General features: G+C 65.4%; 51 protein-coding genes and 1 riboswitch. Of the genes, 30 read left to right on the top strand and 21 right to left on the bottom strand.

Annotation, left to right across the window (positions count from 1 at the left end; all coding sequences use genetic code 11):
- Nucleotides 1–7: 7 nt before the first annotated feature.
- Genes ACE3P0_RS16435 through ACE3P0_RS16420 form a run of 4 tightly spaced genes read left to right on the top strand, consistent with a single transcriptional unit; the run spans nucleotide 8 to nucleotide 3,553 of the window.
- A complete protein-coding gene (locus tag ACE3P0_RS16435) occupies nucleotides 8–940 on the top strand; it encodes a branched-chain amino acid ABC transporter permease (protein ID WP_172201682.1) in 933 nt (310 codons plus the stop codon).
- A gap of 15 nt (nucleotides 941–955) precedes the next feature.
- Nucleotides 956–2,056: an ABC transporter ATP-binding protein gene (locus tag ACE3P0_RS16430; RefSeq protein ID WP_172201680.1), complete on the top strand. Its 1,101-nt coding sequence runs from the start codon at nucleotides 956–958 to the stop codon at nucleotides 2,054–2,056.
- The gene (locus ACE3P0_RS16425; protein ID WP_206254774.1) at nucleotides 2,053–2,826 is read left to right on the top strand and encodes an ABC transporter ATP-binding protein; all 774 of its coding nucleotides are present in this window, start codon (nucleotides 2,053–2,055) and stop codon (nucleotides 2,824–2,826) included. Before ACE3P0_RS16430 ends, ACE3P0_RS16425 begins: the two co-directional genes overlap by 4 nt.
- On the top strand, nucleotides 2,816–3,553 hold the full coding sequence (locus ACE3P0_RS16420; RefSeq protein WP_374403809.1) for an ABC transporter ATP-binding protein: 738 nt from the start codon (nucleotides 2,816–2,818) through the stop codon (nucleotides 3,551–3,553). The genes ACE3P0_RS16425 and ACE3P0_RS16420 overlap by 11 nt, the downstream gene beginning before the upstream one ends.
- 66 nt (nucleotides 3,554–3,619) lie before the next feature.
- Here ACE3P0_RS16420 and ACE3P0_RS16415 read toward each other — a convergent pair whose 3' ends face one another.
- The 8 genes from ACE3P0_RS16415 to def form a co-directional block, all read right to left on the bottom strand.
- Complete coding sequence (locus tag ACE3P0_RS16415; RefSeq protein WP_374403808.1) at nucleotides 3,620–4,864, bottom strand: sigma-54-dependent transcriptional regulator; 1,245 nt, start codon at nucleotides 4,862–4,864, stop codon at nucleotides 3,620–3,622.
- 14 nt (nucleotides 4,865–4,878) lie between these two features.
- The gene (locus ACE3P0_RS16410) at nucleotides 4,879–7,002 is read right to left on the bottom strand and encodes an ATP-binding protein (protein ID WP_374403807.1); all 2,124 of its coding nucleotides are present in this window, start codon (nucleotides 7,000–7,002) and stop codon (nucleotides 4,879–4,881) included.
- A complete protein-coding gene (locus tag ACE3P0_RS16405; RefSeq protein WP_374403806.1) occupies nucleotides 6,999–7,571 on the bottom strand; it encodes a DUF4390 domain-containing protein in 573 nt (190 codons plus the stop codon). The genes ACE3P0_RS16410 and ACE3P0_RS16405 overlap by 4 nt, the downstream gene beginning before the upstream one ends.
- A gap of 7 nt (nucleotides 7,572–7,578) precedes the next feature.
- The gene (gene rsmB, locus ACE3P0_RS16400; RefSeq protein WP_374403810.1) at nucleotides 7,579–8,847 is read right to left on the bottom strand and encodes a 16S rRNA (cytosine(967)-C(5))-methyltransferase RsmB; all 1,269 of its coding nucleotides are present in this window, start codon (nucleotides 8,845–8,847) and stop codon (nucleotides 7,579–7,581) included.
- Nucleotides 8,848–9,056: 209 nt separating this feature from the next.
- Nucleotides 9,057–9,491 carry a DUF3293 domain-containing protein gene (locus tag ACE3P0_RS16395; protein ID WP_374403805.1) on the bottom strand — a complete coding sequence of 145 codons (435 nt, stop codon included), beginning with the start codon at nucleotides 9,489–9,491 and terminating at the stop codon, nucleotides 9,057–9,059.
- The gene (gene htpX, locus ACE3P0_RS16390; RefSeq protein WP_374403804.1) at nucleotides 9,488–10,336 is read right to left on the bottom strand and encodes a zinc metalloprotease HtpX; all 849 of its coding nucleotides are present in this window, start codon (nucleotides 10,334–10,336) and stop codon (nucleotides 9,488–9,490) included. Before htpX ends, ACE3P0_RS16395 begins: the two co-directional genes overlap by 4 nt.
- Before the next feature lie 57 nt (nucleotides 10,337–10,393).
- Nucleotides 10,394–11,329, bottom strand: a complete 936-nt coding sequence (gene fmt, locus ACE3P0_RS16385) for a methionyl-tRNA formyltransferase (RefSeq protein WP_374403803.1) — start codon at nucleotides 11,327–11,329, stop codon at nucleotides 10,394–10,396.
- A 60-nt stretch (nucleotides 11,330–11,389) separates the two neighbouring features.
- Nucleotides 11,390–11,893 carry a peptide deformylase gene (gene def / locus ACE3P0_RS16380; protein WP_374403802.1) on the bottom strand — a complete coding sequence of 168 codons (504 nt, stop codon included), beginning with the start codon at nucleotides 11,891–11,893 and terminating at the stop codon, nucleotides 11,390–11,392.
- A gap of 193 nt (nucleotides 11,894–12,086) precedes the next feature.
- Here def and ACE3P0_RS16375 point away from each other — a divergent pair, with 193 nt between their 5' ends.
- From ACE3P0_RS16375 to ACE3P0_RS16345, 7 genes are all read left to right on the top strand, one after another.
- Nucleotides 12,087–13,052: a LysM peptidoglycan-binding domain-containing protein gene (locus ACE3P0_RS16375; RefSeq protein WP_374403801.1), complete on the top strand. Its 966-nt coding sequence runs from the start codon at nucleotides 12,087–12,089 to the stop codon at nucleotides 13,050–13,052.
- A complete protein-coding gene (gene dprA, locus ACE3P0_RS16370) occupies nucleotides 13,049–14,155 on the top strand; it encodes a DNA-processing protein DprA (protein WP_374403800.1) in 1,107 nt (368 codons plus the stop codon). The genes ACE3P0_RS16375 and dprA overlap by 4 nt, the downstream gene beginning before the upstream one ends.
- 14 nt (nucleotides 14,156–14,169) lie before the next feature.
- Nucleotides 14,170–14,658: a DUF494 domain-containing protein gene (locus ACE3P0_RS16365; RefSeq protein ID WP_374403799.1), complete on the top strand. Its 489-nt coding sequence runs from the start codon at nucleotides 14,170–14,172 to the stop codon at nucleotides 14,656–14,658.
- Nucleotides 14,659–14,760: 102 nt separating this feature from the next.
- Nucleotides 14,761–17,307, top strand: coding sequence for a DNA topoisomerase III (locus ACE3P0_RS16360; protein WP_374403798.1), 2,547 nt, complete (start codon nucleotides 14,761–14,763; stop codon nucleotides 17,305–17,307).
- A gap of 11 nt (nucleotides 17,308–17,318) precedes the next feature.
- Nucleotides 17,319–18,344: an extracellular solute-binding protein gene (locus tag ACE3P0_RS16355; protein ID WP_374403797.1), complete on the top strand. Its 1,026-nt coding sequence runs from the start codon at nucleotides 17,319–17,321 to the stop codon at nucleotides 18,342–18,344.
- Between the two features lie 71 nt (nucleotides 18,345–18,415).
- On the top strand, nucleotides 18,416–18,904 hold the full coding sequence (locus tag ACE3P0_RS16350; protein WP_374403796.1) for a GFA family protein: 489 nt from the start codon (nucleotides 18,416–18,418) through the stop codon (nucleotides 18,902–18,904).
- A complete protein-coding gene (locus tag ACE3P0_RS16345; protein WP_374403795.1) occupies nucleotides 18,897–19,475 on the top strand; it encodes a DUF924 family protein in 579 nt (192 codons plus the stop codon). Before ACE3P0_RS16350 ends, ACE3P0_RS16345 begins: the two co-directional genes overlap by 8 nt.
- 54 nt (nucleotides 19,476–19,529) lie before the next feature.
- Here ACE3P0_RS16345 and metF read toward each other — a convergent pair whose 3' ends face one another.
- The 4 genes from metF to ahcY are packed head-to-tail and all read right to left on the bottom strand — an operon-like array spanning nucleotide 19,530 to nucleotide 23,233.
- Nucleotides 19,530–20,366, bottom strand: a complete 837-nt coding sequence (metF, locus tag ACE3P0_RS16340; protein ID WP_374403794.1) for a methylenetetrahydrofolate reductase [NAD(P)H] — start codon at nucleotides 20,364–20,366, stop codon at nucleotides 19,530–19,532.
- Entirely contained in the window at nucleotides 20,363–21,223 is an 861-nt protein-coding gene (locus ACE3P0_RS16335) for a TlyA family RNA methyltransferase (protein ID WP_374403793.1), read from the bottom strand. Before ACE3P0_RS16335 ends, metF begins: the two co-directional genes overlap by 4 nt.
- Before the next feature lie 14 nt (nucleotides 21,224–21,237).
- Nucleotides 21,238–21,813 carry a hypothetical protein gene (locus ACE3P0_RS16330; protein WP_374403792.1) on the bottom strand — a complete coding sequence of 192 codons (576 nt, stop codon included), beginning with the start codon at nucleotides 21,811–21,813 and terminating at the stop codon, nucleotides 21,238–21,240.
- 10 nt (nucleotides 21,814–21,823) lie between these two features.
- Entirely contained in the window at nucleotides 21,824–23,233 is a 1,410-nt protein-coding gene (ahcY, locus tag ACE3P0_RS16325; RefSeq protein ID WP_374403791.1) for an adenosylhomocysteinase, read from the bottom strand.
- A gap of 93 nt (nucleotides 23,234–23,326) precedes the next feature.
- A riboswitch (S-adenosyl-L-homocysteine riboswitch) is annotated at nucleotides 23,327–23,427 on the bottom strand.
- A gap of 134 nt (nucleotides 23,428–23,561) precedes the next feature.
- Here ahcY and ACE3P0_RS16320 point away from each other — a divergent pair.
- Complete coding sequence (locus ACE3P0_RS16320; protein ID WP_374403790.1) at nucleotides 23,562–24,029, top strand: SRPBCC family protein; 468 nt, start codon at nucleotides 23,562–23,564, stop codon at nucleotides 24,027–24,029.
- 105 nt (nucleotides 24,030–24,134) lie between these two features.
- Nucleotides 24,135–26,597, top strand: a complete 2,463-nt coding sequence (locus ACE3P0_RS16315) for an IPT/TIG domain-containing protein (protein ID WP_374403789.1) — start codon at nucleotides 24,135–24,137, stop codon at nucleotides 26,595–26,597.
- A 24-nt stretch (nucleotides 26,598–26,621) separates the two neighbouring features.
- Here the strand turns inward: ACE3P0_RS16315 and ACE3P0_RS16310 are convergent, their stop codons facing one another.
- The 3 genes from ACE3P0_RS16310 to ACE3P0_RS16300 form a co-directional block, all read right to left on the bottom strand.
- Nucleotides 26,622–27,332 carry a pseudouridine synthase gene (locus ACE3P0_RS16310; protein ID WP_206254791.1) on the bottom strand — a complete coding sequence of 237 codons (711 nt, stop codon included), beginning with the start codon at nucleotides 27,330–27,332 and terminating at the stop codon, nucleotides 26,622–26,624.
- 123 nt (nucleotides 27,333–27,455) lie between these two features.
- On the bottom strand, nucleotides 27,456–28,073 hold the full coding sequence (locus ACE3P0_RS16305) for a trimeric intracellular cation channel family protein (protein WP_371814663.1): 618 nt from the start codon (nucleotides 28,071–28,073) through the stop codon (nucleotides 27,456–27,458).
- 103 nt (nucleotides 28,074–28,176) lie between these two features.
- A complete protein-coding gene (locus ACE3P0_RS16300; protein WP_374403788.1) occupies nucleotides 28,177–29,061 on the bottom strand; it encodes a dienelactone hydrolase family protein in 885 nt (294 codons plus the stop codon).
- Between the two features lie 136 nt (nucleotides 29,062–29,197).
- Between ACE3P0_RS16300 and ACE3P0_RS16295 the strand changes: the two genes are divergently transcribed.
- Nucleotides 29,198–30,139: a hypothetical protein gene (locus ACE3P0_RS16295; protein ID WP_374403787.1), complete on the top strand. Its 942-nt coding sequence runs from the start codon at nucleotides 29,198–29,200 to the stop codon at nucleotides 30,137–30,139.
- 45 nt (nucleotides 30,140–30,184) lie between these two features.
- Here ACE3P0_RS16295 and ACE3P0_RS16290 read toward each other — a convergent pair whose 3' ends face one another.
- A complete protein-coding gene (locus tag ACE3P0_RS16290; RefSeq protein WP_374403786.1) occupies nucleotides 30,185–30,625 on the bottom strand; it encodes a hypothetical protein in 441 nt (146 codons plus the stop codon).
- Between the two features lie 90 nt (nucleotides 30,626–30,715).
- Here ACE3P0_RS16290 and ACE3P0_RS16285 point away from each other — a divergent pair, with 90 nt between their 5' ends.
- Together ACE3P0_RS16285 and ACE3P0_RS16280 are read left to right on the top strand one after the other, a co-directional pair.
- On the top strand, nucleotides 30,716–31,690 hold the full coding sequence (locus ACE3P0_RS16285) for a questin oxidase family protein (protein WP_374403785.1): 975 nt from the start codon (nucleotides 30,716–30,718) through the stop codon (nucleotides 31,688–31,690).
- A 100-nt stretch (nucleotides 31,691–31,790) separates the two neighbouring features.
- A complete protein-coding gene (locus ACE3P0_RS16280) occupies nucleotides 31,791–33,878 on the top strand; it encodes a prolyl oligopeptidase family protein (RefSeq protein ID WP_374403784.1) in 2,088 nt (695 codons plus the stop codon).
- Nucleotides 33,879–33,966: 88 nt separating this feature from the next.
- On the opposite strand, the gene ACE3P0_RS16275 is transcribed toward ACE3P0_RS16280, so the two are convergent.
- From ACE3P0_RS16275 to ACE3P0_RS16260, 4 genes are all read right to left on the bottom strand, one after another.
- Entirely contained in the window at nucleotides 33,967–34,902 is a 936-nt protein-coding gene (locus ACE3P0_RS16275; RefSeq protein ID WP_374403783.1) for a DUF2950 domain-containing protein, read from the bottom strand.
- Between the two features lie 32 nt (nucleotides 34,903–34,934).
- Nucleotides 34,935–36,191, bottom strand: coding sequence for a DUF3300 domain-containing protein (locus tag ACE3P0_RS16270; RefSeq protein WP_374403782.1), 1,257 nt, complete (start codon nucleotides 36,189–36,191; stop codon nucleotides 34,935–34,937).
- Between the two features lie 147 nt (nucleotides 36,192–36,338).
- The gene (phaC, locus tag ACE3P0_RS16265) at nucleotides 36,339–38,162 is read right to left on the bottom strand and encodes a class I poly(R)-hydroxyalkanoic acid synthase (RefSeq protein WP_374403781.1); all 1,824 of its coding nucleotides are present in this window, start codon (nucleotides 38,160–38,162) and stop codon (nucleotides 36,339–36,341) included.
- 18 nt (nucleotides 38,163–38,180) lie between these two features.
- Nucleotides 38,181–39,230 (bottom strand): MBL fold metallo-hydrolase, encoded by a 1,050-nt coding sequence (locus ACE3P0_RS16260; protein ID WP_374403780.1) that lies wholly within the window; start codon nucleotides 39,228–39,230, stop codon nucleotides 38,181–38,183.
- Nucleotides 39,231–39,445: 215 nt separating this feature from the next.
- Here ACE3P0_RS16260 and ACE3P0_RS16255 point away from each other — a divergent pair, with 215 nt between their 5' ends.
- Together ACE3P0_RS16255 and ACE3P0_RS16250 are read left to right on the top strand one after the other, a co-directional pair.
- Complete coding sequence (locus ACE3P0_RS16255) at nucleotides 39,446–40,615, top strand: isovaleryl-CoA dehydrogenase (protein WP_374403779.1); 1,170 nt, start codon at nucleotides 39,446–39,448, stop codon at nucleotides 40,613–40,615.
- A 201-nt stretch (nucleotides 40,616–40,816) separates the two neighbouring features.
- Nucleotides 40,817–42,013: an acetyl-CoA C-acetyltransferase gene (locus ACE3P0_RS16250; RefSeq protein ID WP_374403778.1), complete on the top strand. Its 1,197-nt coding sequence runs from the start codon at nucleotides 40,817–40,819 to the stop codon at nucleotides 42,011–42,013.
- A 58-nt stretch (nucleotides 42,014–42,071) separates the two neighbouring features.
- On the opposite strand, the gene ACE3P0_RS16245 is transcribed toward ACE3P0_RS16250, so the two are convergent.
- Nucleotides 42,072–44,816, bottom strand: a complete 2,745-nt coding sequence (locus ACE3P0_RS16245) for an ImpA family metalloprotease (RefSeq protein ID WP_374403777.1) — start codon at nucleotides 44,814–44,816, stop codon at nucleotides 42,072–42,074.
- 298 nt (nucleotides 44,817–45,114) lie between these two features.
- Here ACE3P0_RS16245 and ACE3P0_RS16240 point away from each other — a divergent pair, with 298 nt between their 5' ends.
- The 12 genes from ACE3P0_RS16240 (at nucleotide 45,115) to ACE3P0_RS16185 (ending at nucleotide 55,741) form a co-directional block, all read left to right on the top strand.
- On the top strand, nucleotides 45,115–46,026 hold the full coding sequence (locus tag ACE3P0_RS16240) for a DMT family transporter (RefSeq protein ID WP_374403776.1): 912 nt from the start codon (nucleotides 45,115–45,117) through the stop codon (nucleotides 46,024–46,026).
- Nucleotides 46,023–46,706 (top strand): SDR family NAD(P)-dependent oxidoreductase, encoded by a 684-nt coding sequence (locus ACE3P0_RS16235; RefSeq protein ID WP_374403775.1) that lies wholly within the window; start codon nucleotides 46,023–46,025, stop codon nucleotides 46,704–46,706. The genes ACE3P0_RS16240 and ACE3P0_RS16235 overlap by 4 nt, the downstream gene beginning before the upstream one ends.
- A 170-nt stretch (nucleotides 46,707–46,876) precedes the next feature.
- Nucleotides 46,877–48,445 (top strand): thioredoxin family protein, encoded by a 1,569-nt coding sequence (locus ACE3P0_RS16230; RefSeq protein ID WP_374403774.1) that lies wholly within the window; start codon nucleotides 46,877–46,879, stop codon nucleotides 48,443–48,445.
- A 150-nt stretch (nucleotides 48,446–48,595) separates the two neighbouring features.
- Complete coding sequence (locus ACE3P0_RS16225; protein WP_374403773.1) at nucleotides 48,596–48,718, top strand: hypothetical protein; 123 nt, start codon at nucleotides 48,596–48,598, stop codon at nucleotides 48,716–48,718.
- A 185-nt stretch (nucleotides 48,719–48,903) separates the two neighbouring features.
- On the top strand, nucleotides 48,904–49,182 hold the full coding sequence (locus ACE3P0_RS16220; protein WP_374403772.1) for a hypothetical protein: 279 nt from the start codon (nucleotides 48,904–48,906) through the stop codon (nucleotides 49,180–49,182).
- Between the two features lie 334 nt (nucleotides 49,183–49,516).
- Nucleotides 49,517–50,653, top strand: coding sequence for an acyl-CoA dehydrogenase family protein (locus tag ACE3P0_RS16215; RefSeq protein WP_374403771.1), 1,137 nt, complete (start codon nucleotides 49,517–49,519; stop codon nucleotides 50,651–50,653).
- A gap of 118 nt (nucleotides 50,654–50,771) precedes the next feature.
- The gene (locus ACE3P0_RS16210) at nucleotides 50,772–51,374 is read left to right on the top strand and encodes a 2-hydroxychromene-2-carboxylate isomerase (protein WP_374403770.1); all 603 of its coding nucleotides are present in this window, start codon (nucleotides 50,772–50,774) and stop codon (nucleotides 51,372–51,374) included.
- A gap of 11 nt (nucleotides 51,375–51,385) precedes the next feature.
- Nucleotides 51,386–51,988 carry a 2-hydroxychromene-2-carboxylate isomerase gene (locus ACE3P0_RS16205; protein ID WP_374403768.1) on the top strand — a complete coding sequence of 201 codons (603 nt, stop codon included), beginning with the start codon at nucleotides 51,386–51,388 and terminating at the stop codon, nucleotides 51,986–51,988.
- Nucleotide 51,989: 1 nt separating this feature from the next.
- On the top strand, nucleotides 51,990–52,772 hold the full coding sequence (locus tag ACE3P0_RS16200; protein ID WP_374403767.1) for a class I SAM-dependent methyltransferase: 783 nt from the start codon (nucleotides 51,990–51,992) through the stop codon (nucleotides 52,770–52,772).
- Between the two features lie 59 nt (nucleotides 52,773–52,831).
- The gene (locus ACE3P0_RS16195) at nucleotides 52,832–54,439 is read left to right on the top strand and encodes a carboxyl transferase domain-containing protein (protein ID WP_374403766.1); all 1,608 of its coding nucleotides are present in this window, start codon (nucleotides 52,832–52,834) and stop codon (nucleotides 54,437–54,439) included.
- Nucleotides 54,440–54,450: 11 nt separating this feature from the next.
- Entirely contained in the window at nucleotides 54,451–55,239 is a 789-nt protein-coding gene (locus tag ACE3P0_RS16190) for an enoyl-CoA hydratase/isomerase family protein (RefSeq protein ID WP_374403765.1), read from the top strand.
- Between the two features lie 4 nt (nucleotides 55,240–55,243).
- Nucleotides 55,244–55,741: a cupin domain-containing protein gene (locus ACE3P0_RS16185; protein ID WP_374403764.1), complete on the top strand. Its 498-nt coding sequence runs from the start codon at nucleotides 55,244–55,246 to the stop codon at nucleotides 55,739–55,741.
- The last annotated feature ends 147 nt before the right edge of the window (nucleotides 55,742–55,888 follow it).

Here is a 55,888-nt window from a genome sequence, read left to right as displayed (position 1 = left end):
TCCCGTGATGCAAACCCTGCTTCAACAGATCATCAACGGCCTTGTGGTCGGCAGCGTCTATGCTGTCGTTGCACTGGGCTACACGATGGTGTACGGCATTCTTGGCCTGATCAACTTCGCCCACGGCGATGTCTTGATGGTCGGCGCCCTCGTCGCTTACACGGCCATCACTTTCTTTCAGGCTGCGATTCCCGGCCTTAGCCCGATCGTCTACTTCGCGCTGGGTTTGATGGTCGCGATGCCTGCCTGCATGGCGATCGGCTACACGATCGAACGCACCGCATACCGACGTCTGCGCAATGCGCCGCGTCTGGCGCCGCTGATCACTGCGATCGGCGTTTCGTTTCTGTTGCAGACCCTCGCGATGATCATCTGGGGCCGCAACTATCACAGCTTCCCGCAACTGATTCAGACCGCGCCGATCGAGGTCGTGACCGGCGTGTTCATGACGCCGGTGCAGATGACCACCGTGGGCCTTTCGGCCGCGATGATGGTCGGCCTCGTGCTGCTGGTGACGCGCACCAACATGGGCCGCGCGATGCGCGCGACCGCCGAGAACCATCGCGTCGCGAGCCTGATGGGGGTGGACACCAACGGCATCATCGCGCTGACCTTCATCATCGGCTCGGCACTGGCTGCAGTGGCCGGTGTGATGATCGCCTCGAACTACGGCGTCGCACACTATTCGATGGGCTTCATGCCGGGGCTCAAGGCCTTTACGGCAGCGGTGCTCGGTGGCATCGGCAACCTTGCCGGGGCCATGGTCGGCGGCATCGTGCTCGGTCTGGTCGAGGCGATCGGCGCGGGCTACATCGAGACATGGAGCGGTGGCTGGCTCAACTCCAGCTACCAGGACATCTTCGCCTTCATCATCCTCGGCATCGTGCTGATCTTCCGCCCCACTGGCCTGCTCGGCGAGCGTGTGGCCGACCGTGCGTAACGCGGGGACGCAGACATGAACGATATTTCGCAAGCCATTCCGTTTCTGGGTAAGCGCAACCCGAAGGCAGCGCTGGTCGCGCTGGTTGTGATCGCGCTCGTCTCACCGGTTGTTGCCGCGATGTTCGGCAATACCTGGGTGCGCATCCTGAACTTCGCGATGCTCTACATCCTGCTGTCGATCGGCCTCAACCTGGTGGTCGGCTTCGCGGGGCTACTCGATTTGGGGTACATCGCGTTCTACGCCGTCGGCGCCTACACCTGGGCTTTCCTCGCGTCGCCCCACTTCGGGCTGCATTTGCCCTTCTGGATCGTGTTGCCGCTCGGCGCCGGGTTTGCCGCGCTCGCCGGCATCGCCTTGGGCTTCCCGACCTTGAGGCTGCGCGGCGACTATCTCGCGATCGTGACCTTGGGCTTCGGTGAGATCGTCCGGATCTTCATGAACAACCTGACGCACCCGGTCAACATCACCAACGGCCCGCAAGGCATCGATCAGATCGACGGCATGTCCTTGTTCGGGCTCGAGCTGAACCGCGGCCTGCAGATCACCGAGGGATTCCAGATCAAGTCGCTGTTCCTCTACTACTACGTGTTCCTCGCCTTCGTCGTGCTCGCGGTGATCCTGGTCAAACGCATTCAGGTTTCGCGAATCGGGCGTGCGTGGGCTGCGATCCGCGATGACGAACTCGCCGCCAAGGCGATCGGCATCAACACGCGCAACCTCAAGCTGCTGGCCTTTGCGATGGGCGCGACCTTTGGTGGCGTGTCCGGTGGCCTGTTCGGCGCGTTTCAGGGCTTCGTCAGTCCCGAGAGCTTCACGTTGATGGAGTCGATCGCGATCCTGACGATGATCGTGTTCGGTGGCATGGGCAACCTTGCCGGCGTCATCGTTGGCGCGCTGGCGCTCTCCTTCCTGCCGGAAGTGCTGCGTTACATCGCCTTGCCGGTGCAGATGGCGATCTTCGGCAAGGTCTTCCTCGATCCTGAAGTGCTGCGCATGCTGCTGCTCTCGCTTGCGATGATCCTGATGATGCTGCTCAAGCCTGCGGGCCTCGTGCCCGCCCAGTCGCGCTACTCCAAGGCCGATCTGCTCGGCGACAAGGAGATTGCGCAATGATCACCCTGCTCGAAGCTCGCGCAGTGAGCAAACGCTTCGGTGGCCTGAAGGCGCTCACCGAGGTCTCGCTCACGATCAACAAAGGCGAGGTGTATGGCCTGATCGGCCCGAACGGCGCCGGCAAGACGACCTTCTTCAACGTGCTGACTGGCGCCTATACGCCCGAGGAAGGCGAGTTCGTCTTCAACGGCTCCGAACTGCCTCTCGGCAAGCCGGATCGCATCGTCAATCGCGGCATCGCGCGGACCTTCCAGAATATCCGCCTGTTCCGCGAGATGACCGCGCTCGAGAACGTGATGGCGGGCCATCACATCCGCACCAAGACCGGCCTGCTCGGTGTGTTGCTTCAGACGCGGCATACACGCGAGGAGGAAAAGCTGACGACCGAGCGCGCGTACGAACTGCTCAAGTACGTGGGCATCGAAAAGCATGCACGTACGCTCTCGCGCAATCTCTCGTATGGCGATCAGCGTCGGCTTGAAATTGCGCGCGGCCTTGCAACCGAACCGCGCTTGCTGGCGCTCGACGAACCGGCTGCCGGCATGAACGCGACCGAAACCGCGCAACTGCGCAACCTGATCGAAACCATCCGCGGCGACGGCACAACGGTGCTGTTGATCGAACACGATGTGAAGCTGGTGATGGGCCTGTGCGACCGCGTTGCGGTGCTCGATTTCGGCAAGAAGATCGCCGAGGACGTGCCCGCCGAAGTGCAACGCAATCCCGCAGTGATCGAGGCTTATCTGGGAGGCGCACACCATGCCGCATGACAACCCGGCAGCACCGCTGCTGCAACTGCGCGACGCGCGGATCGCCTACGGGCAGATTCAGGCCGTCAAGGGTATCGATCTTGAGCTGTTCTCCGGTGAACTCGTTTCGCTGATCGGCGCCAACGGTGCCGGCAAAACGACGACGCTCAACGCGATTGCTGGCACGCTGCAGCTGTCCGGCGGCGACCTCAGCTATGCCGGCAGCCCGATCGCCAACATGCCGGCGCACAAGCGCCTGCGCGCAGGTATCGCTCTGGTGCCGGAAGGCCGCGGCATCTTCACCCGCCTGACGGTTGAAGAGAACCTGCGCATGGGCGCCTACACCCGCAACGACAAGGCCGAGATCGAGGCCGACCTGCAGCGGGTGTATGAAATGCTGCCGCGCGTGAAGGAACGCTTGCCGCAGGTGGCCGGCACCCTTTCCGGCGGTGAGCAGCAGATGGTCGCGATCGGTCGTGCGCTTCTGTCGCGTCCGAAGCTCTTGCTGCTGGATGAACCGTCCATGGGCCTCGCGCCGCTGATTGTCGAGAAGATCTTCGAAGTGATCCAGATCGTCATCAAACAAGGTGTCACAGTCTTGTTGGTGGAACAGAACGCCAACCTTGCGCTGGGTTTCTCGAACCGCGCCTATGTGATGGAAAGCGGCAAGATCACCCTGTCCGGTACAGGGCACGATCTGCTGCATGATCCGAAAGTACGCTCGGCCTATCTTGGCGAAGCGGCTTGATCGCTCTGTGGCCTAGAAATGCAAGAAGCCGCCCTCGGGCGGCTTCTTTTTTGCCTGCACATGCGATCAGCCGTCGTTGCGGCGGCCGAGCGGGATGCCTAGTTGCTTGAGCTTGCGGTATAGATGCGTGCGCTCCAGTCCGGTCTTTTCGGCCAAGCGCGTGATGTTGCCGCTCTCCAACTGCAGGTGGTATTCGAAGTACATCCGCTCGAAGCTCTCGCGGGCTTCGCGCAAGGGCAGATCCAGCGGCAAGGCTGACGCCGCGGCGCTCGGCGTGCGGCCCAGCAGGCGTTGAACGTCCTCTGCGCCGATTTCATCTTCCAGCGTACCGAGTGCAAGCGAGCGCACTGCCGCACGCAGCTCGTTGAAGCCACCGGGCCACGCCTTGTTGCGCAACACGTTCAATGCAGCGGTTGCGAAACGGCGCGGCGGTACCTCACCGGATTCCGATAGCTGTACCAAGGCCTGATTGGCCATCTCCGGCACTTCGTCCTTCAGCTCGGTCAGGGAGGGCGGCGCCAGCGTCACTTCGAACAGCCGCTTGAGCGTCAGCGGATCCCAGCCGTCGACCGCCAAGTCCTCAGCGCTCCGGCTGCAGCCAAACACGGCGCGTTGGTCGTACTTCTCGAGGCGCTCCAGCGCGAAGCTGAGGTTCTTTTGCTGCGCGCGCGAGAGGTTTGCGAGATCTTCCACGAACAGCACACCGCCGCGTGCGTTCTCCAGCGCCGATAGATCAATCGGCTGCGTCAACGCTGCCAGATCGAACCACGGTGCACCGCCCGTCTGCAGGCAGCGCGCGCACAGTTCGACGATGCTGCCGCCGCTGACGCGCAAGGTCAGAACACGGGATTTTTCCGCGATCTGTTCGAGTCGGCGCCGCAACTCCTTGAGCGGACCCGAGCGAGGGAAGGACGCCAGCGAAAGCGCCGCACGCGGGCGCACCGCCGGTTGCCGCTGCAGGCCACGCCGCACCGCTGCGAGCAGCTTCTGCAGTGCAATCGGCTTCTCGAGGAAATCCATTGCGCCGAGGCGCACCGCTTCGACAGCCGTGTCGATGGTGCCGTGTCCGGACATCATGATCACGGGCATCGTCAGCAGATCGTTTGCCGACCACTCCTTGAGCAGCGTGACGCCATCGGTATCCGGCATCCAGATGTCGAGCAATACCACATCCGGGCGCGCGGCGAGCCGCGCATTGCGCGCAGCCGCAGCGTTCTCGGCGAGCACTACATCGTAGCCTTCGTCCGAGAGGATTTCGGAGAGCAGTTCGCGGATGCCGACTTCATCGTCGACCACCAGAATCTTTGCCATAGCATGCAACGGTATCAGACGGTTGGAGCAAGCGGAAGTCGGAGACGGATTTCCGCGCCGTGGGGTTCAAGGTTGAGGATCGAAATTTCGCCGTGGTGTTCGTCAGTGATCTTCTTGACGATCGCCAGACCAAGCCCCGAACCGCGCGCCTTGCTGGTGACGTAGGGTTCGAAGGCGCGGGCGAGCATCGCTGGCGGAAAGCCGGGGCCGTTGTCGCGCACCATGAATTCGACCCGGCGGCTGTCGCGGCGCGTAGCCAGCGTCACGGTCGGATTGGCTTCCTCACTCAATGCGTCTTCGGCGTTGGTGAGCAGGTTGTGGATCACCTGCCGCAACTGGGTGGCGTCACCCAGCACACGCGGTAGTTCGGGCGCGAGTTCGAGTTCGATCTGCACCCGCGAACTTTCATACAGACCCAGCACTTCACCAATCAGGGCGTTCAGATCGAGCGGCGCCAAGTTGGACGGTGGCATCCGCGCGTAGTCACGGAAGTCGTTGACCATATTCTTCATCGCCTCGACCTGATTGACGATGGTCTGCGTGGCGCGCGCGAGCATCGCCTGGGAGTCAGGATCAAGCTTCGATGAAAGCTTGTGCTGAAGGCGTTCGGCGGAGAGCTGGATCGGTGTGAGCGGATTCTTGATCTCGTGCGCAAGCCGGCGCGCCACTTCCGCCCAGGCGGCGTTACGCTGCGCGGAGATCAGTTCCGTCACATCGTCGAACACCACCACATAGCCCCCGGCGCTGCCGGGTGGCAGGCGCGAGCCGCGCAGCAGCAGGGTCTGGTTGCGGCCATCGTCGCGGGTGAGTTCGACTTCGCGCGTCCAATCGTTGTCGTGCTTTTCGAACTCCGCGATGACTACGTCGCGGAAGGCTTGATGCCGCGGCCAGGCGTCGAGCGTGAGGCTCTCGAAGCCGGCCAGATCGTCGCCGAGGATCAGCATCGCGCCACGATTCGCTGCACGCAGGCGGCCGTTGTCGGAAAAGGCCAATACCCCGGCAGAGAGGTTGCCGAGCACGCTTTCGAGGTAGACGCGCGCGGCTTCCACTTCGGCGCGGTTGCGCTCGGCTTGCGCGCGCGCGTCCTGCAACTGGCGCGTCATGCGGTTGAAGTTCTGCGTCAGCACGCCCAACTCGTCGCGCCCCGGCAGTGCCTGGCGCGGCGAGAAGTCGCCGGCCGCCACTGCCTGCGTACCTTCGGCGAGGATCGACAGCGGCGCCGACAGCGAGCGCGCGATCTCGAAGGCCGCCGCCAGCGCGGCGAAAAGCGCCAGCAGCAGTGTCAGCGTCAAGGTCAGGCTGTAGATCCGCATCAGGCCGACACGGCCCAGCATCAGCTCCTGATAGTCGCGATTGCCGTTCTGGATGTTTTCCATCGTGCGCACGATCTGTGGCGGCACACGCTTGGACATCTGCAGGAATTCAATGTTCGTGGCGAGGTTGCGGGCAGGGATCGGCACGATCACGCGCAGCCACAACTCGCCACTGCCTTCGCCTTCCACCGTGCGCAGGCCGCGTGCGCCGCGTGCAAGGCGCAGCGAGGCAGTCGAGTGCGTTTCAAGCGCCAGTGTCGTACCGCTGCCGACGCTCGATACGATGATCTTTCCGTTGCCGGCCAGCAGCGCCGCGACGTCGGCCCCGGCTTCGTCACGCAAACGGTCGAGGCGCGCCGCCGATACCGCGGTGCCCGATTCGCCCAGGGATTCGGCCAGCGTGTCGGCAGTGTCGCGCGCGCGCCCGGCGAGCTGATCGAGCAGGTAGTCCAGTGCGTTACGCCCGAGCTGGATACCGGAATCGAGCGCGGCATCGACCTTTACGTCGAACCAGGACTCGATCGAACGGGTGGCGAACTGCAGCGACACGCCGTAGATCACCAGGCCCGGCACCAGCGCCATCAATGCGAACAGGCCCAGCAGCTTGAGCTTCAGGCGCGAGCCGAACTGGTGTTCGCGGTATTGCACCCACAGCGTGCGCATCTGGAAGCCGACCAGCCCGAGCAGCACGGCGGCGACCGTGCCGTTGAGCGCCAGCAGCAGCGGATAGTTGCGGATCAGTGCGGAGGATTTGGAACTCGCCGCCGCCAGCAGGAACAGCATGATGCCGGCCAGCGCGGACACCGCGGCAATGACTGCCCTCATCGACGCTCAGCCGCAGCCGCGAGGAAGGTCCAGCGCGACCAGTCCGTTTCAAGCGTCCAGTCGCGCGAACCGATCGCGGTGACCTGGAAGGGCTTGGGCAGCTGGTCGGTGTCGAGCCGGAAGCGCAGCGCGGCATTGTAGGACTCGCCGCCGCGTAGCCGGCTGCGATCGACGATGGCCCAGTTGCGCAGTCGCGTCATCGTGCGCAGCGCTTCTTCCAGCGTGTCGAAGTTTTGTCCCAGCGATCCGGTCGCGAGCCGGTACTTCTGCGTCAGGGCGTGATAGGTCAGCCGGAACGCGATACGGCGTTCGACAATGGTCTCGTCGAGCCAGTACCACCGGCCGCGCGTGAGGATGCACTCGGCGACGAAGTGAAGCGCGATGCCGCGCAGCACGATTTCTTCCAGGCGCGGGTTGAGCTCGACCGCAATGTCGGCGTTGAGGACGTACTGATCCTCGGCTGGCAGCAACTCCGCGTAGCGGATCGTAGCGGTGCTCTGCGCCGCGGCGGGCAGCGCTAAAGCGCCGAGCAGCAGCGCGCAGCCGAGCAGCAGCCGGCGCAGTAGCACAAGGAAGTCAGGCCTGTTTTTCGAGCAAGGCAAAGAAGAAACCGTCATGGTCCGCATCGGGCAGCAGCGTTCGCTCGAGCGCCGCGTCGAGCGGGACGCGCTGACAGTCCGGATGCCGCGCCGCAAAACGGGCGACCTGAAGACTGTTTTCCTCCGGGAACAACGAGCACGTCACGTACAGCATTTTGCCGCCGGGGCTCAGCAGCGGCCAGAGCGCATCGAGAATCTCGCGCTGAACTGTTGCGAAATTGCCAATATCGTCGGCTCTGCGCAACCATTTGATGTCGGGATGGCGGCGTGCGACGCCGGAAGCCGAGCAGGGCACGTCTGCCAGGATGCGGTCAAAGCGCTCGCCGTCCCACCAGTCACGCGGCGTACGCGCATCGCCGCAGCGGACATCGGCGTTCAGGCCGAGGCGCTCCAGGTTGCTCGCGATCCGTTGCGCGCGGCGTGGATCAGCGTCCAGTGCGAGCAGCCGGCAGTCGTGCAGTTCAAGCATATGGGCGCTCTTCCCGCCCGGGGCGGCACAGGCGTCGAGCACGCGCATGCCGTCGCGGATATCGAGCATTGGTGCTGCGTGTTGTGCGCCCCAGTCCTGCACCGAAAGCCGGCCTTCGGCATAGCCGGGCAGGGATGCCACCGGCGCGGGCCGATCGAGGCGCCAGGCGTAGGGGCTGAGCCAGCGTCCGCTGTGGCCGGCCGCGATCAGCTCAGCCGAGACCGCCTCGGGCGTGGTGCGCCGCGGGTTGATCCGCAGCGTCATCGGCGGGTGGGTGTTTGCAGCGCCCAGCACGGCCTCCCAGCTTTGCGGCTGATTGCGCTTGATGCGATCGATCCACCAGGACGGGTGCCGCCAGTGGGTTTCCGGATTGCGCGCCAGCGCGGTGGCGAGCGTGTCACGCTGCCGCAGGGCATTGCGCAACACTGCGTTTACCAGACCTTTGAGCCCGCCGCGGGCCACTCGCGCGGCGACTTCGACGGCCTGGTCGACCACCGTATGGGCGGTCTCCGGGCGCACTTCCAAGCGATGCAGCGCGACGCGCAGCAGCGCGTCGATGGTGGGCTCGGTGAGGGGTTGGCGCAGCAGGCGCGCGAGCATGGCATCGCCGCGGCCGAAGTCGCGCAGCGTGCCGAAGATCAGATCCTGTGCGGCGCCGCGGGTGCCGGGCGGCAGATCAGGATGGGCGGCCCACAGGCCCGCTAGCCCATCGTTCAGGGCATAGCCGTCGCGCACATATGCAATGGCTTCGGCAGCGACCCACATCGCACGCGCCATTGAATCGGCAGGCAGCGGGGGCAGCGCCGGCGGGCGGGGCGCGCTGCGCTGCGCGGTTGTGCGGGGCGAGTCGGGCCGTGTGATGGCGCGGCCACCGGGGCGGGTACGGAAACTGGACATGGAGAGGGTGCCGTTACCGGCCCGATCAGAAGTTGGAAATGACATTTACCCGTTTGCCGCCAGCGGCGCAAGCCGCACCGGCAAGGGGCTCAGCGTAACAGCGCGAGTCTCGGTGTTGCGTCGTGCGCGATCACCACGAAGGCGTTCTGCCCGAACGGCGTCGCGAGGTCTGTTCCGAGCTCGGCGTCGGCATTCAGGACGAGTACGCTGAGCTCTGCCGGCCAGCTGCCATCAGGGGCTTCGTTTCGCGCCGGCAAGGTGGCGAAGCCCCGTTGCGCGAGTTCGGCGAGTAGCGCGGCGTGCCGTTGCGCGTTTTCGTCCTCGGGCAGCAGTTCGCTGGCAGGGTTACTCGCCGTGAGCAGCACTGCGCACTCAGTGCCGTGTTTCTGCAAGAGTGCGGCAAGTGCCGTATCGGGTCGATCGATCTGCAGCAGCAGCGGCGGCGCGGTGAGTACCCGGTAATACGCCGCACGATAGGCGGCGATCAGTTCGCCGGGTAAGGCGCTCGCGGCTGCGTCAATCATCCGCCGCGCATCGCGCGCAAACGGCGGATCCGTTCCTCGGTCGGCGGGTGGGTCGAGAACAGGCCGGCGATACCGCCGCCTGACAGCGGATTCATGATCATCATCTGCCCAGTTTCGGGGTGCGCCTCAGCCGATGGCATTGGAATGCCGCGAGCGTAGTAGTCGATCTTCTGCAGGGCGTCGGCGAGCGCGGCCGGGTCGCCGCAGATCTCGGCGCCGCCACGGTCAGCCTCGTACTCGCGCGCGCGGGAGATCGCCATCTGGATCAAGCTGGCAGCCAGCGGCGCCAGAATCGCGACGAGGATGCCGACCAGCGGATTGGCTGGGCGCCCTTCTTCATCACGGCCGCCGAAGAACATCGCAAAGTTAGCGAGTGCCGAGATCGCACCGGCGAGCGTCGCCGAAATCGTGGAGATCAGGATGTCGCGATGCTTCACATGCGCGAGTTCGTGCGCCATCACGCCGCGCAGCTCGCGCTCGGTCAGCATCTGCAGGATGCCGGTGGTAGCGGCTACCGCGGCGTTGTCCGGGTTGCGGCCGGTGGCGAACGCGTTGGGCTGTTGCTCGTTGATGATGTAGACGCGCGGCATCGGCAGCCCGGCGTTGCGCGCGAGCCCTTGCACCATGTTGTAGAGGTAGGGCGAGCTGGCGGCGTCGACTTCCTGCGCGTTGTACATGCGCAGCACCATCTTGTCGGAGAACCAGTACGAGAACAGGTTCATGCCGCCGCCAAGCAGCAGCGCGAGCAACATGCCGCTCTTGCCGCCGATCGCTGCGCCGACGACACCGAACAGCGCGACGATCCCGGCCATCAGGATCGAGGTTTTCAACCAGTTTCCGAACATCGGTGCTCCCTGTGCGAAGACGTGTCCGTTTGGATATGGGCGCCAGGCGCCCTCAAATCAAGCGTCCGGCAGTGCGAAGCGCTGCTCGGCGTGGAGTGGAAGTCCGCGCAGGAAGTCGGCCGCCGCCATGCGTTTGCTGCCGGGTTTCTGCAATTCGGTCAGGCGCAGCACGCCGCTACCGCAGGCAACGCGCACGCCCTCGGCATCTGCACCGAGAATCGTGCCCGGTTCGCCGTCACCCGCTTCGGGAACACCGCGCCAGAGTTTGATTGTCTGGCCATCCAGCGTCGCCACGCCGCTGGGGAAGGGGTCGAACGCACGCAGGCGTCGCGCAAGCTGCTCGGCTGATTCGCGAAAATCCAGCGCGGCTTCGCTCTTGGCGATCTTGTTCGCATAGGTGACGCCCTCTGCCGGTTGCGGCGCTGGTGCCAACTCGCACAGCGCAATGCGGTGCAGGGCATCGACGATCATTTCACCACCGAGCGCTGCAAGCTTGTCATGCAGGCTCGCTGTGGTGTCATCGCCGCCGATCGGAATCGCGCGCTTGAGCAGCATGTCGCCGGTATCGAGGCCGGCATCCATCTGCATGATCGTGATGCCGGTCTCGCTGTCGCCGGCCTCGATCGCGCGATGGATGGGCGCGGCGCCGCGCCAGCGCGGCAGCAGTGACGCGTGAATGTTCACGCAACCATGGCGTGGCATGTCCAGCACCGCCTGCGGCAGGATCAGCCCGTACGCCGCGACCACGAGAATCTCGGCGTTCACGGCGCGCAAGGTCGCCTGCTGTGCCTCGGTGCGCAGCTTTTCGGGCTGATCGACCGGGATACCGTGTGCGAGCGCCACCTGCTTGACCGGGCTGGGCAGCAACTGCATGCCGCGACCCGCGGGGCGGTCCGGCTGCGTCAGCACAAGGGGCACTTCAAAGCCCGCAGCGATGATTGCGCGCAGCGCCTCGGCGGCGAATTCAGGTGTTCCGGCGAAAGCGACTCTCATCTGGGGCGAAGGGCGTGGGAAGTGTTGAACGGAGCCGCGCGGCGCGCGACCCCAAGCTGATCAGGCCGTGATGCGCGAGCGCTTCGCGAGCTTGGATTTGATGCGGTTGAGCTTCAACGGCGACAGGTATTCAACGAAAACCTTGCCGTCGAGGTGGTCGATCTCGTGCTGGATGCACACCGCCAACAGGCCTTCAGCTTCAAGTTCGAAAGGTTTGCCTTGCTCGTCGAGCGCGCGCACCGTCACGCGTTCTGCACGCGTCACTTTCTCGTAGATGCCGGGCACCGAGAGGCAGCCTTCCTCGCATACCTGCTCGCCGGAGCGCGCAATGATCTCCGGGTTGATGTAGGCGCGCAGCCCGGTCTTGTCTTCCGAAACGTCGATCACGACGATGCGTTTGTGGACGTTCACCTGGGTCGCCGCGAGCCCGACGCCTGGCGCTTCGTACATGGTTTCAGCCATGTCGCGGATCAGCGTGCGCAACTCGTCGGTGACTTCGGTGACCGGCGCAGCCTTCGTGTGAAGGCGCGGATCGGGATAGTGAAGGATGGGCAGTAGCGCCATAAATGCTTGCTGGATGAAGTGACTATGTGCAGAATCTGAAGTGAAATCTCGATGCCCGTGTGCTAAAGCACCGATAACAGGCCGCCAGGGCGTCCGCCCGATAATGGCTCAACAACACCGAGGCAGATTCATGTTCCGCATTATATCCGCGCTGGCCCTGGCTCTGGGACTGTCCGTTGCTTCGGCTTCGGCGGTGGCAGATACCGTCAAACTGGCGGACAACGCCCCCGATTCCTACACCGTCGTCAAGGGCGACACGCTGTGGGATATCTCCGGAAAGTTCCTCAAGCACCCGTGGTTGTGGCCGCAAGTGTGGCGGCTCAATCGCGAGCAGATCAAGAACCCGCACTGGATCTATCCCGGTCAGACGATCTATCTGGACCGCAGCGGCCCTTACCTGACCACCACGCCACCGGGCGATGGCGGTACGGTCAAGCTGCAGCCGCAGGTTCGCGCTGAGGATCTGAGCCCGATCGGTAGCGTGCCACTGCATCGGATTGAACCCTTCCTGACGCGTCCCTTGTTCGTCTCGGAAAGCGATCTTGCCGGCAGCGCCACGATCGTCGCGTCCGACGACAACCGCCTGCTCAACGGGCCCGGCGACACGATCTTTGCGCGCAACGTCACGGCGGGTGTGAGCGACTGGCAGATCTATCGCCGTGCGCAGCCCCTGAAGGATCCGGTAACCAACGAACTCCTCGGCTACGAGGCCGCTTACCTTGGGTCGGCGCGCGTGGTTCAGGATGGATCGCCGGCAACGATGGAAATTACCTCGGTTCAGCGTGAAGTCAATGCAGGCGACCGCATGCTGCCCGCAGGCAAGCCCGAGATCATGTCCTATGTGCCGCATGCGCCGGATCGCAAGGTCGAGGCGCGCATCGTCAAGGTGCATGACGGCATCCAGTACACCGGCAAGTACAGCATCGTCACGATCTCCGCTGGCCGTGCGGCCGGTCTGGAGCCGGGCCATGTGCTGGCGATCTACCGCACGCGCGGCGACGCCAAGTACGACATGGACGGCAAGAACGAGACGATTGCGCTGCCGGAAGAGCGCTATGGCGCACTCTTCGTCTTCCGTGTTTTCGACCGCGTGGCTTATGGGTTGGTGGTTGAGAGCGGCGGTCCCGTGAAGGTTGCCGACTCCGTCCGCCAGCCTTGATCGACGACTCCGCCGATCTGGCGGCGTGGCTCCGCCTGACGCTGGTACCTGGCGTCGGGCCGGAGAAACAGCGGGCCCTTCTTGCGGCCTTCGGACTTCCGGAGGCCGTTTTCGCTTCAGGGCGGCGAGCCGTCGCGGGCGTCGTTGGGGACGCGCTGGCCGCACGGCTGTTTGACACCGACAACGCGGCGGCTGTTCAGACGGCGCTGGCGTGGGCGGCTGAGCCAGGCAACACGCTGCTGACGCTGGCCGATGCGCAGTACCCCGTCGCACTGCTGCAGACGGTTGATCCGCCTTTGCTGCTTTACGTCAAAGGCAATGTTGCCTTGCTTGGGCGCAGGGCACTTGCGGTGGTCGGCAGCCGCAGTGCGACGGCGCAGGGCATCGCGAACGCAGAGGCGTTCTCGCGGGCGTTGTCCGAGGCGGGTCTGACCATCGTCAGCGGGCTCGCACTGGGCATTGACGCGGCGGCGCATCGCGGTGCGCTGGAGGGCGAGGGCAGTACCGTCGCCTTCATCGGCACCGGTGCCGATCGCATCTACCCGGCGCGCAATGCGCCCCTCGCGCGCCGGATTGCGGAGGCCGGTGTCATCGTCAGCGAATTTCCGCTCGGTACGCCTTCGGTCGCACACAACTTTCCGCGTCGCAATCGCCTGATCGCCGGGCTCGCCCAAGGCGTGCTGGTGATCGAGGCAGCGCCGGCGAGTGGATCGCTGATTACTGCGCGGCTCGCTGGCGAACTGGGGCGCGAGGTGCTGGCGATTCCGGGCTCGATTCACTCCCCTTTATCGAAAGGCTGCCACCTGCTGATCAAACAGGGAGCCAAGCTGGTGGAATCGGCGCAGGACGTACTTGATGAATTGCGCTGGCAACGTGGCACGGTGGGCGTTGTGGCTGATTTGCCGGCCGCTCCCGCCAACTCGGCAGCGTCCGGGCCCGAGGCGGTGGTTCTGGCTGCACTGGGTTTCGATCCGGTTGATCCGGACACCTTGTGCACTCGCAGCAAGTTGACGCCCGATGCCCTCTTCGCCATCCTGTTGGAGCTGGAACTTGCCGGCCGGGTCGCACGACTGCCCGGCGGACGGTTCCAGCGCCTGCATTGACCCTTGGCTGCGCGATGATCGATATCCTTGTTTATGTGTTTGAAAGCTATGGCTACCCTGAGGCCTGTCCCGAGCCGGAGTTGCTCGCGCGCAAGCTCAGCGCGGCGGGCTTCGAGCCGGAAGACATCGACCTGGCGCTGGAATGGTTGTCCGGCCTGCAGCGCGTGGCAGGCAGTGATTCGCCGAAGATCGAGCGTGACAACCGATCGAGCCGGATCTACAGCGGCCCCGAACTGGCGGTGCTGGATACCGAGTGCCGCGGCTTCATTGCTTTTCTCGAACACTCCGGTGTGCTGGACCCATTGGGGCGCGAGCGCATCATCGAGCGCGCGATGGCCTTGCCCGGCGCGGATCTCAGTCTCGCAAAGCTCAAAGTGATCGTGCTGATGGTGCTATGGCAACAGCAGGACAACGTCGATGCGCTGGTCATGGAAGAGCTGCTATCCAGCGCCGAGGGGCCGGCGTGGGGCGAAGAGAGCCCTGCCGCAGCTCTGCTGCACTGAGACACCGATCGCCGTTGCGCGGATGCGCGCGCGGCGCCTACCCATTCTTGCTGGACGTCGGCACCCTTAAGGTGCGAGGTCCGCTGCCGTAATCGACCCAACATGAGCAAGCTACTGATCATCGCCGAAAAGCCCTCCGTGGCGCAGGATATTGCCCGCGTCCTCGGGGGATTCACCCGTGAAGGCGACTACTTCGAATCCGAGCAGTACGTGCTGTCGTCGGCCATTGGCCATTTGCTCGAGCTCGCGGTGCCGGAGGAGTACGAGGTCAAGCGTGGTAAGTGGAGCTTCGCGCATCTGCCGATGATTCCGCCGCACTTCGCGCTGAACCCGATCGACAAGACGGCCGACCGGCTCAAACTGCTGACCAAGCTTATCAAGCGCAAGGACGTGACCGGCCTGGTGAACGCCTGTGACGCGGGGCGGGAAGGCGAGTTGATCTTCAACTACATCGCGCAGCACGCGAAGACCGACAAGCCGGTTCAGCGCCTGTGGCTGCAGTCGATGACGCCGGCGGCGATCCGCGACGGTTTTGCCCGCCTGCGTCCTGCGAAGGAACTGTCGGGCCTGGCGGATGCTGCGATGAGCCGTGCCGAGAGTGACTGGCTGATCGGCATCAACGGCACGCGTGCGATGACCGCCTTCAACTCCAAGAGCGGCGGCTTTCATCTGACCACCGTCGGGCGCGTGCAGACACCGACCCTTGCCCTGGTGATCGAGCGCGAGGAGCGCATCCGCAAGTTCGTGTCTCGCGACTACTGGGAGCTTGAAGGTCAGTTTGGCGCTGCAGCGGGCGGCTACGTTGGGCGCTGGTTCGACGAGAAGTTCAAGAAGGACGAGAACGACGAGCACGCGACCGCCAGCCGCCTGTGGGACAAGGCGCGCGCCGAGGCGATCCGCGCCAAATGCGACGGCAAGCCCGGCAAGGTCGAGGAGGAAAGCAAGCCCTCGACCCAGCTCTCGCCCCTGCTGTTCGACCTGACCAGCCTGCAGCGCGAAGCCAACGGTCGCTTCGGTTTCTCGGCCCGTACCACGCTGCAGCTGGCACAGGCGTTGTACGAGAAGCACAAGGCCTTGACCTATCCGCGTACCGATTCGCGTGCGCTGCCCGAAGACTACCTGCCCACGGTGGGCGGGGTTTTGGCCGGCCTGCCCGATCGCTACGCGCCGTACGCAAACCAGATCGTGAAGCACGGCTGGGTCAAGCCGAACAAGCGCATCTTCAACAACGCCAAGATCTCCGATCACTTCGCCATCATCCCGACCGGCACTGTGCCCAAGAGCCTGTCCGAGGCCGAAGCGAAGATCTACGATCTGGTCGTCAAGCGCTTTCTGTCGGTGTTTTACCCGGCAGCCGAATACCTGGTGACCACCCGTATCACGCGCGTCGAGGGTGAAGCCTTCAAAACCGAGGGCAAGGTGCTGGTCAACGCCGGCTGGCTCGCGATCTGGGGCAAGGAAGCCGCGAGCGCGGAGGACAAGGACGATGCGACGCCGGCCCTCGCGCCGGTCAAGCCGGGTGAAGTGGTGCGGACCGACGATGTGCTGGTGAAGCCCAACGTCACGAAACCACCGGCGCGCTACAACGAAGCGACGCTGCTCTCCGCGATGGAGGGCGCTGGCAAGCTGGTCGATGACGAAGAGCTGCGCGAAGCGATGGGCGGCCGCGGTCTGGGCACGCCAGCGACGCGCGCGCAAATCATCGAGAACCTAATCGCCGAGCAGTACATGCTTCGCGAAGGCCGCGAGCTGATCCCGACGGCCAAGGCTTTTTCGCTGATCACGCTGCTCAAGGGCCTGTCGGTTGAGGAACTGACGTCGCCGGAACTGACCGGCGAATGGGAATACAAGCTCGGCCGCATCGAACGCGGTGAACTTTCGCGTGCCGATTTCATGCGCGAAATCGCCGAGATGACCAAGCACATCGTCGAGCGCGCGAAGACCTACGACAGCGATACGATTCCGGGCGACTTCGGCATCCTGAATTCACCCTGCCCGAAATGCAGCGGCCTGATCCGCGAAACTTACAAGAAATTCCAGTGCAGCGATTGTGAATACTCGCTGTGGAAGATCGTCGCGGGTCGTCAGTTCGAGCCGCACGAGATCGAGACGCTGCTGACCGAAGGCCAGGTGGGGCCGCTGGTGGGCTTCCGCAACAAGATGGGGCGGCCTTTCAACGCGATCATCAAGCTGAACGACGAGAAGCAGCCGGAGTTCGACTTCGGGCAACCGAAGGATGATGAGTTGGCCGAGCCGGTCGATTTCTCCGGTCAAGGGGCCCTCGGCGCTTGCCCGAAGTGCCGGGCGAACGTCTACGACCATGGCCTTTCCTATGTCTGCGAGAAGTCCGTTGGCCCTGGCAAGTCCTGCGATTTCCGTTCGGGCAAGGTGATCCTGCAGCAGGAAATCGAGCCGGCGCAGATGAAGAAGCTGCTGAACGATGGGCGCACTGATTTGCTGAAGAACTTCGTTTCCTCGCGCACGCGGCGCAAGTTCTCGGCCTTCCTGGTGCGCGGCGACGACGGCAAGGTCGGCTTCGAGTTCGAGAAGAAGGCGCCCAAAGCACCGGCACGCAAGAAGGCCGCGGCCGACGAGGCTGCCGCGCCGGCCGAGAAACCGGCACCGCGGACGCGTCGCAAGACGGCTTAGCCGATACCCGCATGTTGCGACGCCTGATCGGCCTCCTGTCGGTTCTGCTGTTGGTGTCGCCAGCAGGCGCAGGCGAGACGCTGCGCCTGCTGACTTGGCCTGGCTATGCCGATCGTGATCTGGTGCAGGCGTTCGAGCAGCGTTTCAACGTCACTGTCGATGTCACCTATGTCGGTTCCGACGACGAAATGTGGGAGCGGGCGAACAACAAGGATGGCGCTGCGTTCGACGTCATCGCGGCGAACACCGCCGAGCTTCAGCGCTATATCGACAACGGCCTCGTACAGCCGCTGCGCCTGCGCAACATTCCGAATACGCATAACCAGACGGCGCGTTTCCGCAACCTGTCGAACATCCCTGGGCTGACCCGCAAGGGCGAGGCCTATGCGATTCCCTACACCTACTCGGCGATGGGGCTGATCTACAACCGCAAACTGGTTGCCAAACCGCCGACGTCGATCACAGCGTTGTGGGACCCGAAGTACCGCGGCAAGGTGCTGGCCTATAACGGCAGCAGCCATAACTTCAGCCTCGCCGCGCTTGCGCTGGGTTTTAGTGATCCGTTCCGGCTCACCCAGCCGCAGTTCTCGCAGGCGGTGAATCATCTGCGCCAGCTGCGCGACAATGTGCAGGCCTTCTACAGCAAGCCCGAAGAAGTCGTCGACCTGTTCCGCAGCAAGGACGTCGCGCTCATTTACGCCAACTACGGCGACCAGCAGGTGCAGCTGCTTGAAAAAGCCGGTGCTGATATCGGTTACGTGATTCCGCGCGAGGGCGCATTGGCGTGGCTGGATTGCTGGGCGGTGATGCGCAGCGCACGCGATCGCAACCTTGCCGAGGCCTGGATCAACTACACGCTGACGCCGGCGGTCAGCGGTCAGTTGCCGCTGCGCCAGGGGCTTTCGAATACCTTGGCTGCCGGCGCCGATCCGTCGCGTCAGGAAGCTAAGCTGATCTGGCTGGAGCCGGTCGAGGATTACGCCCGCCGCACGCTCTACTGGGAGCGCTTGATGTCGGGCTACGACAAGGCGCGATAAGCAGCGCCTTACCGCGCGTCTGGCGCGCGCCGGCGCACGATGTGACCTGAGCCTGACTGGAGGAGCGCGCGATGAGCGACGCTGTCGAACTCGAAGGCGGATGCCTCTGTGGTGCTGTGCGGTATCGCGTGCGGATCGAGAATCCTGAGGGTTACTACTGCCATTGCCGGATGTGCCAGCTTGCCTTCGGCAGTGTCTTTGCGCCGTGGGTGAACGTCGCGGTCAGCGACGTGCAATGGCTCGCGGCTTCGCCCAAACGTTACCGCTCGTCGCGTATCGCCGAACGCGGCTTCTGCGCCGAGTGCGGCACGCCGCTCAGCTTTCATTTCATCGACTCGCCGCGCATGGATCTGTCCGTTGGTAGTCTCGACGAACCGGCGCAGGTGCCGCCCACCAGCCACTTTGCGGTGGAGACGCGTGTGGCGCCGTGGCATGTACCGGACGGCTTGCCGGAGCAGAAGGCGAGCGACTACGAGGCGCTGACCACACGCTGGCGGCAGGCTTACGGCGAGGCCGAGCCCGGCCTCGCCACGGTGCGGGCGGGAGCTTCGAGTGACTGAGTGGCAGCCGCTGGTCGATTTCTGGTTTCTGCCGCGTGGCGCAGCCGGGCACGGTGCGCCACGTGCGGAGTGGTTCCGCAAATCCGATGCCTTTGACCGCGAGATTGCCGATCGATTTGGCGACTGCATTGCGCGGGCGCTCGCCGGCGGACAGCGAGAGTGGGATGCCGAGCCCGAAGGCGCGTTGGCCCGCGTCGTGCTGCTCGACCAATTCACCCGCAACGTGTTCCGCGATACACCGCAAGCCTTTGCGGGTGACGCGCTGGCGCTTGAGCTCGCCGGAGAGATGCTCGCGCGGGGCGACGACCAGCGGCTTTTGCCGGTGCAGCGCGTGTTTGTCTACCTACCGTTCGAGCACGCTGAAGACGCACAGGCGCAGACCCGTTCCGTCGAACTGTTCGAACGGCTTGCGTCGGCTTGGCCGGATGGCGCTTCCTACCTCGACTACGCGCGCCGACACCGCGAGGTGATCGATCGATTCGGCCGCTTTCCGCATCGCAATTCGCTGCTCGGCCGTGCGTCGAGCGCCGAGGAACTGCTGTTCCTGGCACAACCCGGCTCACGTTTCTGAACCAGATCCAACCCGGCTGGGCGCGGTTGTTACGGCGCGCCCAGCCTCAGTAGTTCAGGCCAGCCCGAGGCGCTGCCAGATGGTGCTGGTAAGCCCCGCCTGGTTCAGCGTGTAGAAGTGCAGCCCCGGCGCGCCGCCTTCGAGCAGGCGCTCGCACAGCTCGGTCACGATATCGAGGCCGAGGGCCTTCACGCTTGCCGTGTCGTCCCCCAAGGCTTCGAAGCGGCGGCGCATCCATTGCGGGATCTCCGCGCCGCAGGCATCCGAGAAGCGTGCCAGCTTGCTGAACGACGCGATCGGCATGATGCCCGGCACGATCGGGATCTCCACGCCACGGGCCCAGGCTTCGTCGACGAACTGGAAGTAGGCGTCGGCGTTGTAGAAGTACTGCGTGATCGCCGAATTGGCCCCGGCGCGCACCTTGGTCGCGAAAGCGTCGAGGTCGGCGGTGGCGCTGCGCGCTTGCGGGTGGAATTCCGGATAGCCGGCTACTTCGATGTGGAAGGCGTCACCGGTTTCGGCGCGGATGAATGCCACCAGCTCGTTCGCGTAGCGGAACTCGCCCGGGTCGGCCATGCCGGAGGGCAGGTCGCCGCGCAGTGCGACGATGCGCGTAACGCCCATCTCGCGGAACTCGGCGAGGTGCTCGCGGATGCTGTCTTTCGTCGCACCGATGCACGACAGGTGCGGCGCGGCGTGCAGCCCCTCAGCCTGGATCTCGCGCACGATCTCCAGCGTGCGGTCGCGCGTCGAGCCACCGGCACCGTAGGTGACCGAGAAGAACGCCGGCCTGAGTTGGGCCAGCTGCGCGCGCGCGAGGCGCAGCTTCTCGACGCCTTCAGGCGTCGCCGGCGGGAAGAATTCGATGCTGAATGTGGGTTTGTCTGTCATGACTGACCTGCTGATTCGGGGGCGTCCGCTGCGCGGCGCGCATGGACGAAAAATTCGCGGTTACCGTCACCACCGGTGATCGGTGAGTCGTACCAGCCCACTACGGTGAGACCGCAGTCGTCGCAGGCTGCGCGAAGCTTGGTTTCGACTTCCGGGTACAGCGCCGCGTCGCGCACGATGCCGCCTTTCGCGAGGCCTTTTGGACCCACTTCGAACTGCGGTTTCACCAGCATCAGCAGGTCGGCCTGCGGGTGCATCAGAGCGGTGGCGGCGGGAAGGATCAGGGTCAGCGAGATGAAACTCAAATCGCCGGTGACCAGATCGAAACCGCCTTGCGGAAAATGTTCGCCCAGATCCGCCGCGGTGAGCGAACGGGCGTTGAGGTGCTCCAGCGTCACGATGCGCGTGTCACCCGCAAGGCGCGGGTGCAACTGCCCGTGCCCGACTTCCACGCCAACCACCCGTGCCGCGCCAGCCTGCAACAGGCAGTCGCTGAAACCACCGGTGCTCTGGCCCAGATCGAGGCAGCGGCGCCCGACGACCGTGACGCCGCTTTGCGCCAGCGCGCCCGCCAGCTTGTGGCCGCCGCGCGACACGAAGCGATCCTCGGCATCCTCGGCGACCCGCAGCTCGGCACTGTCGGGCAGGTAGTCGGCCGGTTTGCCAACCAACTGCGTTCCTTGCGGCGACTGCCAGCTCACTCGGCCCGCCGCAATCAGCCGCTGCGCCGCGGTGCGCGATGCAGCGAGACCGCGTTCGACCAACAACTGGTCTGCGCGGGTGCCGGCATGCGCGGTGACGCTGCGTTGGCTTTGCGTGGCGCGCGGCTTGCTGTTGCGCGCGTGGAAGGAGTTCATCGACATCGGTCGGACTACGGCGTGGTGATCTGCCGCGCGTAGGCTTCCTGTTCGAGCGGCGCGCGGCTGTAGCCAAGTGCCAGCATCTCGACCAGATACTGCCGCGCATACGGCGCAATGCCGCCGAGCCGTTCGTACTGCGCGACGTGGACGAGCTCATGCGAGATCAGTCGTCGCGAGTTGGCGAACTCTGGCTTGAGCAGAATCGCGTAGCCCTGCGTGCGACCGGCTTCGTCATCGGTGCCGAAGATCAGGCCCAGCTCACGCGCCGCATTGGCCATGCGCGGATCCTCCGGCATCGGGAAGCGGCGGCGAACTTCGATGCGGATTTTCTGCGGCGCGGCGATGCCGAGCGTCTGTGCCATCGCCAGTTCCGCCTCGCTCAGCGGGCGGCCGTTGATCAGCACCTCTGCTTCGGTGGCGGCGAGCAGGTCCGCAATCACTGGCGTCGCCTGTTCCGCGATCGCGTTGATGCGAATGCCGGGCGTGGCGAGCTTCTGTTGCTCTTCGGGCGACAGCCGCACCCACTGCTCGCCACCACAGGCGGCGAGCAGCAGGAGGGCGGTACCGATGGCGATGCGGGCGCGCATCCGTGGCGGCTTAGTAGCGATAGTGCTCAGCCTTGTACGGCCCTTCGACCGGCACGCCGATGTAGGCGGCCTGCTCGGGGCGCAGCGTCGTCAGCTGGGCGTTCAGCGTCTTCAGCTGCAGGCGCGCGACCTTCTCGTCGAGATGCTTGGGCAGCGTGTAGACGCCCACCGGGTAGTCGGCCGTCTTCGTGAAGAGCTCGATCTGCGCGATGGTCTGGTTCGCGAACGACGAGGACATCACGTAGCTCGGGTGGCCGGTGCCGCAGCCGAGGTTAACCAGGCGGCCCTTGGCGAGCAGGATGATCCGCTTGCCGTCCGGGAAAATGACGTGATCGACCTGCGGCTTGATCTCTTCCCACTGGTACTTTTCCAGCGACGCGACGTCGATCTCATTATCGAAGTGGCCGATGTTGCAGACGATGGCGTTGTTCTTCATCGCGGCCATGTGGTCGTGCTGGATCACATGGAAGTTTCCGGTGGTGGTGACGAAGATGTCGGCCTTGTCGGCGGCGTACTCCATGGTCACCACGCGGTAGCCTTCCATCGCGGCCTGCAGTGCGCAGATCGGGTCGATTTCGGTGACCCACACTTGTGCCGACAGCGCACGCAGTGCCTGCGCCGAGCCCTTGCCCACGTCGCCGTAGCCGCATACCACGGCGATCTTGCCGGCGATCATCACGTCGGTGGCGCGCTTGATGCCGTCGACCAGCGATTCGCGGCAGCCGTAGAGGTTGTCGAACTTCGACTTGGTGACCGAGTCGTTCACGTTGATCGCCGGGAACTTCAGATCGCCGCGCTGGTGCATCTGATACAGGCGATGCACGCCGGTCGTGGTTTCTTCGGTGACCCCCTTGATCTGTGCCAGACGCGTCGAGTACCAGGTCGGGTCGGTCGCGAGCTTGGCCTTGATCGCCGCGAAGAGGATGGTCTCTTCTTCGGACGTCGGCTTGGCGATCACAGACAGATCCTTCTCGGCCTTCCCGCCCAGGTGCAGCAGCAGCGTGGCGTCGCCGCCGTCGTCGAGGATCATGTTGGAAAAACCACCGTCGGCCCACTCGAAGATGCGGTGGGTGTAGTCCCAGTAGTCGGTCAGCGTTTCGCCCTTCACGGCGAAGACCGGGATGCCCTGCGCGGCGATCGCGGCGGCGGCGTGATCCTGCGTCGAGAAGATGTTGCATGAGGCCCAGCGCACTTCGGCGCCCAGCGCGGTGAGCGTCTCGATCAGCACGGCGGTCTGGATCGTCATGTGCAGCGAGCCGGTGATGCGCGCGCCCTTGAGCGGCTGCGCAGCGGCGTACTCTTCGCGGATCGCCATCAGGCCGGGCATCTCGCCCTCGGCAATCTTGATTTCCTTGCGGCCCCAGTCGGCGAGCGACAGGTCGGCGATGACGTAATCTTTGGTATCGACCACAGTGTTCATACGAACTCCTTGAACGGTGTGGCCGGGAGGGAAGCAGGGATGTGACCGGAAACTTCCGGTTCGCTCACGCTACCCAAGCCCGGCGAGGGTTGGACAGGGTGAGCGCAGTTCTTGCCCGCCTGCGCGAATGCGCTCTGGCAGGGTCCGAGCCTGGGATTCGGGCATGCCCGACTCTCGCAGCGCTCCTCGGAAGTTCCGAAGTATAGATCAACTCGTACGCTTTGCCGACGCTATCTCGCTGAATACAAATGGAAACCGCTGCGACTGGCCGGGAAACGCGCCGCCTGTGCGAGACTTTGCACGTTACGAAGCGGCGACGAGGCGATCCGTGCAGTTCGAACATGTAGTGGTGATCAACGACCCGAATGAAGCGCTGGCCGTTCCGCTGACGCGCGAGCAGGTGTGGGCGGGGCTGATGTGGCGTGTGGAGGACCCCTGCGCGTTTCAGCCCGGGCTGGTCGGCTGCGAAATCCTTAGTCGCAGCGAGACACAGATCGAACGCGCGCTGGACTTTGGCAGCTTCCGCACGCGCGACACCGTGCGAATTGAGCCGGGCCGGGCCGTCAGTTTCGATACGGCCGCCGAGGGCGACCGCCCGGGCGGGCATCTTGCGGTGACGATCGAGGCGCCTGTTGAAGGGCTGCTGGTGTTGCGATTTGCCTACCGCACGACGCTAAGCGAACAGAGCGGTGAGGACGCTGCTTTTGCCGGCTACGTTAAGGCCGCCTATCACGCTGCCGATATAGATACGGTGCGTCTGATCCGCGAGTTTGCCGCGCGCGGCAGCCGCCACTGATCGCGGCGCAAGCGCCGATCGCACCCGCGCGGGATCTTCATCGCCAGCGCTTTGTCATAATCCGACCTCCAGAATGCAGGCCAATCGGCCTGAGAGGACGCTGTCATGCACCATCTGTACCGAATCCTGATCGTGTTCCTGAGTGCCGCTTTCCTCGCGGGTTGCGGTGGTGGTGGAGGCGGTGGCGGTGGTGGCACCCAGACCGCCACGGTCACGGTCACCGGCCTGAGCCCGTCCTTCGTCTTTCCGGGTGACACGGTCACGGTGGTCGGCACGAACTTCAACAGCGTCACCGGCGTGCGTTTCGGTTCTGCCGAACTCACCTTCACCCTGATCAGCACGACGCGCCTGAGCTTCGTGGTGCCGGATTCCGCGACCAGCGGCACGGTGACCTTGGTGTCGGGTACTGCAACGGTCGATTCGCCGACGGTGCTGACCGTGCTGGGCGTGCCGCAGGTTACGAGCGTGTCGCCCTCCAGCGCGCGGCCGGGTGATTCGCTCACACTGAGCGGCACCAACCTCGCGAACGTGAGCCAGGTCCGCATTGGTGGCGTGTCCGTCACGCCGAGCGCGCGAACCGGCACCCAGATCGTGGTCGTGGTGCCGGCCGGTGCAGCCGATGGCAGCCTCGCTCTGGTGCTCTCCAACGGCAGCACCCGCACGCTGACTCAGAGCTTCACGCTATTGCCGGCGCTGATCAGCGTCAGTGCGATGTCGCCGACAAGCGGGCCGGAAGGCATCTCGGTGCAGGTGAGCGGCGTTGCGCTGGATACGGTGACGGGCGTAACGGTTGGTGGCGTTGCGGCGGTGATGTTAAGCCGGACGGCTACGTCGCTCGATTTTGCCGCCCCGGCAGCCAGCGGCAACGTGATCCTCAGCGGCCCCGGTGGGCAATCGGTACAGGCCGGCGTATTCACGCTGACGACGGGGGCAACGCCGGTCGTGACGATTTCCCGCGTCGACGTGGCGCAGGCTTACTCGCAACCGGTCGGCGCGGCCTATCAGTTCCTCGTGCCCGGCAAGGCTGCGCTGGTGCGGGCCTATGTCAGTGCCAACCAGCGCATCGCGAGCCCCAAGGTGACGGCGACGATCAGCGGTTGTGCGGCGAGCCCGACGCTCACGCTGATTGGGCCGTCCACGCTGCCGACGACAGCGCCGGCGCTGGACGATCTGCCCGGCACCTTCTCGGCGCAGATCCCCGCGTCGTGCGTACAGACGGGGCTGCAGGTTGGCGTCACGGTGGCCAGCACGGCGCCTGCCAACAGCGGTGCAACGCGCAGTGCAACGCCGGGGGTTGGGCGGCCGACGAACCTGAATCTGGTGCTGGTGCCGCTGGTGACCAACAACTCGACCGGTGCAGCGCCGGATATCCAAGTCGTACGGCGCATGTTTGCTCGGGCTTACCCGATCGATGCGTCCAGAATCACGATCAGCATTCGGACCCCCTTCACGCTGACGACCAAGACGGTGAGTAGCACGGTCGACGGCAGTTGGAGTAGTGCGTTGGGCGAACTTGATGCGTTACGGGACCTTGAGGGCAACGGTAGGCATTACTACGGATTGGTGCCGTCGCCAGGATTCAACGGCGGTACATCTGGCCTCGCCTACCAGAATGTCTCGTCGTCGGGTGCAGCTTTAACCGCAATTGGCCTTGACTCTGTAGCTTTGGCGGCGAACCGTTATGGCGCCAGTGCTTGGCTGGATACGATGACTCATGAGATCGGGCACAACATGAGTCTTGGGCATGCACCCTGTGGTAACCCGACAGGGGTTGATAGTGAGTTTCCATACGCCGATGGGGGACTAGGCCCCTACCCGGTGCACGAGTTCGACAGCGATCGCAATGGCACCGCCGGCCCGGAAACGGTCTACTTCCCCGCCACCAGCATCGCGCATGACGTGATGGGCTATTGCGACGGCGAATGGTTCTCGGACTACAACTACAGCCGGGTTCAGACCTTCATGCAGAGCTTCACCTACCCGCAGATCACGCCCTTCGCTGAGCCGGTCGAGATGCTGGATTTCTTCGGCGATATCCGCGATGGCAAGGTGCGGTTGGCACCGCCCGGCGCCCGCATGGCGACGCAGCCCTACGCCGGGGGAGGCGCCTTCGCCTTGCGAGTGACGACCACTGCGGGTGCCGTGGTTGACGTGCCCTTCACGCCGGTGAAGGTGGCGGACGAGGCCGGCAGCAGCCTGCAGCATTTCCATGTTGCGCTGCCGAATCCGGGCACGATTGCGAAGGTCGAGGTGCTGCAGGGGGCGATGTCGCTGCCGGTGACGCTGGATTCGCCGCCGGTGGCCGCGGCCCAGTCGGTCGGTGATGCGGCCAGCAGCACATTGCCGCTGAGCTGGAGCGAGGCAAATGGTGTGCTGACGGTGACTTGGGATGCCGCGCGTTACCCGGTGTTGCGCGTGCGCCAGCTCGGCGCTGAACCGATGGTGCTGGCGTTGCAACTGACTGGCGGCAAGGCCACGTTGCCGCTGACTGGCGTGCCGGCCGGCGGCAAGTGGGAATTCAGTCTCTCGGGTGGCTTCAACGCCCGTTCGCTGACACTCGCCCGCTGAGCGGGCGTGGTTGCTGCACGCCGCTTAGGCGGCGTCGCAGCGCAGCGCCGAGAGATCGGCCTCGCTGAGCCAGCGCCATTCGCCGGGTGCGAGGTCGGCCGGCAAGGCGAGGCGGCCGATCTCGCCGCGGTGGAGTGCTTCGACGCGGTTGCCGGCTGCGCCGATCATGCGTTTGACCTGGTGGTACTTGCCGCCAGTGATCGTCAGGCGCAGCAAGCACTCACCGATGATTTCGCAGCCTGCCGCGACCACCGGCTCGGGCTCGTCGTGCAGTTCCACGCCAGCAAGCAGCGCAGAGACCAGCTCCGGCGTGGCCGGGTGCTTCAGCGTGACGGTGTAGATCTTCGGGATCGCGCGTTTCGGTGAGCTGAGCTGATGAATCAGCTGGCCGTCTTCGGTGAGGATCAGCAGACCGGTGGTGTCTTCGTCGAGACGGCCGACGGCCTGTACGCCACGTGCGCGCAGTGGTGCGGGCAGCAGCGCGAACACGCTGGGGTGGTGCACCGGCTTGTGCGACACCTCGTAACCGGCTGGCTTGTGCAGCATCACATAGGCCACCTCGCGGTATGACCATAGCTCGCCATCGACCTCGAATTCCAGCCCGGCCGGATCAAGTTCGACAAAGGGGTCGTCCATCTCTTCGCCATTCACGCGGACAAAGCCGTGGCGCACCAGGCCGCGGCATTCCTTGCGGCTGCCAAAGCCCTGAGACTGGAGGATGCGGTCGAGTTGCATCGGGAGATTCCTTTTTCGCGAAGGCGCGGACTATACGCCCAACTCGCCCTCACTTGGCACCGACATGGGCGGCATGGCAGGGAACGAGCGCGCCGGGCAGTCAGGGCGTGGATGCTACAGCGGCTAGCGTAGTGACTCGAATTTGGGCAGCGCAAGCCGCCAGCGAATTGCCGCCAGCCGCAGCAGGAAGATCAGCGTGCCGCTCCAGAACGCCGCCCAGGGCGCGTTGAAATCCAGTGCGAGCAGGGCGACAAGGCTCAGCGCGCCGGCGCCCGCGGCCGTGGCGTACAGCTCGCCGCGGAACACCACCGGCTCTTCATTCGCCAGCACATCGCGCAGGATGCCGCCGACTACGCCAGTGATTACGCCCATCAGCGCGGCGACTGTCCAGTGGGTGCCGGCGTTCAGCGCCACCTTGGTGCCGACGATCGTGAACAGCGCGAGGCCGATTGCGTCGGGAATCAGGAACAGGTCGAGCGGCAGCCGCATGCGACGTGCCAGCGCAAAGGCCGCAATGCCGGCCAGTGCGGCTGCGATCAGGTAGGTCGGGTCGGCAACCCAGAATACCGTGCGGCCCAGCAGCAGATCGCGCGTTGTGCCGCCACCCAGCGCTGCGGCAAAAGCGACCACCACCACACCGAAGGCGTCGAACTGCTTGCGGCCGACTTCCAGCACCGCCGCCGCCGCGCAGGCAGCTACCGCGGCGATGCCGAGCCAGTAACCAAGCAGGGAAATACTCACGGCAGGCGCGGGCAGTTGCATCACGTTCAGGGCATGCGGAGAGAGCCGCCAAGCATACCCTTGCGCGCACACCCGCCCTTGCGCCGGGCCAAATGCGCGGCGATCAGACGCCGTGCTGCTGCAACCACGCCAGCGCCTTGGGCCAGGCGTCTGCCGCCGCGGCAGGGTTGAAGCTTGGGCGATAGTCGGCGAGGAAACCGTGATCCGCCTCCGGGTAGATGCGCACTTCGGATCGGCTGTCAGCCGCCTTCAGCGCGGCCCCCATCTTCTCGACCGAATCGACTGGAATGCCCTGGTCCTTGCCACCGTAGAAACCCAGCACCGGCGCCTTGATCTCGGCAATCAGGTCGATCGGGTGCTTCGGCGACAACTCGCTCGGCGCGCTGACCAGGCGTCCGTACCAGGCCACGCCCGCCTTCAGCTTCGGGTTGTGTGCGGCATAAAGCCAGGTGATGCGGCCGCCCCAGCAGAAGCCGGTGATGCCGAGCCGTGCTGCGTTGCCACCGTTCTTGCCGCCCCAGGCGGCGGCGGCATCGAGGTCGCGCATGACCTGCGCATCGGGCACCTTCGAGATCACCTTCTCGAAGATCTTCGGAATCGTGTCGTACTGCGTCGGGTCGCCCTGGCGCGCGAACAGATCCGGCGCGATCGCGAGGTAGCCCACCTTGGCCAGGCGGCGGCAGATGTCCTGAATCCACTCATGCACGCCGAAAATCTCTTCCACCACCAGCACGGTCGGGAACGGGCCCTTGCCGGCAGGCATCGCGCGATAGCCGCGCAGCGTGATGTCGCCGGCCGGAATCTCGACGGTGCCTGCGACGAGGCCATCGGCCGGCGTCTTGATCACGCTCTGCGCCGCGACGGGCTGCACCGCCAGCGCAAAGCCGCTCGCCACGAGGCCGGCGACGAACTCGCGCCGGTTCGCGACGCGGGCGGGTGAAAGGCTGTCGAAATCCTGCTGCATCGGTTGCTGCGATCCGGCTTGCATCGTCGCTCTCCTTGGTTGGGGTCTGCAATGGACGCGCCAGAATGGAAAAGATTCCCCGCCGGGTGTTGCCCCCGGGTACTTGAGCGCGCGGAAGGATCGCCGGACAATCCGCGATCCTTCCTGCTGCGATTCTTCCATGCGCCCCACTGCCGGTGTTGTCATTTCCCTGCTTGCCATGCTGCCTGCGATTGCGTTTGCGCAGCGCCAACTCATCTGGGGCGAAACCGAGATCATTGGCATCAAGCGCCTGAGCCGCGAGCAGATCACCTCTCAACTGCCGATCAAGCCGGGCGAAGCGGTCACGCAGAACGAGAAGGAGATGCTCAAGTGGTGCGAAAAGCTCAATAAGCTGCCGATCGCCGCAGTGTCGTGCAACGGCGCAATGGTCGGAACCCGCCTGCACTATGTCGTCGAAATCCTTGAGGACGCCAGTGCCGATCCGGTGCTGCAGCCCTCCACCGCACCGCGCGCCGCCGCCCGCGTGCCGCCGGAAGCGCGCCAGCTGATCGCGCAGCGCGAGTACCGCGTGCAGGAAGTGCTGGCAGACGGCTACATGCCGGGCGAGCGCATCACGCCTTCCGGCATCGTCGTAGCTGAAGACCCGGAGCTGCGTACCTTCGATGCCCAGTTGCGCGATCTCGCCAACGGCCAGCAGGACCGCATGATCGCGATCGCCCTCGACGCTCGCCACCCCGAGCGCAAGGACGCGATCGTGATGCTCAACTGGACTGGCCGACCCGAAGCATCGATCGCCGCGCTGCACGGCCGCCTGCTCGACCCGGACAACGAAGTGCGTAACCTCACCGGCCGCCTGGTGCTCACCTTCATCGAATGGATCAAGGATCCTACAGTGGCCGATGCACTTGCCGGCACGCTGGCGCAGGTGCTCACGTTGCCCAGCCACACCGATCGCACCAAGGCGCTCGCCGCGCTGGGCCAGCTCTACGCCCTGCACCCGGAAATCCGCGGCACGCTGCAGCGCGTCGCACGCGAACCGCTCACTGAGCTCGCCCGTACCAGTGTGCTGCCGAACGTTGGTGGGGATGCGCGGGGATTGCTTGCGGCGATTGGCGATTGATCGCCGTAGGGTGCGCTTGGTGGTGTCGCAGGGGGCGCGAGCTGGTCAATCGAACTTGAACTTCAACTGCCCGCCGATGTAGCCGGAGTATTCGCGGATCGATGGGGCGCCGACGAGGTTGAAGCCGAAGCGGCCCCACTGGAAGCTCGCCATTGGCAGCGCGACGACGGGCGTCCAGTAACCGCTCGCGAGGCCGACGAAGACGCCGAGCTTCACGTGCTCCCACTTCACGACTTCCGGTTCCCAGCGGGCACCGGCGTAGAAGGTGTCCTTGTCGTAGCTGTTGCGGTAGTAACCGGCCATCCACGAAAGCGGATATTCCTCCGACGGGCGCTCCCAGCCTGCGCCGGGGTTGTCGGCGCGATACTCGTCGCGCCGCTCGAAGTGGTAGGAATAGCCGGAGATGACCAGCCAGTCTTCCGCAAGGGTGGGCAGGGGCAGGCTGAGCAGGGCAGCGGCGAGCAGCAGCGGGCGGGCGTACGTCATGAATTCAGGTGCGTAAGCAATTCGGAACGCGGAGCGTACCACCCTGGCGGGTGCCACAATCGCGGCTCGCCCCCAACACGATGAATTGCGATGCCGAACGATGCGCTCCTTCTTCGCCTGAACGCCCTGCGCGGCGATGACCCGTCATACAGCAACGGCAACAGCAACCATCTGCCGATGGTGCTGGCGGCGCTGCATGCGCTGGGCGCCGTGCCTTCGCGTCTTGATGTGTTTGCGGAGACCCAGCGCAGCCTGATTCGCCCGCTTGCGAGCGGCGAATTCGCCAGTCGCTGGGCCGATTTCGAAGCGCAGATCGCGACCGATGGCCGCGACGCGGTGTTGTGCCGCGAACTGCCGCGTTTGCTGGAAGGCCTGGTCACGGCGGCCTTCCATGGCTTGATCCGGCTCGCGTATGGCGTGCGCTTCGGTGCGGATGCGGAGGTGGCCGCCGGTCTTGCCGTGCTGAGCGTATTCCGGCGCGAAGTACCGCTGCCGTCGGGTGCTGCCAGTACGGGCGCGGCGGAGGGCTTGCGCAGCCTGTCGCAAGGCACTGCGCTGGCGAATGCAGAGTTCGAGCGCCCGATGATCATGGGCCGGCTGCTCGAAGTGTTGGCACACCCCGCCTTCCTCGCCGCGGTACCGCCGCTTCGATTCGAGAAGGGTGCCGATCGGGCCTGGCATTCGCTGGCGGTGACCGCCGCGCGGCTGTACCGCGCAACCGGGGACTTCACGGCGCTGCACCTGATTACCAGTCTTCATTCGCTGCGCGTGTTGTGGCCCTGGATCGAAGCGCCGGAGGTGGCGCTGCAGCGCTACTGGCTGGCCTTCTGCGCCGCTTATGTCGCGATCGGGCGGCCGTGGCCGATGGAATTCCGTGCGCTGGCCGGGCCGCTGCCGGCATGGGAGGCGCTGTGCGCGGCGGCGCTGGGCAGCAGCGACGATCATGTGATCAAGCTGGTCGATAGCTGCGATGCGCTCGCGCACGAATTCGACGCGGACACGTCGGAGCTGCCTGCGCTGCTGCAGGCCTGCGCGGCCCAGGTGCTGCAGGCGGATACACACTGACAAAGTCGCTGCGGCATGCGGTGATAGCCTGCATGGCTGCACGGTGCGCCCGCTTGCATCGTGCTGTTTGTTCACTGACTCACCGCAAGAGCGATCTCCGATGTCCTTCCGTATTGCCCTGAGCGCGGCGAGCCTTGCTGCGCTGCTTGCCGCCGGCGCCGCATTGGCCGGCGATGAAGATCCCTACCAATGGCTTGAAGCGGTCGACGCGCCCGCCTCGCTCGACTGGGTGCGTGCCCGCAATGCCGAGACGCTGCCGAAGCTCGAACAGGCGCCCGGTTATGCCGCGCTGCACGCGCGTCTGCTGGAAATCTACAACTCGCCGCAACGGCTCGCCCCGATCACGCTGATCGGCGGACGCGCCTACAACTTCTGGCAGGATGCCGATCACCCGCGTGGCATCTGGCGCAGCAGCGCGCTGGCCGACTACCGCAAGGGTGCGCCGGCCTGGCGCACCGAGCTCGATGTCGATGCGCTCGGCCGCGCGGAAGGGCAATCCTGGGTGTGGAAGGGGGCGGATTGTCTGGCGCCCGATGGCCAGCGTTGCCTGGTGCGGCTCTCTCGCGGCGGCGGCGACGCGGTGGAAGTGCGCGAGTTCGACACACGGCGTGCGCGCTTCGTCGACGGCGGTTTCCGCATCGCACACGCAAAGACCGAAGTCAGCTGGGTGGATCGCGATACGCTGATCGTGGGCACCGATTTCGGGCCCGGCAGCCTGACCGACTCGGGCTATGCCCGCGTGCTCAAACGCTGGCGGCGCGGCACACCGATCGAACAGGCGCAGACGGTCTTCGAGGCGCGCAAGGAAGACATGATGGTCTCCGCCTATCTCGACTACACGCAGGCCAAGCCGCGCACGTTCGTCGTGCGACTGCCGAGCTTCTTTACCGAGGAGCTGTACGCGCTCGGGCGCGATGGAAAGACGGTGAAGATCGACAAGCCGGACAGCGCCAAGGCGCGTGTTTGGCGCGATCGCCTCGTGCTCGAACTGCGCGACGACTGGGTGCGCAACGGACGCAGTTTCGCGAAGGGATCGCTGGTCGCGCTGCCCCTGGATGCCGCACGCGCGCGCAGCGCAACGCCCGAAGTGCTGTTCACGCCGAGCGACACCGTTGCGATGGAGGATTGGCACGCGGTGAAGGATGGCTTCGTGCTGAACCTGCTCGACACGGTGCGCGGGCGGGTCATGGAAGTGCGACCGGGGCGCAAGGGGTGGTCGCAGCGGACCGTGCCGGTGCCAGAGTTGGGCGCGAGCAAGACCGCGCCGGTGGACCCGGAGGGCTCGAACGACTATCTGCTGACGACTTCGGACTACCTGACGCCGTCGACGCTCAGCTACCGGCGCTTCGGCCGCACGGGCGAACAGGTGCTGCAACGCCTGCCGGCGTTCTTCGACGCCTCGGGGCTGGAGGCATCGCAGTACGAGGCGGTCTCGCGCGACGGCACCAGGGTGCCCTACTTCATCGTGGCGCCCAAAGGCGCTGCGCGCGATGGATCGCTACCCACGGTGCTGTACGGCTACGGCGGGTTTGAAGTGGCACTGACACCCGGCTACAACGGTGGCATGGGTGCGGGCTGGCTGGAGAAGGGCGGCGCCTATGTCGTGGCGAATATCCGCGGCGGCGGCGAGTTCGGCCCGCGCTGGCATGCGGCGGCCTTGAAGGACAAGCGACAGAACGCCCACGACGATTTCATCGCGGTTGCGGAAGATCTCATCCGGCGCGGCATCACGTCGCCGAAGAAGCTCGCGATCATGGGAGGCAGCAATGGTGGGCTGCTCGTCGGCGCGACCGAAGTACAGCGGCCGGATCTGTTCGCGGCGGTGGTATGCCAGGTGCCGTTGCTCGACATGAAGCGCTTCCATCTGCTGTTGGCGGGGGCGTCGTGGATGGGCGAATACGGCAACCCCGACATTGCGGAGGAGTGGGCCTACATCTCGAAGTATTCGCCCTATCAGAACCTCAAGCCGGGCGTGACTTACCCGCGCACGCTGTTCCTGACCTCGACGCGTGACGACCGCGTCCATCCGGGCCATGCGCGCAAGATGGCGGCGCGCATGCAGGCACTGGGGCAGGATGTCTGGTACTTCGAGAACACCGAGGGCGGCCACGCTGGCGCCGCCGATAATACGCAACGTGCCAAGATGTGGGCGCTGACCTGGACCTTCCTCGATCAGACGCTGCGCTGACCTCACCTGCGCGGGGCTGGACGCAGGGCTGAAACAGAACGGGCCGGCGCGTGAGCGACCGGCCCGTGTTCTTTTGCGTGCTGCTGAATCAGCGCTTGGCGACGGGCTTCCAGGTCTTGTCCGGGTCGAACAGCGTCGTCTTCTCGGCGATGCTCGCCGTCTTCGCGCCGAGATCCTTCTCCAGAATCACGCCTTCCTGATTCACGATGAAGGACTTCACGCCGGTCACGCCGTACTTGGCCGGGTAGGCCAGCACTGCGAAACCACCGACTTGGCCGTTCACGGTGTAGGTCTGCGCGCCGCCGACGGCGTTTGCGCCCTGACCGCTCAGCATCTTGAACAGGTAGCCGTGGAAGGGCGCGCCGCGGCTTTGCTTGGCATAGCCTTCGGCCTGTGCTGCCGCCACCAGCGGGCCGAGCGGGCTCGGCGGCTCGCCCTCGGCCGTCTGCCAGAAGAGACCGTCGCGCTTGCCCGGCGTGCTGGTGAAGTGCGCCGCGTATTCCGGCGAGCCATCACCGTTGCGATCCATCAGTGCGTATTCGCGCTGGGCCGCGACGACCTCCTTCATCACTTCGATGGTGGAGAGTTCATTCATGCCGACGCGGCGGTTGATCAGTTCTTCACGACCTTGTTCGGCGTCGAAGCGCCAGCCGCCCGCGACCCGAATGATCGGAAACGAGAAGGGGTAGCGGCTAGGGCCCACGATCAGCACGGCACGGCCATCTGCAACTTCGACCACGGTGTGCTGCGCGTCGTAGGCCTGCACGAACTCCTGCCAGAGTTTGACGTCGGTGGGCTTGTCGCCGGTGAAGACCCAGTCGCCGGACTTGCCGCCGAGCACGGCGAGCACGGCTTTTCCATCCGCCACCTTGAGGCTGGCGACGAGCGCCGAGGCGGCTTCTTCGGGTTGCGGAAACACGCGTGGCGCGCCGCCCGCCGCGAAAGCGGGCAGTGCAATCAGGGCACCGGCAAGGCTGATTCCACGCAGGGTGCGCGCGAGGCGCGAAGCGTACGGTTTGCTCATCGGTTCATCATCCGTTCTGCGTTTCGCATCACTCAACGGCGGCGTCCGCCACCACCACCGGCACGTGCGCCACCGCTGGAGCGGGCGCTGCTGCTCATGCCGGCGCGGCTGGAGCTGCCGCGGCTGCTGTAGTCGTTGGCGCGCGCGCCCGAGTTCACGCCGCCGAAAGCGGAGCTGGAACTGCGGTCGCTCGTCGAAGCGCGCGGCTGTGTGCTGCTGCGATCCATGCCCGCCGCGCGGTTGTCGACGGCAGCACCGCCGCTTGCACGGTTGCCGGCGCTCGGGCGGTTGCCCGCGGCGTTGCGGTCGAAACCCTGCTGGCCGAGATCCTGCCGGCCGGCTTCGGCACGACCGCGGAACTCGTCGCGCGCCTGGTTGTTCTGTGCCTGCGCGCCGCCGAACTTGTTCTGCGCGCCCTGGCTCTGATACGGCACACCGCGGCGGCGATCGGTGTTGTGCTCCCAAGTACCGTTCTTGATGTTGTTGACGTTGTTCTTGTCGAAGTGATTGACCTGGTTGTAGCGGTCCACATCGATGTTGATGTCGTTGTGGCCCCAGTTACAGTTACCCCACAAGGCGCCGCCGACGGCCACGCCGACGGTGAAGGAGAACAGCGCGGCGCCGGGCACATAGCCGGGCGGGTAGTAGTAGTACGGCGGCGGCGCCGCATACCACCAAGTGCCGTAGACCACGGCCGGGTTGTAGGTCGGCACGTACACGACTTGCGGGTCAGCCTGTTCGATCTTGATGATCGTGGTGCCGCCTTCGTTGGCGGTACTCACGGTCTGTTCCTTCGTCGTCGATAGCGAGCCGGCCTGCTGCGCCTTTGTGCGCAGCTTCTGCACCGTTTCCATCACGGCCTTCTGCTGGCCGAGGAAGGCGTCTCCGAGCTTCTGCGTCCAGTCGATCTTCTCGCTCATCATGTCCAGCACGCTGGGGAAGGTCGCCAGCGATTTCACGCTGGGGTCCCAGGCCTGCTTCGCCAGCTCGTCTTCGAGGGCCTTGCCTTCGAGTTTCGGATTGGCTTTGCGCCAGCGCGCAGCCTCGACGACGTCGAGCGGATAGGTGGAGCCCATCAGGATCTGCGCGAGCAGCGCATCCGGGTGCAGCGCGATCGGCGCCAGCAGCTCGTCGAGTTCCTGCTGCGAATACACCTTGCCGGTGGCTTGCTTGGCGCTGGCTGTGGGTGCCGCATCCGCGGCAAAAGCCGGCGCGACAGGGACGACCGAGCCCAGGGCGAATACGCTTGAGACAAGCAGTGTCAGCAAGCGAGACGGGCGGTACGACATGGGTGACTCCTCTGACTGAGTGAGCAACGTGGCCGATACTACGCCGATCGGCCTGCGGCGGGCTTGGCGCCCTGTGCCAGTATGTTGTCCGCCAATCCAAAAGAAAAGGGGGCACGATGCCCCCTCATGATCTCGCGCAGCAGCGCGTCAGGCCGCTTTGGGCGCCTTGTCCAGCCGCGCCTTGACGAAGCTGCCGGGTGCATCCTCGAGAACCTTGAGCTTGCCCTTGATCGGATCGCGCGCCGGCACCTTGGCGTCGTCGTGGGCGGTGACCCAGGCCTGCCAGTCGGTCCACCACGAACCGGGGTTCTGCGTCGCGGCGGCGAGCCAGTCTTCCGACGCATCCGGCAGCGCCTTGGTCGGGTTGGTCCAGTAACCGTACTTGTTCGCCGACGGGGGGTTGACGATGCCGGCGATGTGGCCGGAGCCGCCCAGCACGAAGCGCACCGGGCCGCCGAACACCTTGGCGCCGAGGTAGGTGCTCTTCCACGGTGCGATGTGGTCTTCGATCGTCGAAATGAAGTAGCAGGGCACCTTGATCTTGCCCAGATCGATCTTCACGCCGTCGATCTCGATGCCGCCCGGCTGCACCAGCGCGTTCTTCATGTACATGTTGCGCAGGTAGTAGCTGTGCATCTTGGCGGGCATGCGGGTGGAATCGGAGTTCCAGTACAGCAGGTCGAAGGGGAAGGGGTCCTTGCCCATCAGGTAGTTGTTGACGACAAAGGACCACACCAGGTCGTTGCTGCGCAGCAGGTTGAAGGTGTTGGCCATCTCGCTGCCTTCGAGGTAGCCGCGCTCGGCCATCTTCTTCTCGAGGCTGGTGACCTGGCCTTCGTCGATGAACACGCCGAGTTCGCCCGGCTGCGAGAAGTCGGTCAGTGTCGTGAAGAAGGTGGCGCTGGCGATGCGCTTGTCCTTCTTGGCGGCCATGTAGGCCAGCGTGGTGGCGAGCAGCGTGCCGCCGAGGCAATAGGCGGCGGCGTTGATTTCCTTCTCGCCGGTCTGCTGTTCGATTGCGTCGACCGCGGCGATCACGCCTTCCTTCACGTAGTCGTCGAAACCCTTCTCGGCGAGCTTCGCATCCGGGTTCACCCAGCTCATCACAAATACGGTGTGGCCTTGTTCGACGGCCCAGCGGATCAGCGAGTTCTTCTCGCGCAGATCGAGGATGTAGTACTTGTTGATCCACGGCGGCACGATCAGCAGCGGGCGCTTGAGCGCCTCGGTGGTGGTCGGCGTGTACTGGATCAGCTGGATCAGATCGGTCTGGAAGACGACCTTGCCCGGCGTCGTCGCGACGTTCTTGCCGCACTCGAAGGCCGAGGTGTCGGTCATCTTCACGCGCAGCTGGCCGTCACCCTCTTCAACGTCGCGCAGCAGGTTGTTGAGCCCCTTCACCAGATTCTGGCCGTGGCTCTTCACCGTTTCGCGGAACACTTCCGGGTTCGTCAGCGCGAAGTTCGACGGCGACAGCGCGTTGATGTACTGGCTGGTGAAGAAGTTCACCTTCTTGCGCGAGATCTCATCCAGGCCTTCGACGCTGCCCACCACATCGTGGATGTGGCGCGCGGAGATCAGGTAGCTCTGCTTGATGAAGTCGAACAGGAAGTGGTCCTGCCACTCTTCGTCCTTGAAGCGCTTGTCTTCCTTCGCCGGGGTTGCGACCGGCGCGCCGCTCATGCCCATGAAGCGCAGCGTCGAGTGCTGCCACAGCGAGAAGTAGTCCCACACCAGGTTCATCTGCGCCTGGGCGAGCTTGTAGGGGTTGGCGAGCAGCTTGGCCATCATGTCCATGAATGCCTGCGCGATGCCCAGTTCATCTTCCGGCGGCGAGATGCCGCGCGCGGCCTGGCGCTTCACATGTTCGTGCAGCAGCTTGGATGCACGCTGGGCGACCTCGGCGTAAGTCTTCGCGACTTCCTGCGGGTCGGGCAGTTCGGGCTTTGCTGTTTCGGTGTTGGCAGCCATGGTGTTTCTCTCCCGGAGTTACTTGTTCTGAAGGGCGGGCGATGCCTCGCCCGTACGCGCAAATTTCAGGATGCCCCCGTCAGCTTCCAGCTCGCTGACAGCACCGCGGGCGGCGAGGTGATTCAGGTGGCCGATTGCTTCACCCATCGCGAACATCACCTGGTGGGTGTCGAGTTCGCGCGGGAACAGCGTCGCGAGCAGTTCGCCCGCGCTCATCGGCTGATCCAGTGCGGCGAGCAGCGCGCCACAGCGTTCTTCGTGATGCGCGATCAACTGCTGGATACGTGCCTGGGCGCCGCGGAAGGGGCGGCCATGCGAGGGCAGCACCAGCGTGTCGGCCGGCAGCGCGGCGAAGCGGCCGAGCGATTCGATGTACTGCGCGACCGGATCATCCTGCGGCGTCACGGTGCTGGTGCTGACGTTGGTCGAAATGCGCGGCAGCAGCATGTCGCCGGAGATCAGCACATGCAGCGCTTCGCACCACAGCGCCGCGTGCTCGGCCGAATGGCCGTAGCCGCTGATCACGCGCCAGGCGTGGCCGCCGACCATGATCGTGCTGCCGTCGCGGATCCGCAGATAAGACTCGGGTAGCGCCGGCACGCCGCGTGCGTAGTGGTTGCCGCGCGTCAGCAGCGCCTCGGCGCGTGCATCGTCGAGCCCGTGGCGGCGGAACAGCGCGACCAGCGCTTCGGTGGTGAAACCGGCGCGGCCGTCGCGGATCGCGTGCGCCCACAGGTATTCGCCGAGCGTGGCGTGAACCGGCACGCCAAAGCGGTCCGACAGCCAGCACGCGTTGCCGATGTGATCAGGATGCGCGTGGGTGACGACAATCTGCGTGACAGGGCGATCGATCTTCGCAAACACCTGTTCCCACAGCGCACGCGTGGTCGCGTCGCCGATGCCGGTATCCACGATCGCGACGCCTTCGCCGTCGTCGAGCAGCCACAGGTTGATGTGGTCCAGCGCGAAGGGCAAAGGCATGCGTACCCAGCGCACGCCCGACTCGACGGTCAGCGTGGCGCCCGGCGCGGGCAGGTCGGCGAAGGGAAAATCGAGCGCGTCACTCATGGCAGCAGCATCCAGCGAATCAGTGTAACCCGGGTTATGTTGCGGTGCGGCATTGCCTGTCAAGGCTGTTTGTCGGGCGCAGGACACCATACGGTAGCGTGCGGGCTTAAGATCCAGCCACCGCACGGGGCGGACATCACCCGAATCCGGCGGCGCGGCGATCCTCCACAAGAGGGGCGCGGCGCGGCCTTCCAGTACCGTTCAGGAGCCGATCCATGAGCCTTGGCCTCAATTTCGCCCTCGGCGAAACCCTCGACATGCTGCGCGACACGGTCGCCGATTTCGCGGCGAAGGAGATCGCGCCGCGCGCGGCCGAGATCGACCGCACGGATCAGTTCCCGATGGACCTGTGGCGCAAGTTTGGTGATCTGGGCGTGCTGGGCATGACGGCGAGTGAGGACTACGGCGGCGCCAACATGGGCTACCTCGCGCACATCATCGCAATGGAAGAGATCTCGCGCGCCTCGGCCTCGGTGGGCTTGTCGTACGGCGCGCATTCGAATCTCTGCGTGAACCAGATCCACCGCAACGGCAACGCCGCGCAGAAGGACAAGTACCTGCCGAAGCTCATTTCCGGCGAATACGTCGGTGCGCTGGCGATGAGCGAACCGAACGCCGGCTCCGACGTGGTGTCGATGCGCCTGCGCGCCGACAAGCGCGGCGATCGTTATGTGCTCAACGGCACCAAGATGTGGATCACCAATGGGCCGGATGCCGACGTGCTGGTGGTCTATGCGAAGACCGACCCGGCTGCGGGCCCGCGTGGCATCACCTCCTTCCTGATCGAGAAGGGCATGAAAGGCTTCTCGGTCGCGCAAAAGCTGGACAAGCTCGGCATGCGCGGCAGCCACACCGGCGAGCTGGTGTTCGAGGACTGCGAGGTACCGCAAGAGAACGTCATGGGCGGCGTCGGCAACGGCGTGAAGGTGCTCATGAGCGGGCTCGACTACGAGCGCGCGGTGCTCTCCGGTGGGCCGTTAGGCATCATGGCTGCCTGCATGGATGTCGTTATCCCCTACATCCACGACCGCAAGCAGTTCGGTCAGGCGATCGGCGAGTTCCAGCTGATGCAGGGCAAGGTCGCGGATCTCTACACCACCTGGCAGGCCACGCGTGCCTATGTGTATGCGGTTGGGCAGGCCTGTGATCGCGGCGACCATGCACGCGGCCTGCGCAAGGATGCCGCTGGCGCGATCCTCTACTCAGCCGAGAAGGCAACCTGGATGGCGGGTGAGGCGATCCAGACGCTCGGCGGAAACGGCTACATCAACGAATACCCGGTCGGGCGCCTCTGGCGCGACGCCAAGCTGTACGAGATCGGTGCCGGCACCAGCGAGATCCGCCGTATGCTGATTGGGAGAGAGCTGTTCGCGGAAACCTTGTAATAAAAAGGTCACCCGTTCGGCGCTATGGCAATGTGCCCAGGGCTTTGGTGGGCATTGCTGTAACAGCTTAGGCTGCAAATGCTTGGGCTAATACCTATGGCGCGCTGCAACAATTTGCGCCTATGCTTCGCCCCCGTCAGGCTGCCGTAGGCTCGCGCCGCCACATTCTGATTCCTCTCTACCCAAATCGAGGTTTTCACCATGTCTGATCCCGTCGTCATCGTTTCTGTTGCCCGCACGCCGATCGGCGCCATGATGGGCGAGCTGTCCGGTTTTGCTGGACACCAGCTCGGCAGTGTCGCCATCAAAGCCGCCGTTGAGCGCGCCGGCCTCAAGCCCGAGCAGGTTCAGGAAGTCATCATGGGTTGCGTGCTGCCGGCCGGCCAAGGCCAGGCACCGGCGCGCCAGGCCACGTTGGGCGCGGGGCTGCCGCTGTCGGCCGTCGCGACCACGATCAACAAGGTCTGCGGTTCCGGCATGAAGGCCACGATGATGGCGCACGACCAGCTGCTGGCCGGTTCGGTCGACGTGATCGTCGCCGGCGGCATGGAAAGCATGTCCAACGCGCCGTATCTGCTGCCGAAGGCGCGCGGCGGCTATCGCTATGGCCACTCGACGGTGTTCGATCACATGGCGCTCGACGGCTTGGAAGACGCCTACGAGAAAACCGCCAACGGCGGCGGCAAGTCGATGGGCCACTACGCCGAAGACACCGCGGCGAAATACGGTTTCACGCGTGAGGCGCAGGATGCCTTCGCGATCGAATCGACCCGCCGCGCACTGACGGCGAATCAGGACGGCAGCTTCGACTGGGAAATCGCACCGGTGACGGTAGCTGGCAAGGGCGGCGAAGTTCAGATCGCGAAGGACGAGTCGCCGTACAAGGCCAAACCGGAGAAGATCCCCTCGCTCAAGCCCGCCTTCAAGAAGGACGGCACCGTGACGGCCGCAACCTCGTCGTCGATCTCCGATGGCGCTGCGGCGCTGGTGCTGATGCGCGCCTCGACCGCCGACAAGCTGGGCTTGAAGCCGATCGCCAGGATCGTCGGCCACGCCACCCATGCGCATGAGCCGGCCTGGTTCACCACAGCCCCGGTCGGCGCAATCGAAAAGCTCTACGCCAAGACCGGCTGGAACACCGACAGCGTGGATCTGTTCGAGATCAACGAAGCCTTCGCGGTGGTCACCATGGCAGCGATGCACGACCACAAGCTGCCGCACGAGAAGGTCAACGTGAACGGCGGCGCTTGCGCGCTGGGCCACCCGATCGGTGCATCGGGTGCGCGCGTGATCGTGACGCTGATCGGCGCGCTCAAGAAGCGTGGCCTCAAGCGTGGCGTTGCGAGCCTGTGCATCGGTGGTGGTGAGGCCACCGCGCTGGCCGTCGAGATGCTCTGAGCGATCGCTGCAAATAGAAAGGCCGCCCTCGGGCGGCCTTTTTTGTTGGCGTGAGCGCTCAGAACGCGTAAGCCGGCGTGCTGCTTTCGATGTTCATCCACGCGCCGGTGGCCGGCTGATTGTGCTTGCCGCTCGCCAGCGCATAGAAGCTGCGCGTCGCCAGCGGCAGGCCCAGATCGGCGATCGAATCGAGCGCGGTCTGGCTGAGCGGGATGCCGTACATCGCGAAGTGCTTGCGCATGTCCTGGCCGATGATCTTCGAGCTCAGCACGTAGAACAGATCCTCGTTGCTGATCTTGTTGTCGGCAAAGCGGCCCATGCCGTACTTGCCCTTGTTGCTGGCGTCCCAGGCCTTGGCGACGAGGCGGTCGGCCTTGGTCAGCAACTGGAAGAACTCCAGCGTGCTTTCCATCGTCGGCTTTGCGAGCCCGGCGCGCAGCTTGGCGTACTGGAAGGCCATCTGGAAGTGCACCGCGCGCATCGGGTCCTGGCTGGCGCCTTGCCACAGGCGCACTTCCATATCGGCACGCAGCGCTTCGTCGCTCAGGCCGGTGGCGCGGTTCGCGACGATGTCGGCGTAGAGCCCCGGATGGTCGGTTTCATGGCCGGCGTCGACGCCGATCAGCGCGTACTGCCGCATCATCGTTGCGCTGGCGAGGATGTTGTTGTCGCACTCCACAACGCAGCCCTTGCCGTTAGGCGCAATGTGCATCACGCGCTGCACCGTGTTGTGGCCCAGCTCATGCGGCCAGCCCCAGCCGGTGTCGATGCCGGCGAAGCCGTCGGACGGGTTGCCCGAGCACAGGTAGCCGCAGGCAGCCAGCCAGCCGACGAAGTGCTGCACGTTCGGTGCGCGGTGCAGATCGCCTTCGCAGGTCCAGCCCAGTTGTGTGCAGACGCTCTGCGCCAGCGTCGACATCGGCATGTTGTTGTAGCCGTTGGCGAAGTGGTTGCTGTCGAAGAGGATGCCCTTGATGCGATCGACGACGTAGGTCTTCGGGTCCAGCGTGCCGATCACCTTCTGCGCATAGCCGATCGTCTGCTGGATTTCGCCGCCGACCAGCTTGTTCGTCTGCCAGCCGAAATCGGCACGCTTGAGTGCGGCGACGGCTTCATCGATCTCGGCCTGCGAGGGGTTGCGGGTGAAATCGAAGTGCGCGTACTTGGCGCCGCCCTTGATGCGCAGTTTCACCACGGTGCCGGCGGTGGCGCCGCTGTAGTTGAGCATCAGCGGGCCGCCGAAGGGCGTGACGAAGCTTGTGTCGCCGGTGGCGGCCAGCGGGATCGTGTAGGACTGCGGACGGCGCGGGCGCGCGTAGCTGCTGTCGGTGACCGGGTTGCCGTAGGTGCGCACGTAGCTCGTCTGTACGCCGAGACTGGTGGCACCCGCCGCATCGACGATCTGGATCGTCACCGGTTTGCCGGGGATCGCGCCGCGGCCGATCAGCGTGGTGCCGCTGCTTTGCGCGATCGTCACGTCGATGTCCTCATACGTGCCGCTCACCGCGATGCTGTTCGCGCTGACCGGCATGTAATCACCGGCGCCCTTGGGCGGGATCGTCGTCGCTGCGCGGTTGAAGACCAGCCAGGAATCCGACGCGTAGGTGCGCAGGAAATCATCCGAATCGCCCTTGCTGGAGAGCGGTGCGCCGTAGACCACGCCGGTGCGGATCTGGTCCGCCCACAGCACCAGCAGGCGGTACAGCTCGCTATCGGGGTCGGCAAAGATGTTGATGCCGCGCGACTGCAGCGAAGAGAGTGCCGTCTGCACCGCATCGATCGGTTTGAGCGGCGTGGTGTCGCTGAAATCCAGCGTCAGGTCGGTGCGGTTGAGCAGATTGAGCGTGCTGACCAGCGCGCCGAACTGATCACCGCGCGCCAGGCTGTCGGCGCGGGTGCGGGTGGCGCCGACCGATACGCCCGCGGCACTGGCGAAGTAGTTGCCGGGATAGCCGCCGAGGTTCATGCCCATTGCGCTCAGCACCGTGCGCCCGCCGGCCGAATCGACCCAGCTCGGGTGCATGTAGATGACGGACTTGCCGGCATCCAGGTAGCTGCGCACCAGCCCGGCGAGGCGCGGACTGTCGGTGGTGCCCGAACCGAATACGATCAGGTTGAGGTCTTGCCAGCAGGTGTTGTCCGGGTCGTCCACCTTGCAGGTCATCAGCGTCGCGCTGCTGCCTGCCCGCACGATGTAGTTCTTCACCGTGTTGGCGTCGTAGCCAGCGGTGCCAACGACGATCGTTGCCGGTAGTTTGGCGGCGCCGTCGCCGGTCATCAGCCAGGCGAAGGCGCGATTGAACAGCGGCAGATGCTGCTGCTCGCGCGTGGTGCCGGCCATCCAGCTCAGTACGTTGGCGCCGTAGGCCAGCCCGCGACCGCTACCGATCTGCGCGATCGCGGCCATGCCGATGCCGTTGTCCGACACGATCAGCGGCGTCGCAATCGTGGTCTTCGCGGCGGTGATCGAGCTGCTGTTGGTGGTGTGGTCCAACGCCAGTTGCGTGATGTCGGTGCCGTAGATCGAGGCCAGGGCCTGTGTCTGCTTTGCACCGAGTGTGGTCGCCAGACTGACCGCACGGGCGAGGAGTGTGTCGCGATCCTTGGCGGTCAGCGCAGTCGGGTCCCCGCTCTGCAGTGCCTGCGTGATCGCATCGGGTGTGCTTGTACCGCCCGAGCCATTGCTGCCGCCGCTGCTGGTGCCGCCACCGCTCGATGTGTCGCCGCCACCGCCGCCGCCACAGGCGGACAGCAATAGCGTGGCCGCCACCGCGAGCGCGGCGGTAATGCTGTTTGGTCTCATCTCTGACATTCCCTTTGTGCGCAGTGACGCGGGCTGCATTGTTTTTGGGTTTCGGGCGGGGAAGCCGCGGAGCTGGTGTCCTCGCCGCATGCGCCGGCGCAGCTTGCTGCGCCGGCCGGGCTGATGTGGTCGCGGGGCATCGCCCGCATGTGCACACCAGATTCCGGCCGCGGCAGATTGTATGACGTTGAAATGCAGGCCGATGTCGTCCGCGCGACCCGGGCGGTAGTGGGCCGGTCATCGGACGACAGCCTGCAAGCCGACTCGGTACCATGCGGTTTTGGCTTGGCAGACTCACGTGGATCGAGAATCTCGCATTGGCTCCGTCATTGCGTTGCAATTGCTTGTTGCGCTCATCTGGGGCGGCACCTGGATCGCGGGCCGCATTGTCGCCGCCGAGATGCCGGCACTGGCGGCGGCAGGCTGGCGTTTCGTGCTCGGCACGCTAACGCTCGGCTTGTTGGTGTGGCGCAGCGCCGGCAGTCTGCCGCGCATCGGCATGGCAGACCTCGGCCGTGTTTGCGCGATGGGTGCCACCGGCATCCTGTTCTACAACCTGTGCTTCTTCTACGGCCTGCAGCATGTGCAGGCCGGCCGCGGTGCGCTGGTGATCGCGCTGAACCCGGTGGCGGTGGCGCTGGCCGCGTGGCTGTTGATGGGCGAGTCGCTGAGCCGGATGCGGCTGGCTGGCGTGGCGGTCGCGCTGGTGGGCTGCCTGCTGGTGATTGGCCGAGGCGACCCGCTCGCGCTACTGCGTGGCGACATCGGCGTCGGTGAACTGGCGATCCTCGGCTGTGTGGCCGGCTGGTGCGCCTACACGCTGATCGGGCGGCGCGCGAGCCGTACGCTCGCGCCGCTGACGATGACCTTTTACGCATCGCTGGCAGGCGGAATGATGTTGCTGGTGACGGGGCTGGTCGAAGGCAGCCTGCGGGCCGCGCCTACCATGTCGTGGCGCGCCGCGGCCTCGCTGCTGTACCTCGGTATCCTGGGTAGCGGCTTTTCCTACGTCTGGTACGCGCAGGGCGTGATGCGTCTCGGCGCCGCGCGCGCGGCCGCCTTCATCAACCTGGTGCCGATCAGCGCGGTCTTGCTCGGCGCGTTGATGCTCGACGAACATGTCGGCCTGCTGGTGCTCGCCGGCGGTGCGCTGGTGTTGCTGGGTGTATGGCTGACGAATCGGACTCATTCGGGAGGAGACAAAACATGACGCGCAAGACGGTTCTCATCGCAGGGGCTTCACGCGGTATCGGCCTTGAGTTCGCACGGCAGTACGCGATCCAGGGCTGGAAGGTGTATGCCGGTGTGCGCACGCCGGCGAAGGCGACCGAGCTGCTGCGCGTGAAAGGCGTGGAAGTGCTGCCGCTCGACGTGACATCCGCCAATTCGATCGCCGGCGCCGCATGGCACGCCGACGAAGATCCGCTCGATCTGCTGATCGTGTGTGCCGGGCTTTACGGGCCGGAGACGACGAGCTTCCTGGCGCCGGGTGATGCGGACTTCGATGCCGTGATGCACACCAACGTGCTGGGCCCGATGCGCGTGATCCAGGCCTTCGCCGATTCGGTGATCGGTGCGCGCGGCAAGATCGCGGTGATCTCCTCCGAGATGGGCTCGATCAGCGGCACGCTCGGCAGCAAAAGGCTGCTTTACCGCGCATCGAAGGCAGCGGTGAACATGGTCGCGAAGTGCGCCGCGAACGAGTATGGCCCGCGTGGCGCTACGGTGGTGACGCTGCACCCGGGTTGGGTCAAAACGGAGATGGGCGGCCCCAACGCCCAGATCGAGGCCTACGACTCGGTGGTTGGCATGCGCGGCGTGCTGGAACGCGTTGGCGCGGCCGACAACGGTGGCTACTTCAACTACGACGGCACGCCGATCGCGTGGTGAGCGAGGTGCTGTGGGGCCGCTGCGCCGCACGCCCCGTTTGCAAAGCATTGCAGGGATTCGGCTGACGCCAGCGTGAGCGCTGCGGCAGAATGGCGGGCCGAGTGCCGCGCCAGAAGCGCGGCTTGCCTGACACCGCTGGCGCCACCCGCCCGCCCGAACCGGATTGCCTGATGACTTCCCCCGCTTGGCGCCTTGCGCCGCTTTGCCTGCTGCTGTTTTCCGCCTGTTCCAAGACCCCTGAAACTGCCAGCCCGCCTCCTCCGGTGGCTGCCAGCAGCGTCCCGGCGCCGAGCGGCAGTAGCGCAGTCGCCTGGTTCAAGGGCGATGTGGATGCCGCCTTCGCCGAGGCGAAGCGCAGCAACAAGCCGGTGTTCCTGTACTGGGGCGCGGTGTGGTGCCCCTACTGCAACCAGGTCAAGGCGACGCTGTTCAACCGCGCCGATTTCGCCGAGCGTGCGAAGCAGTTCGTTCCGGTAGAACTGGACGGCGACTCGCCCGAGGGGCAGAAGCTGGCGGCCCGCTTCAAGGTGCGCGGCTATCCGACGATGATCCTGTTCCGGCCAGACGGCACCGAGCTGACACGCCTGCCTGGCGAGGTCGACGCGCAACGCTACCTGCAGGTACTTGCGTTGGGCATGAACGCCAACCGGCCGATGAAGGAGGTGCTCGCCGCCGCGCTCGCCGGCAAGCCGACCACGGCCGACGACTGGCGCCTGCTCGCCTTCTACCCCTTCGATGTCGACGAGGAGCAACTGGTCAGCAAGGCGGCGCTGCCGGCCACACTGGCCCGCCTCGCCGCCGCCGTGCCGCCCGCCGAATCGGCCTTGGCGACCCGCCTGGCGCTCAAGGCCTTTGTTGCGCAGGCGCAGGTCGAGCCGATGCCCAAGCTGGCGGGCGATGCGGGTGCGCAGTTGATCGCAAAGCTGCTCGCCGATCCGGCCGAAGTGCGCAGTCAGTTCGACCTGCTGATCGTCGAGCCCGACAAGATCGTCACGCTGGTTACGCCGGCCGGTGGTGCGCAACGCCTTGCGCTGGCGGCGCAGTGGAGCACGGCGCTCGACGTGCTGTCTCAGGATGCCTCGCTCTCGACGACCGACCGCCTGTCGGCGCTGGGTGCGCGTGTCGCGCTGGGCAAGCTGCCGGGTGCGACAGCGGTGGATGCGGCGCAGCTACGCAGCCAGGTCAAGGCCGCCGACGTGGCCACCAGCAACGGCTTCGAGCGCCAGTCGGTGATCTACACCGCCGCGGGCGTGCTGACTGACGCCGGTTTGCTTGACGATTCCGACGCGCTGCTGAAGGCGGAACTGAAACGCTCGCATGCGCCCTACTACTTCATGCGGATGCTCGGCGGCAACGCGAAGAAGCGCGGTGACACCACTGCAGCGCTGAAATGGTACGAAGACGCCTGGGCTGCATCGCAAGGTTCCGCCACCCGCTTGCAATGGGGCAGTGGTTACCTCAACGGCCTGCTCGATCTGGCGCCGGCCGACGAAGCGCGGATCGAATCGGCCGCCGGCAAGCTCTTCACCGAGGCCGCCGGCACGCCCAACGCGTTCTACGAACGCAATCGCGCGGTGCTCGAATGCAGCGCGAAGAAGCTCGGCGAGTGGAATGCCGGCGGCAAGCATGACGCGAGCTATCGGCGCATTACGGCGCAGGCCGCGCAGTTGTGCGCGAAGCTGCCGGCCGACGATGCCCAACGGCCCGTCTGCGACAGCCTGTTCAAAGTCCGTAGCTGACGCTGGCGGCCGTTGACCGGCATCAACGCCCCCTGGCCGCCCCTCCGTCATCTTCCCCCTGTTGGCAGTGTGGTGATTGGCTCGCCGCGCTGCCCTGGAGCAAGGGACAAGGACGGGTGCGTGCGCACCCATACGCCAGGGGAGGCGAATATGGACATTACGGCTAGCTTGATCGGATTTTTCGGCGGTTACGGGGTTGCGGTGGTGGTCGGCGCGCTGCTGATCGCGCTGGTGACGACACTGGAAAACCAGAACAAGGCGCAGCGCCACTGACGCGGGCGCCGCGCAGGCCCCGCCTGCCGCCTGAAATACCCGAAACGCCCCGGCTGCTGTCCGAGGCGTTTTCTTTGTGGCTGCGGCAAATTACCGAATTGTCTCTGTTCAAGCAGCCCGGGGGCCGATAGGCTGTCGGAAGGCATCCACCCGATGCCCTCTCAACCCCTTGTGGAGTGACACTCTTGAACAAGATCCTTCTATGCCTGCTGGCGGCAGCCTTGTCGTCGGCCCTGAGCGCTTGTGCGACAGACCCCGCGACAGACGGAGCCGCCGCAAGCGATGCAAGCACGGCCGCTACGGCGGACGACGGCGAAGAGCGCGTCTACATCACCGGCAGCATCATTCCGCGCAAGCCGCGCGCGGGTGAGGGTGTGCAGACCGTAGCCCCTGACGCGATTCTCGGCGGCGCGTCGCGCCATTCCACGCCGGGCAGTAGCGGCGGTTCGACAGCCGGGCCGTAAGGGAAGGTCTGAATTGGTGGCTGCGACGGCGCATCGCGGCGTTGCAGCGTGCTCGCTTCCGCGCCTATCCCTTCGATATGTCTTGGTCGCTGCGCGCGCCGCGCCTTGCGCTGCATCCGTCTCGCTCACCAATTTAGACCTTCCTGTGCAGGCCTGCGTGGCGGGCAGGCCGATCGCGGATCGTCATCGGGAAGTCAGTCTCCGGCGTCGCGGGCGGCGACAATCGGGCCCCCACGGCGGGTGCCACAAGCGTCACGCCAGCGACTGCCTCGCGACCCGGGGCGATCCCGATCAGGCCTTACCCGTCCGCTTATCGGCGGCGAGGAGACACACGATGCTGCTGACGCAAGACCAGGAAATGATCCGAGACGCGGTGCGCGCCTACGCGCAGGACTGCATCGCCCCGCACGCCGCGGCCTGGGATCGCGACCATGAATTCCCGCGCGAGGCGCTCGCAGGCTTGGCTGCCCTTGGTGTGCTGGGCATCGTGGTACCGGAAGCCGACGGCGGCGCCGGCCTCGACTATGTATCGCTGGCGCTGGCGATCGAGGAGATCGCGGCGGCCGACGGCGCCACCTCCACCATCGTCAGCGTGCAGAACTCGGTCGTCTGCGGGCCCCTCAAGGCCTTCGGCAGCGCCACGCAGAAGCGCGACTGGCTTGCGCCGCTGGCACGCGGTGAAAAGCTTGGCTGCTTCTGTTTGACCGAGCCACATGTCGGTTCCGACGCCGGTGCGATCCGCACCCGCGCGCAGCGCGATGGGGATGGCTGGCGGATCAACGGCGTGAAGCAGTTCATCACCACCGGCAAGCATGCCGATGTCGCGATCGTGTTCGCGGTGACCGATCCGTCCGCGGGCAAGAGAGGCATCTCGGCCTTCGTGGTGCCAACCAGTACGCCCGGCTACGTCGTGGCGCGGGTCGAGGACAAGATGGGGCAGCGCGCCTCGGACACCGCACAGATCCTGTTCGAGGACTGTCGCGTCGGCGCCGATGCGTTGCTCGGCGCGGAAGGCGAGGGCTACCGCATCGCGCTGGCGAACCTCGAAGGCGGGCGCATCGGCATCGCCGCGCAGGCTGTCGGCATGGCGCGGGCGGCGCTGGAAGCGGCGCTGCGTTACGCGAAGGAGCGCGAGAGCTTCGGCCAGCCGATCATTGGCCACCAGGCGGTCGCATTCCGGCTTGCCGACATGGCGACCCGCATCGAGGCGGCACGGCAACTGGTGTGGCATGCCGCAGCGCTCAAGGACGCCAGCCGCCCCTGCCTGCAGCAAGCCTCGCAGGCCAAGCTGTTCGCCAGCGAGATCGCCGAGCAGGTGTGCTCGGACGCGATCCAGATCCACGGCGGCTATGGCTACGTGAGCGACTTTCCGGTCGAACGCATCTATCGCGATGTGCGCGTCTGCCAGATCTACGAAGGCACCAGCGACATCCAGCGGCTGGTGATCAGCCGCGCGCTGGCCGGCGCCTGACGCGGAAACTCCGCCGCTGCAACGCAATTGCGCGAGACGCTGAGTGCGCCTTGGACTAGCATGGGCGGGTGCCGCAAAGGTGACCGCCCGAGCCGTGTCCAACCCCCGGAGAGCTGAATTGAGCGCCTTCATCGATTTCTATTTCGACTTTGCTTCCCCGTATTCCTACGTTGCCGCCCACATGATCGAAGAGATTGCCGAGCGGCAGAAACGCAGCGTGATCTGGCATCCGATCGTCATCGGCAGCGCTTTCAAGGCCGTCGGCGGCGCGCCGATGCAGACGCTGCCGCTGCGCAACGAATATGTGGAGAAGGATGTCGCGCGACTGACACGCTATCTCGGCCTGCCCTACGAGCATCCGAGTGCCTATCCGGTGCCGACCCAGGCAGCCGCCTGCGCGTTCCTGTGGGGGCAGGATCGCGACCCGGCGCGTGCGAAGGAGTTCGCCCACAAGGTTTTCGCCGCCTATTTCGTCGAGGACCGCAACATTGGCGACCTCGACGTGATTCTGGAGATCATCGAATCCTTCGGCCTCGAACGTGCCGCCGCGCATGAGGCGCTCAACAGCACCCAGCTGAAGGATCGCCTGAAGGCCGAGACCGATCTGGCGATGGCGCGCGGCGTGTTCGCCGCGCCCTTCTTCATCGTCGACGGCGAGCCTTTCTGGGGCTATTCGCGCCTGCCCATCCTCGAAAAGTGGCTGGCGGACGGCCCCTTCTGAGGACGAACACGATGCCCGCCCCGATCGACTTCTACTTCGATTTCGCCTCGCCCTACGGTTATCTCGCTGCCGAGGTGATCGACGAGATCGCCGCCAAGTACGGGCGGGTTGTGATCTGGCACCCGATCCTGCTCGGCGCCGCCTTCAAGGCAATGGGCGCCGCGCCGCTGCCCAGCGTGCCGCTCAAGGGCGAGTATGTGCAGCGCGACGTCGCACGATCCGCGCGCTTTCTTGGCCTGCCGTTCCGGATGCCGACGCACTTCCCGATTCCGACGCAACATGCTGCGCGCGCGTTCCTGTGGCTGAACGATCGCAACACCGGCCTTGCGCGCAAGTTCGCGCGCGCCGCCTACCGGGCCTACTTCGTCGAAGATCAGAATATCTCCGAGACGGACGTCGTGCTGGCGATTGCCACCGAGCTTGGCATCGATCGCACCGAGCTGGCTGATGCGATGGCCTCGGGCGCGATCAAGGACCGCTTCAAGGCCGAGGTCGATGTCGCGCTGGCGCGTGGCGTTTTCGGTTCGCCCTTCTTCATCGTCGAGGGTGAGCCCTTCTGGGGCGTGGACCGCCTGCCGCAGCTGGAAAAGTGGCTCGCCGGAGGGCCCTTCTGAGATGGCGCACGCGGAAGTCAGCACGCTCTTCACCGACAAGGTGCGCGACTACATCGTCGGGCGCCCGGGCTATCCGGTGTTGCTCGCCGGCTTGCTGATGGAAGCGGTCGGCGCGCGGCCCGGCCAGCATCTGGCCGATATCGGTTGCGGTACCGGCCTGCTCGCGCAGAGCTTCCTGCAGCACGGTTTCTCGGTCACCGGCGTGGAGCCCAACGACGCGATGCGGGCGGCCGGCGCGCAACTGCTATCCGTGCTGCCGTCCTTCCGCATGTTGGCCGGCACCGCAGAACGGACCGGCCTGCCGGATGCTTCGGTCGACGGCGTGGTCGTTGGCACCGCCTTCCACTGGTTCGACCCGGTCGCGTGCCGCGCCGAGTTCGCACGCATCCTGCGCCCGCGTGGCTGGGTCGCGCTGATCGGCAACGAGCGCGCGACGCTGGACGCTGCTGACCGCGGGTTATCCGATCTACTTGCGCACTTCCGCGACGATGCCCATGAGCAGATGCGGATGCTGGAAGACTGCGCGCCGGCAGAATTCCTTGGCCCCGCGACGCGGCACTTCGAAGTGCCGCACCGGCTCTCGCTCGACCATGACGCGTTTGTCGCGCTGGTGTTCTCGCGTTCCTACATGCCGCGGCCCGCGTCGCCGCGTCGCGCCGAGGCCGAGGCGATGATCGACGATACCTTCAGTGCGCATGCGGCGGGGGGCCGCTACGCGCTGAACTACCGCGCCGCGGTGTATGCCACCGCGGCTTTCGGGGGGCCTGCGCAAGCGGGCCGCTAGTACCGCGCGCCGCAAGCCGGCGCGCCTTGTGATGCTGGCCATGGGGGTGGCCATACGCAATGACCGTACTGCATTCACAGCTCAATCCACGCGACGCGAGTTTTCAGGCCAACGCCGACGCGATGCGCAAGGTGGTCGACGACCTGCATGCGAAGCTCGCGCAGGTCGCGCAGGGGGGTAGCGCCGATGCGCGCGACAAGCATCGCGCACGCGGCAAACTGCTCGCGCGCGAGCGGATCGAGGCACTGCTCGATCCGGGCACGCCCTTTCTCGAACTCTCGCCGATGGCGGCCTGGGGCATGTACGGCGGCGATGTGGCATCGGGCGGTGTGGTCGCCGGCATCGGCCGTGTCTCGGGCCGCGAATGCATGATCGTCGCCAACGATGCCACGGTGAAAGGCGGCACCTACTACCCGATCACGGTGAAGAAGCACCTGCGCGCGCAGGAGATCGCCGCCGAGAACCGGCTGCCCTGCATCTACCTGGTGGATTCGGGCGGTGCCTTCCTGCCGATGCAGGACGAGGTGTTTCCCGACCGCGATCACTTCGGCCGCATCTTCTTCAACCAGGCCAACATGAGTGCCGCCGGCATTCCGCAGATCGCCTGCGTGATGGGCATGTGCACCGCGGGCGGCGCCTATGTGCCGGCGATGAGCGACGAAACGGTGATCGTGAAGAACCAGGGGACGATCTACCTCGGCGGTCCGCCGCTGGTGAAGGCCGCCACTGGTGAAGAAGTGAGTGCCGAAGACCTGGGCGGCGGCGATGTGCATACGCGGCTCTCCGGCGTCGCCGACTACCTCGCCGAGGACGATCACGACGCCCTTGGGCAGGTGCGCCGCATCGTCTCGCACCTGAATACGCAGCGCCCGGTTGGCCCCGCCATGGCGGAGCCCGAACCACCGTTGTACGACGCCAGCGAGCTCTACGGCGTGATTCCCGCGGATTCGAAGAAACCCTTCGATGTGCGTGAAGTGATCGCGCGCATCGTTGATGGCTCGCGCTTCGACGAGTTCAAGGCGCGCTACGGCGCCACGCTGATCACCGGCTTCGCGTATATCCACGGCCACCCGGTCGGCATCGTCGCGAACAACGGCATCCTGTTCTCCGAAAGTGCGCAGAAGGGCGCGCACTTCATCGAACTGTGCAGCCAGCGTGGCGTTCCGCTGGTGTTCCTGCAGAACATCACCGGCTTCATGGTCGGCCGCAAGTACGAGAACGGCGGCATCGCCAAGGACGGCGCGAAGATGGTCACCGCCGTGTCGTGCGCGAAGGTGCCGAAGTTCACCGTGGTGATCGGCGGCAGTTTCGGCGCCGGCAACTACGGCATGTGCGGCCGCGCTTACTCACCGCGATTCCTGTGGATGTGGCCCAACGCGCGCATCTCGGTGATGGGCGGCGAGCAGGCCGCGAGCGTGCTCGCACAGGTGAAGAAGGACGGCATCGCGGCCAAGGGCGGCAGTTGGAGCGCAGAGGAGGAAGAGGCCTTCAAGGCACCGATCCGCCAGCAATACGAAACCCAGGGCCACCCGTACTACGCCAGCGCGCGCCTGTGGGACGACGGCATCATCGACCCGGCCGATACGCGCCGCGTGCTGGGCCTCGCCATCGCCGCGTCGCTGAATGCGCCAATTGAAGCGACACGCTTCGGCGTGTTCCGGATGTAAGGGAGAACAACATGAGCGAAGTCGTACAGATGTCGGTGGCCGGCGGGGTCGGTCGCCTCAAACTCAATCGGCCCGAGCGGCATAACGCGCTCGACGAGCAACTGATCCACGACGCGCATCGCGCCTTCGATCTGCTCGCGGGTAACCCGTCGGTGCGCGTGATCGTGCTGTGTTCGGATGGCCCCTCGTTCTGCGCCGGCGCCGATCTCGAATGGATGAAGCGCGCGTCGCACCTCGATGGCCAGGCCAACTTCACCGATGCGCGCCAGCTCGCTGCCTTGCTGTATGCCATTGCAACCTGTGCAAAGCCGGTCGTTGCGCGGGTGCAGGGTTCGGCCTACGGTGGCGGCGTCGGCCTGATCAGCGTGTGCGACATCGCCATTGGCGTCGACGCTGCGCAGTTTGCGCTGACCGAAGTGCGGCTGGGCATTGCCGCCGCAACGATCAGCCCCTATGTGCTGGGCGCGATCGGCGCCCGCCAGGCCCGCCGCCTGGTGCTGACCGGCGAGCGCTTTGATGCGCACCGCGCGAAGGGCTACGGCCTGCTGCATGAGGTGGTCGCGGCGGACCAGCTTGATGCCGAGGTCGACCGCATCGTCGCGCTGCTGCTGCTCGGCGGCCCGACCGCGCAGGCGGCGGTGAAGGATCTGATCCGAGACGTGGACGGCGAACCGCTGTCGCGCGAACTGACCGACGCCACCGCGCGCCGCCTCGCCGAGATCCGCGCCAGCCGCGAGGGCCGCGAGGGCATCACCGCTTTCCTCGAAAAGCGCAAACCGAACTGGGTGCCGGCGGAGTGATGCGATGAATGATGCGAAACCGGTGTTGCGCCTTGCCGACCTGCCGCTGGAAACCTTCAGCCGTGGTGAGCGTTTCGCCGACGCTTACGCAGCGGTCGGCCCCCTGCTCGGCCTGCGCCACCTTGGCGTGGGTTACGACGTGATTCCGCCCGGCAAGGCGATCTGCCCCTTCCACAACCACCACGCCAATGATGAGTTCTACGTCGTGCTCGAAGGCGAGGGCACCTATCGCTTTGGCGATACGCGCTATCCAGTGACCGCGGGCGACGTGTTGGGCGCGCCGGCGGGGGGCCGCGACACCGCGCATCACCTGATCAATACCGGCAGTGTGCCGCTGCGCGTGCTGGTGATCAGTTCGATGCGCGAACCGGATGTGTGCGAGTACCCGGATTCCGACAAGTTCCTCGTGATGGCGGGCAAAGCGCCGGGCGCCGATGGCGTGGCGGCATTCCGCCATGTCGGGCGGCGAGGGGATGCGGTGGATTATTGGGAGGGGGAGTAAGGGGGTGGTGCTTCGCATCGCACGATGTTTCGCGGTCGGCTTGCGATGCGTGGTGTCGCGTAGCGATGGCCTTCCTGCTGAAGCCGGGTCCCGGCCCGGCGGCCGGGGGGCTGTGTTTGTGGGGACAAACAAACAAAACACACAAAA

Source organism: Niveibacterium sp. (assembly GCF_041909475.1).
Lineage (GTDB): Bacteria > Pseudomonadota > Gammaproteobacteria > Burkholderiales > Rhodocyclaceae > Niveibacterium.
The sequence above is the reverse complement of the archived record's forward strand: the minus strand, read 5'-3'. Positions and strand labels throughout refer to the sequence as shown.

Bases quoted from the DNA above. Each gene is read 5' to 3' on its own strand.
- ACE3P0_RS16205 (WP_374403768.1), top strand. From the start codon at position 51,386: ATGCCCGCCCCGATCGACTTCTACTTCGATTTCGCCTCGCCCTACGGT.
- ACE3P0_RS16250 (WP_374403778.1), top strand. From the start codon at position 40,817: ATGTCTGATCCCGTCGTCATCGTTTCTGTTGCCCGCACGCCGATCGGC.
- def (WP_374403802.1), bottom strand. From the start codon at position 11,893: ATGGCGCTACTGCCCATCCTTCACTATCCCGATCCGCGCCTTCACACG.
- ACE3P0_RS16290 (WP_374403786.1), bottom strand. From the start codon at position 30,625: ATGACGTACGCCCGCCCGCTGCTGCTCGCCGCTGCCCTGCTCAGCCTG.
- ACE3P0_RS16280 (WP_374403784.1), top strand. From the start codon at position 31,791: ATGTCCTTCCGTATTGCCCTGAGCGCGGCGAGCCTTGCTGCGCTGCTT.
- ACE3P0_RS16185 (WP_374403764.1), top strand. From the start codon at position 55,244: ATGAATGATGCGAAACCGGTGTTGCGCCTTGCCGACCTGCCGCTGGAA.
- ACE3P0_RS16225 (WP_374403773.1), top strand. From the start codon at position 48,596: ATGGACATTACGGCTAGCTTGATCGGATTTTTCGGCGGTTACGGGGTT.
- ACE3P0_RS16215 (WP_374403771.1), top strand. From the start codon at position 49,517: ATGCTGCTGACGCAAGACCAGGAAATGATCCGAGACGCGGTGCGCGCC.
- phaC (WP_374403781.1), bottom strand. From the start codon at position 38,162: ATGGCTGCCAACACCGAAACAGCAAAGCCCGAACTGCCCGACCCGCAG.
- fmt (WP_374403803.1), bottom strand. From the start codon at position 11,329: ATGAGAGTCGCTTTCGCCGGAACACCTGAATTCGCCGCCGAGGCGCTG.
- ACE3P0_RS16300 (WP_374403788.1), bottom strand. From the start codon at position 29,061: ATGCAAGCCGGATCGCAGCAACCGATGCAGCAGGATTTCGACAGCCTT.
- ACE3P0_RS16430 (WP_172201680.1), top strand. From the start codon at position 956: ATGAACGATATTTCGCAAGCCATTCCGTTTCTGGGTAAGCGCAACCCG.
- ACE3P0_RS16310 (WP_206254791.1), bottom strand. From the start codon at position 27,332: ATGCAACTCGACCGCATCCTCCAGTCTCAGGGCTTTGGCAGCCGCAAG.
- ACE3P0_RS16415 (WP_374403808.1), bottom strand. From the start codon at position 4,864: ATGGCAAAGATTCTGGTGGTCGACGATGAAGTCGGCATCCGCGAACTG.
- ACE3P0_RS16355 (WP_374403797.1), top strand. From the start codon at position 17,319: ATGTTGCGACGCCTGATCGGCCTCCTGTCGGTTCTGCTGTTGGTGTCG.
- ACE3P0_RS16425 (WP_206254774.1), top strand. From the start codon at position 2,053: ATGATCACCCTGCTCGAAGCTCGCGCAGTGAGCAAACGCTTCGGTGGC.
- ACE3P0_RS16200 (WP_374403767.1), top strand. From the start codon at position 51,990: ATGGCGCACGCGGAAGTCAGCACGCTCTTCACCGACAAGGTGCGCGAC.
- htpX (WP_374403804.1), bottom strand. From the start codon at position 10,336: ATGTTCGGAAACTGGTTGAAAACCTCGATCCTGATGGCCGGGATCGTC.
- metF (WP_374403794.1), bottom strand. From the start codon at position 20,366: ATGACAGACAAACCCACATTCAGCATCGAATTCTTCCCGCCGGCGACG.
- ACE3P0_RS16230 (WP_374403774.1), top strand. From the start codon at position 46,877: ATGACTTCCCCCGCTTGGCGCCTTGCGCCGCTTTGCCTGCTGCTGTTT.
- ACE3P0_RS16260 (WP_374403780.1), bottom strand. From the start codon at position 39,230: ATGAGTGACGCGCTCGATTTTCCCTTCGCCGACCTGCCCGCGCCGGGC.
- ACE3P0_RS16330 (WP_374403792.1), bottom strand. From the start codon at position 21,813: ATGCGCGCCCGCATCGCCATCGGTACCGCCCTCCTGCTGCTCGCCGCC.
- ACE3P0_RS16270 (WP_374403782.1), bottom strand. From the start codon at position 36,191: ATGTCGTACCGCCCGTCTCGCTTGCTGACACTGCTTGTCTCAAGCGTA.
- ACE3P0_RS16315 (WP_374403789.1), top strand. From the start codon at position 24,135: ATGCACCATCTGTACCGAATCCTGATCGTGTTCCTGAGTGCCGCTTTC.
- ACE3P0_RS16365 (WP_374403799.1), top strand. From the start codon at position 14,170: ATGATCGATATCCTTGTTTATGTGTTTGAAAGCTATGGCTACCCTGAG.
- rsmB (WP_374403810.1), bottom strand. From the start codon at position 8,847: ATGGCGCGTGCGATGTGGGTCGCTGCCGAAGCCATTGCATATGTGCGC.
- ACE3P0_RS16295 (WP_374403787.1), top strand. From the start codon at position 29,198: ATGCGCCCCACTGCCGGTGTTGTCATTTCCCTGCTTGCCATGCTGCCT.
- ACE3P0_RS16255 (WP_374403779.1), top strand. From the start codon at position 39,446: ATGAGCCTTGGCCTCAATTTCGCCCTCGGCGAAACCCTCGACATGCTG.
- ACE3P0_RS16395 (WP_374403805.1), bottom strand. From the start codon at position 9,491: ATGATTGACGCAGCCGCGAGCGCCTTACCCGGCGAACTGATCGCCGCC.
- ACE3P0_RS16410 (WP_374403807.1), bottom strand. From the start codon at position 7,002: ATGAGGGCAGTCATTGCCGCGGTGTCCGCGCTGGCCGGCATCATGCTG.
- ACE3P0_RS16275 (WP_374403783.1), bottom strand. From the start codon at position 34,902: ATGAGCAAACCGTACGCTTCGCGCCTCGCGCGCACCCTGCGTGGAATC.
- ACE3P0_RS16190 (WP_374403765.1), top strand. From the start codon at position 54,451: ATGAGCGAAGTCGTACAGATGTCGGTGGCCGGCGGGGTCGGTCGCCTC.
- ACE3P0_RS16350 (WP_374403796.1), top strand. From the start codon at position 18,416: ATGAGCGACGCTGTCGAACTCGAAGGCGGATGCCTCTGTGGTGCTGTG.
- ACE3P0_RS16285 (WP_374403785.1), top strand. From the start codon at position 30,716: ATGCCGAACGATGCGCTCCTTCTTCGCCTGAACGCCCTGCGCGGCGAT.
- ACE3P0_RS16195 (WP_374403766.1), top strand. From the start codon at position 52,832: ATGACCGTACTGCATTCACAGCTCAATCCACGCGACGCGAGTTTTCAG.
- ACE3P0_RS16435 (WP_172201682.1), top strand. From the start codon at position 8: ATGCAAACCCTGCTTCAACAGATCATCAACGGCCTTGTGGTCGGCAGC.
- ACE3P0_RS16235 (WP_374403775.1), top strand. From the start codon at position 46,023: ATGACGCGCAAGACGGTTCTCATCGCAGGGGCTTCACGCGGTATCGGC.
- ACE3P0_RS16420 (WP_374403809.1), top strand. From the start codon at position 2,816: ATGCCGCATGACAACCCGGCAGCACCGCTGCTGCAACTGCGCGACGCG.
- ACE3P0_RS16245 (WP_374403777.1), bottom strand. From the start codon at position 44,816: ATGAGACCAAACAGCATTACCGCCGCGCTCGCGGTGGCGGCCACGCTA.
- ACE3P0_RS16360 (WP_374403798.1), top strand. From the start codon at position 14,761: ATGAGCAAGCTACTGATCATCGCCGAAAAGCCCTCCGTGGCGCAGGAT.
- ahcY (WP_374403791.1), bottom strand. From the start codon at position 23,233: ATGAACACTGTGGTCGATACCAAAGATTACGTCATCGCCGACCTGTCG.
- ACE3P0_RS16335 (WP_374403793.1), bottom strand. From the start codon at position 21,223: ATGAACTCCTTCCACGCGCGCAACAGCAAGCCGCGCGCCACGCAAAGC.